The sequence below is a fragment of the uncultured Rhodospira sp. genome, from assembly GCF_937138205.1.
Taxonomy (GTDB): domain Bacteria; phylum Pseudomonadota; class Alphaproteobacteria; order Rhodospirillales; family Rhodospirillaceae; genus Rhodospira.
The window spans coordinates 1-56,840 of the sequence record NZ_CAKZOT010000058.1 but is presented as its reverse complement, the minus strand read 5'-3'; the positions used below and the strand labels follow the sequence as shown (position 1 = coordinate 56,840).

General features: G+C 69.2%; 48 protein-coding genes, 2 tRNA genes and 1 pseudogene (1 of these 51 running past the window's edge). 30 read left to right on the top strand and 21 right to left on the bottom strand.

From position 1 onward, the window contains the following. The 10 genes from Q0309_RS08115 to Q0309_RS08070 all read left to right on the top strand — a co-directional run. Positions 1-1,525, top strand: the 3' portion of a protein-coding gene (locus tag Q0309_RS08115; protein ID WP_299439343.1) for a type VI secretion system tip protein VgrG. 410 nt of this gene lie to the left of the window's left edge; 1,525 of the gene's 1,935 nt are visible here — the last part of the coding sequence; the start codon falls outside the window, past its left edge; the stop codon is at positions 1,523-1,525. Between the two features lie 26 nt (positions 1,526-1,551). Next, positions 1,552-2,202 (top strand): hypothetical protein, encoded by a 651-nt coding sequence (locus tag Q0309_RS08110; protein ID WP_299439342.1) that lies wholly within the window; start codon positions 1,552-1,554, stop codon positions 2,200-2,202. Positions 2,203-2,217: 15 nt separating this feature from the next. Then, on the top strand, positions 2,218-3,990 hold the full coding sequence (gene tagH / locus Q0309_RS08105; RefSeq protein ID WP_299439339.1) for a type VI secretion system-associated FHA domain protein TagH: 1,773 nt from the start codon (positions 2,218-2,220) through the stop codon (positions 3,988-3,990). A gap of 88 nt (positions 3,991-4,078) precedes the next feature. After that, the gene (gene tssJ / locus Q0309_RS08100) at positions 4,079-4,651 is read left to right on the top strand and encodes a type VI secretion system lipoprotein TssJ (protein WP_299439337.1); all 573 of its coding nucleotides are present in this window, start codon (positions 4,079-4,081) and stop codon (positions 4,649-4,651) included. A 78-nt stretch (positions 4,652-4,729) separates the two neighbouring features. Then, positions 4,730-6,064, top strand: a complete 1,335-nt coding sequence (tssK, locus tag Q0309_RS08095) for a type VI secretion system baseplate subunit TssK (RefSeq protein ID WP_299439335.1) — start codon at positions 4,730-4,732, stop codon at positions 6,062-6,064. Positions 6,065-6,123: 59 nt separating this feature from the next. Next, complete coding sequence (gene icmH / locus Q0309_RS08090) at positions 6,124-7,620, top strand: type IVB secretion system protein IcmH/DotU (protein ID WP_299439333.1); 1,497 nt, start codon at positions 6,124-6,126, stop codon at positions 7,618-7,620. A gap of 69 nt (positions 7,621-7,689) precedes the next feature. Continuing rightward, positions 7,690-11,397 carry a type VI secretion system membrane subunit TssM gene (gene tssM / locus Q0309_RS08085; RefSeq protein ID WP_299439331.1) on the top strand — a complete coding sequence of 1,236 codons (3,708 nt, stop codon included), beginning with the start codon at positions 7,690-7,692 and terminating at the stop codon, positions 11,395-11,397. Further along, a complete protein-coding gene (gene tagF / locus Q0309_RS08080) occupies positions 11,398-12,135 on the top strand; it encodes a type VI secretion system-associated protein TagF (protein ID WP_299439329.1) in 738 nt (245 codons plus the stop codon). Between the two features lie 19 nt (positions 12,136-12,154). Beyond that, positions 12,155-13,717, top strand: coding sequence for a class I SAM-dependent methyltransferase (locus tag Q0309_RS08075; protein ID WP_299439327.1), 1,563 nt, complete (start codon positions 12,155-12,157; stop codon positions 13,715-13,717). 136 nt (positions 13,718-13,853) lie between these two features. Further along, complete coding sequence (locus Q0309_RS08070) at positions 13,854-14,672, top strand: protein phosphatase 2C domain-containing protein (protein ID WP_299439325.1); 819 nt, start codon at positions 13,854-13,856, stop codon at positions 14,670-14,672. Between the two features lie 142 nt (positions 14,673-14,814). Here the strand turns inward: Q0309_RS08070 and Q0309_RS08065 are convergent, their stop codons facing one another. Continuing rightward, a complete protein-coding gene (locus Q0309_RS08065; protein WP_299439323.1) occupies positions 14,815-15,048 on the bottom strand; it encodes a BolA family protein in 234 nt (77 codons plus the stop codon). Positions 15,049-15,293: 245 nt separating this feature from the next. Here Q0309_RS08065 and Q0309_RS08060 point away from each other — a divergent pair, with 245 nt between their 5' ends. Next, positions 15,294-15,908 (top strand): 50S ribosomal protein L25/general stress protein Ctc, encoded by a 615-nt coding sequence (locus tag Q0309_RS08060; RefSeq protein ID WP_299439321.1) that lies wholly within the window; start codon positions 15,294-15,296, stop codon positions 15,906-15,908. A gap of 121 nt (positions 15,909-16,029) precedes the next feature. Here the strand turns inward: Q0309_RS08060 and Q0309_RS08055 are convergent, their stop codons facing one another. Together Q0309_RS08055 and Q0309_RS08050 are read right to left on the bottom strand one after the other, a co-directional pair. Beyond that, positions 16,030-16,914: a hypothetical protein gene (locus tag Q0309_RS08055; RefSeq protein WP_299439319.1), complete on the bottom strand. Its 885-nt coding sequence runs from the start codon at positions 16,912-16,914 to the stop codon at positions 16,030-16,032. 62 nt (positions 16,915-16,976) lie between these two features. After that, positions 16,977-17,052 (bottom strand) — tRNA-Thr (locus tag Q0309_RS08050). A gap of 463 nt (positions 17,053-17,515) precedes the next feature. Between Q0309_RS08050 and Q0309_RS08045 the strand changes: the two genes are divergently transcribed. After that, complete coding sequence (locus Q0309_RS08045; RefSeq protein ID WP_299439317.1) at positions 17,516-17,731, top strand: ribbon-helix-helix protein, CopG family; 216 nt, start codon at positions 17,516-17,518, stop codon at positions 17,729-17,731. Between the two features lie 12 nt (positions 17,732-17,743). On the opposite strand, the gene Q0309_RS08040 is transcribed toward Q0309_RS08045, so the two are convergent. Further along, positions 17,744-18,496 carry an SDR family oxidoreductase gene (locus Q0309_RS08040; protein ID WP_299439315.1) on the bottom strand — a complete coding sequence of 251 codons (753 nt, stop codon included), beginning with the start codon at positions 18,494-18,496 and terminating at the stop codon, positions 17,744-17,746. 102 nt (positions 18,497-18,598) lie between these two features. On the opposite strand from Q0309_RS08040, the gene Q0309_RS08035 reads away from it, so the two are divergent. Next, complete coding sequence (locus Q0309_RS08035; RefSeq protein WP_299439314.1) at positions 18,599-19,258, top strand: NUDIX domain-containing protein; 660 nt, start codon at positions 18,599-18,601, stop codon at positions 19,256-19,258. 76 nt (positions 19,259-19,334) lie between these two features. Here Q0309_RS08035 and Q0309_RS08030 read toward each other — a convergent pair. Continuing rightward, positions 19,335-19,421, bottom strand: a tRNA-Leu gene (locus Q0309_RS08030). Between the two features lie 369 nt (positions 19,422-19,790). Then, a complete protein-coding gene (mutY, locus tag Q0309_RS08025) occupies positions 19,791-20,930 on the bottom strand; it encodes an A/G-specific adenine glycosylase (protein ID WP_299439435.1) in 1,140 nt (379 codons plus the stop codon). Positions 20,931-21,050: 120 nt separating this feature from the next. On the opposite strand from mutY, the gene Q0309_RS08020 reads away from it, so the two are divergent. Both Q0309_RS08020 and Q0309_RS08015 read left to right on the top strand, forming a co-directional pair. Beyond that, positions 21,051-21,653, top strand: coding sequence for a DUF721 domain-containing protein (locus Q0309_RS08020; RefSeq protein WP_299439312.1), 603 nt, complete (start codon positions 21,051-21,053; stop codon positions 21,651-21,653). A gap of 144 nt (positions 21,654-21,797) precedes the next feature. Continuing rightward, positions 21,798-24,221 (top strand): bifunctional metallophosphatase/5'-nucleotidase, encoded by a 2,424-nt coding sequence (locus tag Q0309_RS08015; protein WP_299439310.1) that lies wholly within the window; start codon positions 21,798-21,800, stop codon positions 24,219-24,221. Positions 24,222-24,726: 505 nt separating this feature from the next. On the opposite strand, the gene Q0309_RS08010 is transcribed toward Q0309_RS08015, so the two are convergent. Beyond that, positions 24,727-25,074 carry a hypothetical protein gene (locus Q0309_RS08010; protein ID WP_299439308.1) on the bottom strand — a complete coding sequence of 116 codons (348 nt, stop codon included), beginning with the start codon at positions 25,072-25,074 and terminating at the stop codon, positions 24,727-24,729. A 223-nt stretch (positions 25,075-25,297) separates the two neighbouring features. Then, a complete protein-coding gene (locus tag Q0309_RS08005) occupies positions 25,298-25,588 on the bottom strand; it encodes a coiled coil domain-containing protein (protein ID WP_299439306.1) in 291 nt (96 codons plus the stop codon). 221 nt (positions 25,589-25,809) lie between these two features. Here Q0309_RS08005 and Q0309_RS08000 point away from each other — a divergent pair, with 221 nt between their 5' ends. Together Q0309_RS08000 and Q0309_RS07995 are read left to right on the top strand one after the other, a co-directional pair. Next, positions 25,810-26,616 carry an alpha/beta hydrolase gene (locus tag Q0309_RS08000; protein WP_299439304.1) on the top strand — a complete coding sequence of 269 codons (807 nt, stop codon included), beginning with the start codon at positions 25,810-25,812 and terminating at the stop codon, positions 26,614-26,616. Between the two features lie 3 nt (positions 26,617-26,619). Then, the gene (locus Q0309_RS07995) at positions 26,620-27,555 is read left to right on the top strand and encodes a DMT family transporter (protein WP_299439302.1); all 936 of its coding nucleotides are present in this window, start codon (positions 26,620-26,622) and stop codon (positions 27,553-27,555) included. A gap of 12 nt (positions 27,556-27,567) precedes the next feature. Here Q0309_RS07995 and Q0309_RS07990 read toward each other — a convergent pair whose 3' ends face one another. After that, positions 27,568-27,852 (bottom strand): hypothetical protein, encoded by a 285-nt coding sequence (locus Q0309_RS07990; protein ID WP_299439300.1) that lies wholly within the window; start codon positions 27,850-27,852, stop codon positions 27,568-27,570. A gap of 176 nt (positions 27,853-28,028) precedes the next feature. Here Q0309_RS07990 and Q0309_RS07985 point away from each other — a divergent pair, with 176 nt between their 5' ends. The 3 genes from Q0309_RS07985 to Q0309_RS07975 all read left to right on the top strand — a co-directional run bounded on the left by Q0309_RS07985 (position 28,029) and on the right by Q0309_RS07975 (position 32,122). Beyond that, positions 28,029-29,564, top strand: coding sequence for a gamma-glutamyltransferase (locus Q0309_RS07985; RefSeq protein ID WP_299439298.1), 1,536 nt, complete (start codon positions 28,029-28,031; stop codon positions 29,562-29,564). Between the two features lie 133 nt (positions 29,565-29,697). Beyond that, on the top strand, positions 29,698-30,237 hold the full coding sequence (locus Q0309_RS07980) for a YbjN domain-containing protein (RefSeq protein ID WP_299439296.1): 540 nt from the start codon (positions 29,698-29,700) through the stop codon (positions 30,235-30,237). 148 nt (positions 30,238-30,385) lie between these two features. Further along, entirely contained in the window at positions 30,386-32,122 is a 1,737-nt protein-coding gene (locus Q0309_RS07975; protein WP_299439293.1) for a SulP family inorganic anion transporter, read from the top strand. 36 nt (positions 32,123-32,158) lie between these two features. On the opposite strand, the gene Q0309_RS07970 is transcribed toward Q0309_RS07975, so the two are convergent. Then, positions 32,159-32,674 carry an adenine phosphoribosyltransferase gene (locus Q0309_RS07970; protein ID WP_299439291.1) on the bottom strand — a complete coding sequence of 172 codons (516 nt, stop codon included), beginning with the start codon at positions 32,672-32,674 and terminating at the stop codon, positions 32,159-32,161. A 248-nt stretch (positions 32,675-32,922) separates the two neighbouring features. Here Q0309_RS07970 and Q0309_RS07965 point away from each other — a divergent pair, with 248 nt between their 5' ends. From Q0309_RS07965 to Q0309_RS07950, 4 genes are all read left to right on the top strand, one after another. After that, positions 32,923-33,906, top strand: coding sequence for a MurR/RpiR family transcriptional regulator (locus tag Q0309_RS07965; RefSeq protein WP_299439289.1), 984 nt, complete (start codon positions 32,923-32,925; stop codon positions 33,904-33,906). Next, a complete protein-coding gene (locus tag Q0309_RS07960) occupies positions 33,903-35,285 on the top strand; it encodes an aspartate aminotransferase family protein (protein WP_299439287.1) in 1,383 nt (460 codons plus the stop codon). The genes Q0309_RS07965 and Q0309_RS07960 overlap by 4 nt, the downstream gene beginning before the upstream one ends. 275 nt (positions 35,286-35,560) lie before the next feature. Next, complete coding sequence (locus Q0309_RS07955; RefSeq protein WP_299439285.1) at positions 35,561-36,538, top strand: TAXI family TRAP transporter solute-binding subunit; 978 nt, start codon at positions 35,561-35,563, stop codon at positions 36,536-36,538. 134 nt (positions 36,539-36,672) lie between these two features. Next, on the top strand, positions 36,673-39,273 hold the full coding sequence (locus Q0309_RS07950; protein ID WP_299439282.1) for a TRAP transporter permease: 2,601 nt from the start codon (positions 36,673-36,675) through the stop codon (positions 39,271-39,273). Between the two features lie 66 nt (positions 39,274-39,339). Here the strand turns inward: Q0309_RS07950 and Q0309_RS07945 are convergent, their stop codons facing one another. After that, a complete protein-coding gene (locus tag Q0309_RS07945) occupies positions 39,340-40,143 on the bottom strand; it encodes a hypothetical protein (RefSeq protein ID WP_299439280.1) in 804 nt (267 codons plus the stop codon). A 346-nt stretch (positions 40,144-40,489) separates the two neighbouring features. Here Q0309_RS07945 and rpmI point away from each other — a divergent pair, with 346 nt between their 5' ends. The 6 genes from rpmI (at position 40,490) to Q0309_RS07915 (ending at position 46,986) form a co-directional block, all read left to right on the top strand. Continuing rightward, entirely contained in the window at positions 40,490-40,693 is a 204-nt protein-coding gene (rpmI, locus tag Q0309_RS07940; protein WP_299439278.1) for a 50S ribosomal protein L35, read from the top strand. A gap of 54 nt (positions 40,694-40,747) precedes the next feature. Next, complete coding sequence (gene rplT / locus Q0309_RS07935) at positions 40,748-41,104, top strand: 50S ribosomal protein L20 (protein ID WP_299439276.1); 357 nt, start codon at positions 40,748-40,750, stop codon at positions 41,102-41,104. Between the two features lie 193 nt (positions 41,105-41,297). Then, complete coding sequence (pheS, locus tag Q0309_RS07930) at positions 41,298-42,374, top strand: phenylalanine--tRNA ligase subunit alpha (RefSeq protein WP_299439274.1); 1,077 nt, start codon at positions 41,298-41,300, stop codon at positions 42,372-42,374. Further along, complete coding sequence (gene pheT, locus Q0309_RS07925) at positions 42,371-44,779, top strand: phenylalanine--tRNA ligase subunit beta (RefSeq protein ID WP_299439272.1); 2,409 nt, start codon at positions 42,371-42,373, stop codon at positions 44,777-44,779. The genes pheS and pheT overlap by 4 nt, the downstream gene beginning before the upstream one ends. A 103-nt stretch (positions 44,780-44,882) precedes the next feature. Beyond that, positions 44,883-45,560: a response regulator transcription factor gene (locus tag Q0309_RS07920; protein ID WP_299439270.1), complete on the top strand. Its 678-nt coding sequence runs from the start codon at positions 44,883-44,885 to the stop codon at positions 45,558-45,560. 88 nt (positions 45,561-45,648) lie between these two features. Beyond that, a complete protein-coding gene (locus Q0309_RS07915) occupies positions 45,649-46,986 on the top strand; it encodes a HAMP domain-containing sensor histidine kinase (RefSeq protein ID WP_299439268.1) in 1,338 nt (445 codons plus the stop codon). A gap of 164 nt (positions 46,987-47,150) precedes the next feature. On the opposite strand, the gene Q0309_RS07910 is transcribed toward Q0309_RS07915, so the two are convergent. The 10 genes and pseudogenes from Q0309_RS07910 to Q0309_RS07865 form a co-directional block, all read right to left on the bottom strand. Further along, positions 47,151-48,449 carry a folylpolyglutamate synthase/dihydrofolate synthase family protein gene (locus Q0309_RS07910; RefSeq protein ID WP_299439266.1) on the bottom strand — a complete coding sequence of 433 codons (1,299 nt, stop codon included), beginning with the start codon at positions 48,447-48,449 and terminating at the stop codon, positions 47,151-47,153. 11 nt (positions 48,450-48,460) lie between these two features. Then, the gene (gene accD, locus Q0309_RS07905) at positions 48,461-49,540 is read right to left on the bottom strand and encodes an acetyl-CoA carboxylase, carboxyltransferase subunit beta (protein ID WP_299439264.1); all 1,080 of its coding nucleotides are present in this window, start codon (positions 49,538-49,540) and stop codon (positions 48,461-48,463) included. A gap of 33 nt (positions 49,541-49,573) precedes the next feature. Then, positions 49,574-50,386: a tryptophan synthase subunit alpha gene (trpA, locus tag Q0309_RS07900; RefSeq protein ID WP_299439262.1), complete on the bottom strand. Its 813-nt coding sequence runs from the start codon at positions 50,384-50,386 to the stop codon at positions 49,574-49,576. Then, positions 50,386-51,612 (bottom strand): tryptophan synthase subunit beta, encoded by a 1,227-nt coding sequence (trpB, locus tag Q0309_RS07895; protein WP_299439260.1) that lies wholly within the window; start codon positions 51,610-51,612, stop codon positions 50,386-50,388. Before trpB ends, trpA begins: the two co-directional genes overlap by 1 nt. 60 nt (positions 51,613-51,672) lie before the next feature. Then, the gene (locus tag Q0309_RS07890; RefSeq protein WP_299439258.1) at positions 51,673-52,461 is read right to left on the bottom strand and encodes a trypsin-like serine protease; all 789 of its coding nucleotides are present in this window, start codon (positions 52,459-52,461) and stop codon (positions 51,673-51,675) included. Beyond that, on the bottom strand, positions 52,442-53,251 hold the full coding sequence (gene cysQ, locus Q0309_RS07885; protein WP_299439256.1) for a 3'(2'),5'-bisphosphate nucleotidase CysQ: 810 nt from the start codon (positions 53,249-53,251) through the stop codon (positions 52,442-52,444). Before cysQ ends, Q0309_RS07890 begins: the two co-directional genes overlap by 20 nt. After that, positions 53,248-55,584 (bottom strand): xanthine dehydrogenase family protein molybdopterin-binding subunit, encoded by a 2,337-nt coding sequence (locus tag Q0309_RS07880; protein WP_299439254.1) that lies wholly within the window; start codon positions 55,582-55,584, stop codon positions 53,248-53,250. The genes cysQ and Q0309_RS07880 overlap by 4 nt, the downstream gene beginning before the upstream one ends. Positions 55,585-55,639: 55 nt before the next feature. Further along, positions 55,640-56,131: a hypothetical protein gene (locus Q0309_RS07875; protein WP_299439252.1), complete on the bottom strand. Its 492-nt coding sequence runs from the start codon at positions 56,129-56,131 to the stop codon at positions 55,640-55,642. Beyond that, complete coding sequence (locus tag Q0309_RS07870) at positions 56,128-56,478, bottom strand: nucleotidyltransferase family protein (RefSeq protein ID WP_299439250.1); 351 nt, start codon at positions 56,476-56,478, stop codon at positions 56,128-56,130. The genes Q0309_RS07875 and Q0309_RS07870 overlap by 4 nt, the downstream gene beginning before the upstream one ends. A gap of 116 nt (positions 56,479-56,594) precedes the next feature. Beyond that, positions 56,595-56,840 (bottom strand): annotated as a pseudogene (locus Q0309_RS07865) (low molecular weight phosphatase family protein); the annotation flags it as partial.

The window sequence follows — 56,840 nt, the reverse complement described above, 5'->3', positions numbered from 1 at the left end:
GGCCTATGATTTCGGCGGCGTGAAAGGGACGCCCCCCAAGCGGGTCTATTGCGTGCAGTACCGCGAAACCGACTACGATTTCGTCGCGCGTCTGTTCGCCGAGGAAGGCTTCTACTACTACTTCAAGCACGAGGAGGGCGAGCACACCCTGATCGTCGCCGATTCGCCATCGGGCTACGGCGAAACCTTCGACGACAAGGTGCCGTTCCGCGCGCAGAAGACCCTGACCGACATCATCACCCGCTGGCAGCCGGCCGACCAGGTCATCACCGGCACCTTTACCCAGCAGGACTACGACTTCGAAAAGCCGACCGCCGACCTGACCACCACGACCGACACGGTCAAGAAGGTCGGCGCGCAAAGCGGCTGGGAGGTCTACGACTACCCCGGGCGCTATCTGGACACCGGGCGCGGCAACGACCTGACCCGCAAGCGCATGGAGATGGGCGAACGCGACTACGCCCTGACCGAGGGCGACAGCGACTGTCCGGGCTTCTATGCCGGGGCGCGGTTCACGCTGGACGACCACGAGGTGGACGGCGAGGCGGGCACCGAACACGCCCTGACGCGGGTCCGCCATCTGTCGCACGACTACACCCAGGTCTCCGGCGAGGCCGATCCGCCCGTCTATCAGAACACGTTCACCTGCCTGCCGGCCGAGACGGTGTTCCGTCCCGACCGCCCGCGTCACAAGCCGGTGGTCGCCGGCCCGCAGACGGCCGTGGTGGTGGGGCCGTCGGGCGAGGAGATCTACACGGACGAGTACGGCCGTGTGAAGGTGCAGTTCCACTGGGACCGCGAGGGCAAGAAGGACGAGAAAAGCTCGTGCTGGATCCGGGTGTCACAGCCCTGGGCCGGCCGGGGCTGGGGCGGCATCTTCATCCCGCGCATCGGCATGGAGGTGATCGTCGACTTCCTGGAAGGCGACGCCGACCGGCCGATCATCACCGGCTATGTCTACAACGCCCAGAACACGGTCCCCTACGCCCTGCCCGGCAACAAGACGCAAAGCGGTGTGAAGACCCGCAGCTCGAAGGGCGGCGGCGGCTCGAACTTCAACGAACTGCGCTTCGAAGACAAAATGGGCGAGGAGCAGGTCTACGTTCACGCCGAGAAGGACATGGACCGGGTGGTCGAGAACGACGACTCGCTGGAAGTCGGCAACGACCAGACCATCGAGATCGAGCGCCACCGCACCGAGACGGTCAAGACCGGCAACGAGACGATCGACATCAAGCAAGGCAACCGCAAGGTCACCATCGGCCAGGGCAACGAGACGCTCATCGTCAGCCAGGGCAACCAGACCACCAACGTGAAATTGGGCAAGGTCGAACACACGGCGATGCAGTCGATCGAACTGAAGGTGGGGGCCAGTTCGATCAAGCTTGAACCGGCGAAAATCACGATCAAGTCACCGCAGGTTCAGATCAAAGGCGATGCCACAGCCACACTGGAGGGCGCGATGACGACCGTCAAAGGCTCGGGGATACTTACCCTCCAGGGCGGCATCGTGAAGATCAACTGATCGTGGCCACAACATGAGGACAGGTGATGGCCCGCGAACCCGGGGCTGACACGGCGCAGACGCCGCGCTGGAAGAAGATCAAGGCGACCCGCGTGGCCGACCTCGGGCTGTCGCCCGACACGGCCGAGGACATCCTTGGCGAAGACCACGAGGCGTTCGCCGACATGCCGCCGGAAACCGTGATCGAGCGTCTGGCGAAGGCGGACCGTGGCCTCGAGGCCATGCGCCTGCTGGCCTTCGCCCTGCCCAAGCGGGAGGCGGTCTGGTGGGCCTGCCTCGCCGCCCGCGCCGACATCGCCGCCGATCCGAAACCGGCGCGGCCAAACCAGATGGCCTGTCTGGAGGCCGCCGAGGCGTGGGTCTACAAGCCGGTGGAAGAGCGTCGGCTGGTGTGCTACCGGGCCGCGCAGGCGTGCGATCCTGACCGGCCGGCGGTGCTGGCCGCGCTGGCGGCCGCCTTCAGCGGGGGCAGTCTGACTCCGCCGGATAGCCCGCCCGAGGTGCAGGCCGTGCCCCCGGACGACGCGCTGGCGCCGCTGATGGTCGGCAATACGCTGGTGTTGGCCACTTTCCGCACCGATCCCGTGACGGCGCCGAAACGCCTCGTCCGGTTCCTGGACCAGGGGCGGAACATCGCCCAAGGTGGCACCGGCGCTCTTGACTCTTCACCCGCGTAACGCGAGGCGACCCGCATGGCCGCGCGACTGACCCTGACCCTGTCCACGGCCGCGCCCGGCGGCACGCCCGCCGGCGCGTCTATCATGCTGCACGAAGGCCGCATGACCATCGGCCGGGGACCCGACAACGACTGGGTCCTGGCCGACCCGGAACGGCTGATGTCCAAACAGCACTGCGAGATCGCCTGGACCGGCGAGGCCTTCGTGCTCACCGACACCAGCACCAACGGCGTGTTCATCAACACGGCCACGGCCCCGGTCGGACGCGGCCAGACCGTCGCGCTCAATCCGGGCGATTGCCTGCGCCTGGGCGACTACGAGATCCTCGCCCGCATCGAGGACGACACCGAGCGGGAGGACATCGACGACTACGCCCGCGACGCCCAGCCTTGGAATGCCTTCGAGGACCGCACGTACTATGGCGCCGGCAGCGCGCCGCAGCACGACGAGGGGCGCGACGACGGCCCCGACTGGGTCGGCGGCGGCGGCGACGACCGCCGGGAAGAACGGCGCGGCGCGTCCGGGTTCTCGCCGTTCGAGGACCAGCAGGCGAGCTGGAGCGAGGACCCCATCCGGCCCAAGGCGCGACCCCGGCCGCCGGCCACCACACCCGACCACACGCCGGCCGAACACGATGTCATGCGCACGCCGCGCGTGCAGCACGAGAAGCGCCAGGAGATCCTGGGCAAGGACTGGGATAGCGAACTCGACGACCTGCTCGGCGATGCCCCTCTGAAACCGGGCACGGGCGGGGACGCAGGCGCGGGCGCGCCGCGATCCGAACCGCCGCCGCCCGCGCGGACCGAGCCGCCCCCCTCTCAGGGGGACGATCTCGATGATCTCGACGATTTCGACAAGCTGTTGGGGGCCGGTCCGCTCGACCAACAGGACGCGGCCGCCGCACCGGAGCCTCCAGACCCGCCGCCCGCGGTCGAGGCGGAGGACGACACGCTCCCGGCGCCGGACCGCGAGGAGGATCAGCAGCCGACGCTCTCCGGCCCCTTCGTCGACGAAGAGCCAGAGCCAGAGGCCGCGCCACCGACCAACCCCTTCGCCCAGGACGACCCCGAGACCGCGCCGACCCCCGTCGCGCGGGTGCCGCGCCGGGCCTCCGACGAGGGCAAAAAGGCCCCGCCGACGCCCGCGGCGCCCCCCGAGGCGTCACCGGTGACGTCTCCTGGGGCCTCGGCCGGCGGCGCCGACGCGAACGCCGACGCGTTGCTGGCGGCCTTCCTGCGCGGCGCTGGCTTGGCGCGCGCCCCGGCGGATTTGTCGCCGGAAGAGCTGATGGAAACCGCCGGCGCCTTGCTGATGACCATGACCGACGGGCTGCGCGACCTGCTGGCGGCGCGGGCTACGGTCAAGAGCGAGATTCGGGCCGAACAGACCATGATCCGGGCGCGTGGCAACAACGCCCTGAAGTTCTCGGTCAGCGCCGAGGAGGCCCTGGAACGCCTGCTGTCGCCGCCGGGGCCGGCCTACATGAACGGCCGGGCCGCCACCGAGGAGGCGTTCAAGGACCTGCGCACCCATGAACTGGCCACCATGGCCGGGTCGGCGGCGGCCATCAAGGCGGTGCTGGCGACCTTCGATCCGGCGCAGCTGGAAGGCAAGCTGTCCGCCCGCCAGGGGCTGGGCGGCCTGTTGTCCGGCGGTCGCAAGGCGCGCCTGTGGGAACTGTTCGAGGCGCATTTCCGCGAACTGGCCGACGAGGCCACCGAAGACTACGACAGCCGTTTCCAGCGCGAGTTCCGCAAGGCCTATGAGCGGCTGAGCAAAGACGTGTAGCCGGAGCCGCCCCTGGGCGTTAGGATTCCGGTCACGCATTCCGGGGCGCCGGCACCGGCGGCCATGGCACAGGCAGGGAGACAAGGCGATGAAGGCGATCGACAGTGCGGCCCGCCGGGCGAGACAGGCCATGAGCCGGCGGGGCTTTGGGATGCTGGGGCTGGCCACGACACTGACCATGGGGTTGGCTCTGGGGGCGTGCACGCCGGAACCGCCGCCGCCACCGACCCTTGTCAACCTGGGCATCAACGCCGGCCCCATGATCAACATGAGCCCGGCCGGCCAGCCGGCGCCGGTGCAGGTGCATGTCTACTGGCTGCGCGCGGCGACGGCGATGCAGCAGGCCGATTTCTTCCAGGTCACGGAACAGCCCGAGGCGACGCTGGGCCAGGAACTGGTCGCCCACCAGCAGGTGACCGTGCGTCCGGGCCAGGGGGTGTCGATCCAACGCACGGCCAACCAGGGCGAAACCCACGTCGGCATCGTCGCCGCCTATCGTGACCTCGACACCGTCAACTGGCGGTCGGTGGCGACCCTGCAGCCCCATGCCCAGAACTTCATCGACGTGGACTTGGGGCCGCGCGGCGTGTCGCTGTCGATGCGGCCGCCGCTGACCGCGCGGGCCGTCGCGGCGCCCGTGGCCGCCGGCGACGCCGGGTGAGGTCGGGCATGGAGCGCACACGCGGCGAACGCGGCAAGTCGAGGGTGGAGACCCGAGCGGTGACAACCGGGGGGCGGCATGGGCTGGCGTAACAGGGTGGTTTGGTCCGAGGGGATGTTCCTGCGGGCCCAGCACTTCCAGCAAGCGGATCGCTACGTCGAGGCCCTGGTGCGCGACCGCACCGCCGACATGATGCCGGCCCCCTGGGGCATCACCGCCTTGTCGGTGGACGCCGAACTGCTGGAGACCGGCCGCTTCGCGGTGATCGAGTGCCGGGGCGTCATGCCCGACGGCACGCCGTTCTCCATCCCGGAGGAGACGGACACGCCGCCGCCGCTGGAACTGACCGACAAGGCGCGCGGGGCCGAGGTGTTCCTCACCCTGCCCTTGCGCCGGCCGGGCCTGTCGGAAATGGCGATGGACGCGCGCGGCGAGGCCACGGCGCGGTTCATGGCCGCCGACTACGAGGCGGTGGACGATATCGCCGGCTCCGACGTGACCGCCACCGTGCAGGTGGGCCGCCAGCGCCTGCGCTTTCGCCTGGAAGGCGAGGACCGCGCCGGCTACGCCAGCCTTGGCCTGGCCCGCGTGTCCGGGGTCGACGCCAACGGCCGCGTCAAGCTGGAAAGCGAGTACATCCCCTCGGCGCTGGTGTGCCGGGCGGCGCGGCCGCTGTTCGCCGTGATGACGGAGCTGCAGGGGCTGCTGCACCATCGCGGCGAGGCGCTGGCCGCACGGCTGTCGCAATCGGGCACCAAGGGCGTGGCCGAGATCTCCGATTTCCTGCTGTTGCAGGCGACCAACCGCTACGAGCCGCTGCTGACCCACTGGGCCACCAGCGGCGACGTCCACCCGGAACGGTTCTACGCGCTGTGCCTGGAGATGGCCGGGGAGTTGTCCACCTTCGCCGCGCAGTCGCGACGGCCGGCGCGCTTCCCGCCCTACCGGCACGAGGCGTTGCGCGAGACCTTCGAGCCGGTGATCGCCGACCTGCGCCACTCGCTCAGCGCGGTGCTCGAACAGACCGCGATTCAGTTGGAACTGCGCGCCACCCGCTCCGGGGTGCTGGTCTCGGCCATCAACGACCGCAGCCTGCTCAATCAGGCGGTGTTCGTGCTGGCGGTCAAGGCCGACGTCTCGCCCGAGGTGCTGCGCCGGCATTTCCCGCACCAGGTCAAGATCGGTCCGGTCGAGGATATCCGCCAGCTCGTCAACTCGGCGTTGCCGGGGGTGGATGCAAATCCGCTGGCCGTGGCGCCGCGCCAGATCCCCTATCATGCCGACTTCGTCTATTTCGAGTTGGACAAGAGCGGCGAGTTCTGGCGCCGGCTGGCGACGTCGGGGGGCATCGGCATCCATGTCGGCGGCGACTATCCGGGGATCGAGATGGAGTTGTGGGCGATCCGGCAATGACGCGGGCCAGCGTTGGGCGCGACGGCCGTGGGCAAGGCAGGGGATGAGGACAGACAGGGATGGCCGACGACGACAACAGGGATCCGTTCAGCGAACCGGGCGATGTCGAGCGCACGGTGATCCGTCCGTCTCCGGGCCGCCGGGCGCCCGACGGTCGTGGGGGCGCCGGTGGTGGCAGTGGTGGCGGTGGTGGTGGCGCCCGGCGCTCGACCCAACCGCCGACCCAGCCGCCGCCGTCCGGCCCGTCGCCGTTCGAGGACGACGACGAGAGCGAGCCCCCGCCCCGGCGCGGGCCGACCCCGTCCTCGGCCCGCCAGACCGGGTCCGCCGCGCCCATCGCCGACATCGCTGCCGGCCTGGCCGAACGTTCGCGCCACAATCCCGTCGTCGCCGCCGCCGCGCCCCTGCTCAGTCTCATCGCCCGCCTGCGCCTGGGTGGCACGCACCGCGACCCCGACGCCCTGCGCGACCGCGTGCTGGAGGAGTTCGAGGCCTTCAACCGCCGGCTCAAGAAAACCGACCTGCCCGAGGACCAGCACCGCACCGCGCACTATGTGCTGTCGGCCACCATGGACGATGTCGTGCTGAACACCCCGTGGGGCAGCGGCTCGATCTGGTCGCGCGAGGGCATGACCCTGTGCTTCCATAACGAGGCTTACGGCGGCAAGCGGTTCTACAGCCTGCTCGACCGCATGAGCGAGAACCCGGGCCGCAACGGCCGGGTGCTGGAGCTGATCTATCTGTGCCTGTCGCTGGGCTTCGAGGGCGAGTTGCGGGTACTCGACCGGGGCCGCAGCCAGCACCGGCAGAAGCGTGATGGCCTGTACCGCCTGCTGCTCGATATCCGGGGCGAGCCGCCCGAGGAGCTGTCGCCACACTGGCGCGGGGTGGACGCCGGCCACCGCCCGGTGGCGTCGCTGATCCCGGTATGGGTCATCGCCAGCGCCACGGCGGCCCTGCTGGTTCTGATCTTCCTGGCCTTTTCCTGGTGGCTGAACGTCCGCAGCGACGACCTCTACCGGGCGTTCGCCGGCCTGCCGCCCAGCGGCGCCATCGTCATCGAGCAGGAAACCGTGCCGCCGCCCCCACCGCCCCCGCCGCCGGAGGAGGTGGTCACCCAGGTCGAGCGCGTGCGCGGGTTCCTGGAGCCGGAGATCAAGGAAAATCTTGTGACCGTGCTGGAGGACGCCCGCGTCATCACCGTGCGCCTGCGCGCCACCGGCATGTTCGCCTCCGGCTCGGCCGAGGTCAGCGAGAAATTCCTGCCCGTGCTGGACCGTGTCGGCACGGCGCTGAATGACGAACCGGGCAAGGTGATCATCCAGGGCCACACCGATTCCATTCCCATCCGCACGGTGCGGTTCCCGTCGAACTATGATCTCTCGCTGGCCCGGGCCGAGGCCGCGCGCGATGTGGTCGCGCCGCTGCTGGACAATCCGGACCGCATCACCGTCGAGGCCAAGGCCGCCACCGAGCCGATCGAATCCAACGACACAAAGGAAGGCCGCGAGGCCAACCGCCGCACCGACATTCTCCTGATCAAGGAAGGTCCCTGAGGCCATGAGCGCGCGCGGGCTTGATCGCGCGCGCCCCGATGGCCCCCCGCAGACGAACGGATGCCGACCGTGAGCAAGATCCTCTCCATCCTGACGCGAGGCTGGTTCATCGGCCTGATCGGAATGCTGTTCCTCATCGTGCTGATCTGGTTCGTCGGACCGTTGATCGCCATCGGCTCGCTGCGGCCGTTCGACGGCGTCGCCGCCCGCCTGCTGGCGGCCTTGGTGCTGCTGGTGATCTGGGCCGCCTTCGTGCTGGTCGGCGTGCTGCGCCGTCGCAAGCGCCAGGAGACGCTGGTCGAGGGAATGACCGAGAACGCCGGCGCCTCGGCCGACGCGGGTCCGGAGGTCGAGGCCCTGCGCAAGGGCCTGCAAACCGCCCTGGGCGAGCTGCAGCGCCTGCGCCGCAAGGACGGCAAGAGCGGACGCGCCTATCTGTACGAGCTGCCCTGGTACATGATCATCGGCCCGCCGGGCTCGGGCAAGACGACGGCGCTGATGAACTCCGGCCTGGGCTTCCCGCTGGGCGATGAGCCGGGCAAGGCCAAGGTCTCGGGCGCCGGCGGCACCCGCAACTGCGACTGGTGGTTCACGGACGAGGCGGTGCTGCTCGACACCGCCGGGCGCTACACGACGCAGGATTCCGACACCGCCGTCGACGCCGCCGCCTGGGACGGGTTCCTGGGCATCCTGCGCAAGGCGCGGCCGCGCCAGCCGGTGAACGGCCTGATCGTGGCCATCAGCCTGGCCGACATCATGACCGTCTCGGAGGCCGAGCGGCGCGCCCACGCCCTGGCCATCCGCAAGCGCATATCCGAGCTCTATGACCGCCTCGGGCTGCGCCTGCCGGTCTACGTCATGCTGACCAAGTCCGACCTGGTGGCCGGCTTCATGGAATACTTCGCCGACCTGCGGCGCGAGGAACGCGCCCAGGTGTGGGGCATGACCTTCCCGGCCGAGACCGGCAAGCCGGGACAGGGCACCGACCCGCTGGACCTGTTCCCGGACGAATTCGACCTGCTGCTGGAACGCCTGGAAGAGCGGCGCCTGAACCGCCTGCACCAGGAGGACGACTACGCCCGCGCCGGCCTGATCTCCGGTTTTCCGTTGCAGGTGGCGGCGCTGCGCGATCCGGTGATGCAGGTGCTGGAGGAGGCCTTCCGCGCCAGCCGCTATGAGGAACCCGTGCTGCTGCGGGGTGTCTACTTCTCCAGCGGCACCCAGGACGGCACCCCCATCGACCGCGTCATGGCCGGGCTCGCCGGGCGCTTCGGCGTGCCGCCGGCGCGGTTCGGCGCCTTCCGGGGCCAGGGCCGCAGCTTCTTCCTCACCCGGCTGCTGCGCGAGGTGATGTTCCGCGAGGCCGGGCTGGTGGGCCGCAACCGGCGCGCCGAACAGCGCCAGAAGTGGAGCCGTATCGCCGCCCTGTCGGTGTCGGCCGTGCTGTTGCTGGGCGCGGTCGGCCTGTGGACCTGGAGCACCTTCGTCAACCTCGACCTGATGGCGCGCGTCCAGGACGGCCTCGACACCTACCGGGAGCAGGTCAGGGCCATCCTGCCGGGCAACGGCGACACGGTGGTCGTGGATTCCTCGGATCTGCCGCCGGTGCTGCCGCCGCTGGCCACCGTGCGCGACCTGCCGACCGGCTACGCCCACCGCGACGACCCGCGCCCGACCGGGTCCGGCTTCGGCCTGTACCAGGGCAAGAAGCTGGCCGAGCAGACCCGGACCGCGTACATCAACGCCCTGAACAGCCTGCTGCTGCCGCGCCTGACCTATCGCCTGCGCGAGATGCTGACGGAGGTGCAGGAGACCGAGTCCCTCTACAACCTGCTGAAGCTGTACCTCATGGTCGGCGCCATGGGGCCACTCGACGAGAATCTGGTGCGCCAGTGGGCCCACCTGGATACCCAGCGGCGCTACCCCGGCCGCCGCAACGCGGACATGCGCGACGAGATCGACGGCCATGTGGCCGCGCTGATGACCACCGTGCCGAAGGCCATGCCGCTCGACGGCGCGCTGGTGGAGCGCACGCGCACCATCCTCAAACGCCAGCCCCTGGCCGAGCGGGCCTATGCCCTCATCCGCAACAGCCGCGAGGCCAAGGCGCTGCCGGAATGGCGCATCGCCGACGCCGCCGGCCCGTCGGCGCAGCGCGTGTTCACCCGCCGCTCGGGCGCCGACCTGAACGAGGGCGTGGACGGGTTCTATACCTACGCCGGTTTCCACACGGTGTTCCTACCCATGATGCTGGACGTCTCGCGTGAGGTGGCGGCCGAAAGCTGGGTGCTGGGCGAGAACCAGACGCTGGACGACCAGCAGATCCGGCGCCTGGAACGTGATCTGGCGGCGCTGTACATGGACGACTACGTCGCCAAGTGGGATTCCATCCTGACCGACGTCGTGCTGGTGCCGTTCGACACCGCCGGCGAGGCGACCGAGGTCCTGAGCCTGCTGTCCGGTGCCAACTCGCCGCTGCGCAACCTCCTGACCGAGGTGGCCAACCAGACCCGCCTCGCGCGGCCGGAGGAACAGGGCGAGGGCGGCATCGCCGACCTGTCGTCGCTGGGTGGCGGCGGATCGGCGACGGAACAGGCGGAGGCCGTGGAACAGGCGGCCAGCCAGGCCCGGCAGACCGGACAGGCCCTGGGGCTCGGAACCGGGACGCTGTCAACGGTCGAGCGTCTGGCCGGCATCTTCTCTGATTCCGGGCTCGGCAGTGGCGGCGGCGGCGGCTTGGGCGGCGGCGGGGCCGGCGCCGAAGAGGCCACGTTGCCCGGCCAGTTCGTCAACGACCGCTTCCAGCGCCTGCACGCGTATGTCCTGGCGCTGAATGGTGGGACGCCGCCGCTGGAAAACCTGGTGCGCGAGCTCGACCAGGCCTACACCGAACTCCGGCGCGTCGCCGATAGCGGCGGCAATCTGGCGGCGCTGGCCGCCGGCGGCGGCGGCGGAGGCGGCGGCGTGGACACCATCCGCCGCCTGCAGACCGAGGCCGAGCAGGTGCCCGCCCCCTTGTCCGGGTGGCTGGAACAGATCGCCTCCGGCGGCAAGTCGGTGGCCGTCAGCAGCACGCGCGAGACGCTCAGCGGCGGCTGGAGCGCCGAGATCCTGCCCCTGTGCCGCGAGGCCCTGCACGGCCGCTATCCGTTCGCCTCGGGCGCGTCGCAAGAGGTCGCCCTGGCAGACTTCGCGCGCCTGTTCGCGCCGAACGGGCTGATCGACGGCTTCTTCAAGCAGAACCTGCTACCCTACGTGGACATGTCCTCCAAGCCGTGGCGCAGCCGCCGCAACGCCGGCATCGACCTGGGGCTGTCGCGTGCCACGCTGGCGCAGTTCGAGCGCGCCGCCGCCATCCGCGATGCCTTCTTCCCCACCGGCGGGTCGCAGCTTTCGGTGGCCTTCGAGGTGACGCCGGTGTCGCTGGACCCCAGCGCGGACCAGGTGATCCTGGAGGTCGACGGCCAGACGGTGCGCTACGGCCACGGCCCGGTGTCGACGCAGCGGATGCAATGGCCCGGCTCGACTCCGCGCACGCGCATTGCCTTCCAGCCGGACCTGCCCGGCGTGCAGTCCATGGTCTCGTTCGACGGACCGTGGGGGTTCTTCCGCCTGCTGGATCAGGCGCGGCGCCTGCAGGGCGGCACGGGTGATCGGTTCCAAGCCGTGTTCACCTCCGGCCCCCGCTCGGCCACCTTCGAGATCCGCGCCGGCAGCGTGTCCAATCCCTTCAACCTGCCGGAGCTGCGAGCGTTCCGGTGTCCAGGGGACCTGTGAATGCAGGGGCTGGGCTTCTACGGCAAGCTGCCGGCGCACGGCGATTTCGTGCGGCGCGGGATGACGCCCGCCCTGGCCACCGCCTGGGACGGCTGGCTGGGTGCGCTGATGGCGGCGGTGCGGGAGGACCTGGGGGAGGACGACTGGCTTGACGTCTACCTGACCAGCCCGGTCTGGCGCTTCGCCCTGGGCGCCGGCGTGGCCGGGGTGGCGCAGATCGGCGTGATGGTGCCCAGCGTCGACCGGGTCGGGCGCTATTTCCCGCTGGTTCTGGTCGCGCCCCTGACCGAGTCGCAGCCGCTGGCCATGGCCTTGCGCGCGGGGCAGGACCTGCTCGACCACCTGGAGGATCTGGCCTGTCATGTGCTGGACGCGGACTCGCTGGAGGCCGACGACCTGATGGCCAGCCTGGAGGCGTTGGACTGGGAGTGGCCCGCCGAGACGGCCGGCGACGCCGGGGTGTGCGAGGCCGGTGCCTGGGTGCCGCTGGGCGCGGGCTCCGCCGCCGACGCGGTGGCCGCGCTGTCCTGGGCGCTGGCGGGCGGCGGCGGGATGACACTGGCCGGCCGCGACGGCCTGTGGTGGAGCGAGGGATCGGAACGGGTCGGGCGCGGGCTGGTGCGCACGCGCGGCTGGCCGCCGCCGCACCAGGCGGTGGCGCTGCTGGACGGGGTCTGGTGGGCGCGCGGCTGGGCCGGGCGGACAACACCTGTTGACGACGTGGTGTGGGGGGCATGATGGCGACGGGACGGGGCCGATGAGCGAGGCAGCGCACGGGTACGTTCTGGACGTTCCCTATCTGGGGCGGGCCTATCCGCAGCACGCGCCGATTCACATCCATCTGGCCGCCACGCTGGCCGGAGTCGAGGCGCCGAGCCTGGAGCCGGGATCGGCGGTCCTGGAACTGGGCTGCGGCTACGCCAACGGGCTGATCTCGGCGGCCGCCGCGTATCCCCGCTGCGACTTCGTCGGCGTCGACTTCAATCCGACCCACATCGCCGCCGCCCGCCGCCGCGTGGCCGACCTGGACCTGGCCAATGTCTCCCTGCTTGAGGCCGACGTCGTCGATCTGGCGGCGGACCCGGGGTCCCTGCCGACCTTCGATCTGGTGATCGCGCATGGCCTCTACGCCTGGATCGGCGAACGCGAGAAGGCCGCCATCCGCAGCCTGCTGAAGCGGCATGTACGGGCCGGCGGCATGGTGTTCCTCAGCTACAACGCGCTGCCGGGCTCGGCCGGCATGGGCGTGCTGCAACGCGCCCTGTACGAGGCGGCGTCCCTGTCCGTCGGCCGCAGCGACCAGCGGCTGGCCGACGCGATCACGCACGTCAAGCGGCTGCGCGACGCCAAGGCCGCGCACCTGACCGACAACGCGCTGATCGATTCGCTGTTCGAGTCGCTCGACGAGGCCGACTCGGCCTATCTGATCCATGAATACCTGAATGCGCACTGGACGCCGCTGTACCACGCGGACGTCGCGCGCGACATGGAGGCGGCGGGCCTGACGTTCGTGGGCAGCGCGGTGCCGCACGAGGTCTTTCCCGACCTGATGCTGAGCCCGGACCAGAAGGCCGCGCTGGGCGACATTCCGGTGTCGAGCGTGCGCGAGACCTTGCGCGACTTCTTCATTCAGCGGGTGCTGCGCAAGGACCTGTACGTGCGCGGCCCGCGCCGCCTGACCGAGCGGGCGCGGGACCGTGCGCTGGACTCGCTGCTGATGTGCGCCGCCGTGGCGCCCGATGACGCGGACGTGCGCGTCCGCGTGCCGGCCGGACGCATCGACCTGGACCCGCCCTACAAGGCGGCGCTGGACCTGCTGTGGCGCGACGGGCAGGCGACGCTGCGGACGCTGTTGGACGGTCCGTTCGCCGGCACCGACCAGACCCGCGCCGAGGTCGTCGCCCTGCTGACCGCGGCCGCGATGGCGTATCCGTGCCTCGGGGCGCCGGGACCGGCGACGGTGACCGCCTGCCATCGGGCCTTGGCGCGCGCCGTCCAGGCGGTGCATGATGAGGGCCTGCAGGCGCGTCCGGGGGCGCTGGCCGTGCGGTTGGGCAGCGAGATCCCGGTCAGCGGCCTGGAGGCGCTGGTTCTGGAGGCGCTCGCCCGTGGCCGCCCGGCCGACGCCGAGACCCTGGTGCCGGAGATCTGGGCGCCGTTCGAGGCGCGCGGCGAGCTTGTGATGCATCAGGGCGAGGCGGTCTCGGATCCCGAGCGCTGCCGCGCCCTGCTAACCGACATGGTTCGCGCGATGCTGCCGGACCGCCTCCCGTTGTGGCGCGCCCTGGGCATGGTGCCCGAGGGCCGCGCCGCCGGGTAACCGTCCCCGCGTCCCGTGCCCCAGGGGTGCGAGGCCGCGCCGTGTTTCACCGCACCGGAAGGGCCATGTCACGCTTCCTGTCAGGATACACGCCGACGGACACACCACGTCCGCGCCGTGCGGGGACGGTGCCGCGATGAGCGCCGGCCGCAGCCGCGTGCGGTCCGTCGGCGTCAGCGACACGGGGCGGGTGCGCCGTGTCAACGAGGACGCCTTCCTGGAACGCCCGGACATCGGGCTGTGGGTGGTGGCCGACGGCATGGGCGGCCACAGCCGAGGCGATGTGGCCAGCAGCATGGTGTGTGACAGCTTGGCCGCCCTGCCGGCCCAGCACTCCGGGCTCGGCCTGTTGCACGCGGTGCGCGCGGCCCTCACGGACGTGCACGACGCCCTGGTGCAGGAGGCCCGGGCCATGGGCGGTGACCAGACCATGGGCACCACGGTTGTTGTGCTGTTGATCAACAATGATCACTACGCCTGCGTCTGGGCCGGCGACTCCCGGTGCTACGTGCTGCGCGACGGCGAGCTTGGCCGCCTGACGCACGACCACAGCGTGGTCCAGGACATGATCGACGCCGGCACGCTGGACGAAAGCCAGGCCGAATCGCATCCGCTCGCCAACGTGGTCACGCAGGCGCTGGGGGCGCCGGTGGACCTGGCCCTGTCGACCGTGCACGGTCCGTTGCGACGCGGCGACCTGCTGCTTTTGTGCTCGGACGGCCTGACGCGCATGGTGCCGGAGGAAGACGTGGCGCACCTCCTGCGGGAGGACGGTCTGGATGCGGCCCACAGCTTGGTCGCCCAAGCCGTGCGGGCTGGCGGTCGAGACAATATCACGGTGATCGTCGTCGATCCGTCCGGACGGGCGCCGGACGACGCGTACACCGAGCCCTCCCCCCGCACCGGTGACCTCCCGGACGATCTGTCATGGTCGGATCAGACAGTGAAACGCTGAGGCTCCGCCCTCACGATCTGCATTTGAGGGCCATGGGCCTCATGTAAGACCAGGCGAGACGGTCACCGTGTCGGTTCGGGTCGGTCCGGTCGGAGCGCCGGACCGGGAAGGGCGCCGGGTGTCGGCCCCGCCTACTCCCCGCCTACTCCGGCGCGCGGGTCTGCAGGGCCAGGGCGTGCAACTCGCCGCCCATGGAACCCTTCAGGGCGGCGTAGACCAGCTGGTGCTGCTGGACGCGCGTCTTGCCGCGAAAGGCCTCGGACACGATGTTGGCCGCGTAGTGATCGCCGTCGCCCACCATGTCGTCGATCGAAACCTGGGCGTCGGGAAAGGCCTCCTTGATCATGTTTTCCAACGTACCGGCGTCCATGGCCATGGGATGGGGCTCCCTTTTGCTGAGGTTGGGTGACATATCGCCGCCAACCTAGCCCATTCCGCCGCGTCCGGACCAGCCTTGTGCGGGGGCGCCCCTTGCATTGCGTCCGCGCCCGCCGTATAAGCCGGGCTCCCGCGCCACCTTTTGGGCTGGCGCGCGTTCGCCGTTGGCACCCCTGGAGGCCGACGGGCGAACACGGGACCACACTGGCGCCCCGTTTGGGCGCTTCACAGGAGAGAACGAACATGTCCGATATCAGCACGCTGCCGGTGCAGGGGCGCGAGCGGGCCGGTACGGGCGCGGCCCGCGCGGTGCGCCGCGAGGGGCTGGTGCCCGGCGTCATTTATGGCGACAGGAAGGAACCGGTCCTGATCAAGATGGATCCGCGCCCGCTGTGGGCCGAACTCTACAAGGGCGGCTTCTACGCCCGTCAGTACGACCTGGACCTGGATGGCGCCAAGCACCGCGTCATGGCCCAGGACCTCCATTTCCATCCGGTCTCCGACGCCATCCTGCACGTCGACTTCCTGCGCATCAGTGCCACGTCGCGCGTCACCGCCGAGGTGCCGGTGCGGTTCCTGAACGAAGAGCGCTGTCCGGGCCTGAAGCGCGGCGGCGTGCTCAACGTGGTGCGCCACGACGTGGAACTGGTCGGCACGCCGGACGCCATGCCGAGTGCCCTGGAGGTGGATCTGGTCGGTTTCGACGTCGGCGAGTCCATCCACATCAGCGCGGTGAAGCTGCCCGAGGGGGTCACCCCGACCATCACCGACCGCGACTTCACCATCGCCACCGTCACGGCGCCCTCGGGCATGAAGTCCGAGGCCGCCGAGGACGAGGGGGAAGAGGAGTCCGCATAGCCGCACGCGGCGGGCGATGACCGGATGCCCTGGCAGCGGGGTCAATGCCTGGTGTTCGATCCTTGACGGGCACCAGGCGTCCGGGCTGGTGGGCATTTGGCCCGCCGGACGGGGATCGATCCTAGTTCAGGGCGTCGAGAATGTCTTTTGAGACCTTTGTGCCCTTTAAATAACGCGATATGTTCCCTGAAAAAACCCGGGGTTTCTGCTCGCTAATTGCATCGCCTCCGACTTCTTGCACGATGACATTCCAAGAGTGTGGCTGACAATCGAGCGGGTCCGGAAGTCGTGGCGTCGCGCGCACCCAATCGTACAATTGGATATCCAGGGCATTTCGGTCCCTGAATGCGTCGGTCTCTTCGCATTCGATCTTGTATATCGATCGCGTCGGGTTGATGCGATCCGAGATCACATTCGGAAGCCCATTCGTCTGCAGGATATGGGAGGTGAGAAAAATCAAATCCTGTATCGTTCCGAAGGCAAAAAAATGGTCGGTCAGATTGCGAAGCGCTTGCTGCAAATCAGCGTCGCGGGCCGGTTGGTCAGGCTGTAGGCCCGCGAGTTGTTTGGTCATGACATTACAGTTCTCTTCCTTTGCCGTGAACGCCGCGAACTCATCAAGCGACGGAGACTCAGTGGCCCGCATTTTCAGATAGGAGTACTGAGATTTGGCGCGGCCCCAGGGGTCACGCAGAAGCGTCATCAAACGGAATGCCTGCCGCACCCTGGCATGGACACCAAACGGCAAATGAGAGGCAATAAACATGGCCGGAGCAGCGAATCTGATCTCTTGATTGCTCTGGTACTTATTGTCGTCCAGTCGGCCACAAAAAACATCTGGACAAGATATATTGTTTGTCCTGAGGAAGAGCTTCCAGGCATCCAGTCCGCAGTAAGCTGAAGAAAAGACCGTTATTCCGCCAGTTTTCTTCACGTGATAGAAAAAATAAGGCGCCAGCTTGCCTTCCGCCGGTTGTAGCGCGCCTTGGATATAATCAAAATCCATTGATTCTGTCCACAGCACCACCGCGCCATTGCCCCGAACGAGCCACAAGCCCATGAAATCGCTGGTGCCGCAGGAGGGACTTGAACCCCCGACCCACGCATTACGAATGCGTTGCTCTACCAGCTGAGCTACTGCGGCGCCGAATGGCCAGTGCGGCCCGTGCGGAACGCGCACCATAAGCGCCTCGCCCGTGCCTGACAAGCGCCCAATTGCGTCCCGCCGCCGGTCGTGGTGGCGGCCCCGAGTCGGCGACTCGGGGGCATGACCATATACACTTTGGTTTTAATCCGAACGATCTGGTCCGCGCGATCGAACGGCTTGCGAACTGAAAATCTACATCTTGGGATGCAATTGGCGCGGTATACCTCAACATGTCGCCAGTCTGTCCACCGAACAAAAAGACAGGGACAAGTGTTTGCCATCGCGGCAAAAGCGAGTCATATGCAGTTTGGGCAGGGGACGGTAACGGTTTTGGTCCACCATCAAGGCGAGGAGAGGCCTTGAGACCGCCCCGGGGGGATTACGGTCCTGTCCGCCGGATCGGATGTCGCGGTTCGCCGTGCCGGCATGAACGCCCCAGCCAATCAGGAGAGATTGCGCCGTGACCTACCACACAAAGACGCTCCGCGAGTTCCTGCCCGGCGGATTGATGTCGCGCTTGAACGTCCTCGCCTCCCGAACCGGCCGCAGCCCGGAAGAATGCCTGGTCCAGGCCGTGGGAGAGTTCTGCGACACCTGGGAAGACTACCACCGGATGCTCGATGTCCTGGTGCTGAACGAGGACGAACGGCGGACCTTGCGCGTGGTCAATGAGTAAGGCGCCCCAGTTTTATGCCAGTAGCTGACCGCCATTGATCTCCAGCACCTGTCCGGTCATGTAGCCGCCCAGCGTCGGTGCCAGCAGGGCCAGGACCGGACCGGCGCAGTCCTCCGGCGTGCCGAGACGCCCCAGCGGAATCCCGTCGCGGGTGCGGGCCAACTTCTCCGGCGTCGAATGCCGCTGGTGAAAGGCCGTGTCGATCGTGCCCGGCGAGATCGCGTTGACGCGGATCCCGCGCGGTCCCAGCTCCTTCGCCAGTGAACGCGTCAGCGTCGACAGGAACGCCTTGGCGGCGCTGTACATGGACGAGCCCGGGCTGCCCCCCGTGCGCGCGCTGATTGAGGACACGAACACGACCGAGGCCCGGTCGCTGGCGTCCAGGTGCGGCAGGGCCGCCTGGGTCACCTTGATGGCCTGCCGGACATTCAGATCGAACACGCGGTCAAGGAATGCGTCGTCGATGGACTCGAACGGCACGCGGTCGACCATGCCGCCGGCGTTGTTGACCACCGCGTCCAGGCCGCCCAGGGCATCGGCCGCCCACGCCGCCACCGCCGCCGGCCCGTCCGGGGACAGCAGGTCGGCGGCGCGCGTCACGACCGCGCCGGCGCCGTTCCGTTCCAGGGCCGCCGCCGCGTCCCCGCCGGCGTGATATTGCACCGCCACCCGGGCGCCGGCCCCCGCCAGCGCCCGGGTGATGCCGCCGCCGATGCCGGTGGCGCCGCCGGTCACCAGCACGCGCAGTTCGTCCAGGTCGGTCATCCTCGCTCCTTTCCTGTCGTGTCAGGCCGTCCCCTCTGGCCCTGGCGGGCCATCCGGTCCTATACCAGACGGACCGCCCCGTCCAAAAGGAGCCCGCCGCCCATGCCCGCGCCCGATGCCCCGACGCAGGATCGTGACAGCCTCAACGCCCGCGCCGACGCCGTGACCGTCGACCACCGCGAGGCGGCGTTCCGGGGCTACTTCCACATCGATCGCTACCGCCTGCGCCACGCCCTGTTCGCCGGCGGCGAGGGGGCACCCATTACGCGCGAACTGCTGGAGCGCGGTCACGCCGTCGCCCTGCTACCGTATGATCCGGTCCGCGACGTGGTGGTGCTGATCGAACAGTTCCGGATTGGCGCCCTGGGCGCGGGCCTGGGGCCGTGGCTGCTGGAGGTCGTCGCCGGCATCATCGACGACGGAGAGGACGCGGCGGCGGTGGCCGAGCGCGAGACGCTGGAGGAAAGCGGGTGCCGTGTGACGGCGCTGGAGCGGGTGCAGACGTGGCTGTCCTCGCCCGGCTGCACGTCGGAGACGGTGACCTTGTTCGTCGGCCGGGTGGACGCCGGGGCGGTGGCCGGGGTGCACGGCCTGGCCGACGAGGGCGAGGATATCCGTCCCGTCGTCATGCCGGTCGACGCGTTGTTCACCCTGATGCGGGCCGGGCGCCTGGACAACGCCACCATCCTGATCGCCGCGCAATGGCTGGCGCTGAACCACGCCGATCTGCGCGCGCGCTGGCGAACGGTGCCGGGCGAGTAGGCGGTGACGGGGGCGTGGCGGCGACCGCGTCCGCCTGTTCGGAACAGGCGGCCCCAGAAGATGGTGCCCCAGAGTATGGTGCCCAGGAGAAGACTCGAACTTCCACGGCCTTGCGGCCACAGGTACCTGAAACCTGCGCGTCTACCAATTCCGCCACCTGGGCAGGGGCACGGGCATTTGGGCGCCGGAGGCCGGGTTTCTACCCACCCGCCCGGCGCCTGTCAACGAAGAATTCGCCGGCGGTCGCCGATGCCCGCCGCCCGAAGCAGTGTCTCGACACCATCCGCCGGGCGTCGGGCAGGGCTCCGAATCAAGGGTGCAGGCGCGCAATGTGTCCCCGAGTGCATTGAACCAGACAAAAATATGCAATGAGCATCATTTGTCAGAGCCCGTCCGGAAAGTCTCGAAGACCACAATATGTGGGGTGCCGGTCCCCAGAACGAGCACCGTCCGTGGTACCCATAAGGGCTTTCCGGACAGACACTCAGGATCGAAAATGCACTAGATTCATAATGTTGTGCGACGTTTGCCCTCAAGGGCGAAACCCTTGAGGGCGTCGCCGCACTCGGTCGTCGTCCCCATTCCGGAAACCCCGGGTCAACGCATGGCGGATCACCTTGCGCATCACCGTGGGCAGGGCGTGGTCGTCCAGCTTGTCCAGCGGCACCCAGACACCGCGCGCCCGCGGGTTGGCGCCCACCCGGGCCATGACCACCGATAGCTCCAGGTGGAAGTGGGTGAAGGTGTGCGCCACCAGCCCCGGCACCACGTGCCAATCGACGAAGGGCAGGGGCGCCGTCGTCGCCACCGCCTCGCCCGGGTCGGGCATCGGCGCCGCCTCCCACGGCGACGACGGCAGTTCCATCATGCCGCCCAGCAGGCCCTTGGCCGGGCGCTGGCGCAGCAGCAGGGCGCCGTCCTTGCGCTGGATCCAGAACATCACCGCGCGCCGCGTCGGCCGTTCGGCCTTGGCGCCCTTGCGCGGCAGGGTCTCGGCCACACCCCCACGCAGCCCGCGGCAGTCCGGTCGCCACGGACACAGCCCGCACGCCGGGGAACGGGGCGTACACAACGTCGCGCCCAGGTCCATGACCGCCTGGGCATGGTCGCCGCAGCGTTCGGCCGGGGTCAGGGCGTCGGCCAGCGCGCGCAGCGTGGGCTTGGCGCCGGGCAACGGCTCCTCGACCGCGAACAGGCGCGCCATGACACGCTCGACGTTGCCGTCCACCACCACCGCCCGTCGCCCGAAGCAGATGACGGCGATGGCGGCGGCGGTGTAGGCGCCGACCCCAGGCAGGGCGCGCAGGCCCTCTTCCGTTGTGGGAAACTCCCCGCCGTGCTCGTCGGCGACCACACGGGCGCACTTCAACAGGTTGCGGGCGCGGGCGTAATAGCCCAGGCCGGCCCATTCGGTCATCACCGCCGCATCGTCGGCCTTCGCCAGCGCGCGCACCGTCGGCCAGCGCGCCAGAAACCGCGCGTAGTACGGCTTGACCGCCGCCACCGTGGTCTGTTGCAGCATGATCTCCGACAGCCACACGGCGTAGGGGTCGGGCGTCTCGCCCGGCCGGGGCCGCCACGGCAGGTCGCGCCGCTCGCGGTCGTACCAGGCCAGCAGGCGCGCGCCGAGGTCGGCGGCGGCGGCGGGGTCGGGCCGGTCGAGATCAGGCATGGGGGCGGAAGCGGCGCGGCGCGCCATGCGCGGACTCTCCTTGGGACGACAAACCTGGCTTGACCGACGCCGGCCGGTCCAGAACCATGTGTGATCAACAACACCGGCAAGGCAACAGGCATGACCGATCCCAACACCCCCGCCGTGCCGCCCGCCTGGCTGCGGCGCCTGGTCACCGAGGAGGGCGAGCGCCTGCCGGTGCGCGACCTGACCAGCCGCAGCCGGCGCTCGCGGCCGCTCGGCCAGTTGGTCGAGCCCGCCACGCGGCGCATGTTGGGGCGGCGGGGGATCGCGCTGGCGCCGCTGCTGGCGCACTGGGAGGCCATCGTCGGCCCCGCCCTGGCGCGCCATTGCGTGCCGGTGCGTCTGGTGATGCCGCGCGGTAAAGGTCAGGCGGCCCAGGGGGGCGGGACCCTGCACGTCAAGGCCGCCGCCGGGGCCTTCGCCACCGAACTCGTGCACCGCGCCCCGCTGCTGTGCGAGCGGATCAACACGCACCTGGGCTTCCGCGCCGTCGAGTCCCTCAAGGTGGCGCAGGGGCCGCTGGCGGGCGCGGCGGCGCGCCGGGCCGGCCGCGCCGTGCGCGCGCTACCGCCGGCGCCGCCGCCGGCTCACGCCGTGCAGGCGCTGGAAACCCGACTGGCCTCGGTCGCCGACGACGACCTGCGGGCGGCGCTGGACCGCCTGGGCCGGGCGATGCTGCGGACGCGCTCCCCGAACTAGAACATCTCGCCCACACATCAATCCCTGCGCGCGACAATTTCCTCAAAAGGTCTCACAACCTTCATGAACCTCTCACCGTCCTGAAACACAGCCCTGATACCGTCCCCCGCCGGCAACAACTTTTCACGGTGGGAGACCCTCCAGATGTCAGACGTTTACAGCCCGGCCCAGGCCGACGGCGACGCCTTCACGCTGCAACTGCTGCACGCCTCCGACCTGGAAGGCGGCGTCGACGCCATCGACCGCGCGGCCAACTTCGCCGCCATCGTCGACTACTTCAAGAGCGCGATGGGCAACACGCTCACCATCTCGGCCGGCGACAACGTCATCCCGGGGCCGTTTTTCAACGCCGCCCTGTTCACCGATGACGCCGTGTTCAACGACGCGGCCAACACGCTGTTCGGCCTGACGTCCGACGAGATGTACGCGGCCCTTGAGGGTGCGCGCGGTCGCATCGACATGGCGATCATGAACGCCATCGGCTTCGACGCCTCGGCGCTGGGCAACCACGAGTTCGACCTGGGCACCGGCACCATGGCCGACTACATCCGTCCGTCCCTGGGCGACGAGGGGCTGACGGACGACGAGTGGCTGGGCACGACCTTCCCCTACCTGTCGGCCAACCTGGACTTCTCCGGCGACGGTTCGCTGTCCGGGACCGCCTCGACCAGCGTGCTCGACATGAGCAGCTACGTCAGCGGCGGCCCGACCGAAAGCGCCGCCGGCACCGAATCGCCGCGCATCGCCCCGGGTGCCCTGTTCACCGTGGACGGCGAGCTGATCGGCGTGGTGGGCGCGACGACGCCGCTGCTCTCCACCATCTCCTCGCCCGGCGACGTGTCGGTCGCCGCCGGTGGCAACGACATGGCCGCGCTGGCCGCCATCCTGCAGCCGGTCATTGACGAGATGATCGCCGCCGGCTCCAACAAGATCATCCTGACCACCCACCTGCAGCAGATCGCGCTGGAGAAGGAACTGGCGGGCCTTCTCTCCGGTGTCGACATCATCATCGCCGGCGGCTCCGACACCCTGCAGGCCGACGCGACCGACACCCTGCGCAGTGGCGATGTCGCGGCCGAGACCTACCCGTTCGTCACCACCAACGCCGACGGCGATACCACGGTGATCGTCAGCACCGACGGCGAGTACAGCTACGTCGGCCGCCTGGTGGTCGGCTTCGACGCCAATGGCCGCGTCAACGCCGACAGCATCAATGCCGACGAAAGCGGCGCCTACGCCACCACCGATGACGTCGTGACCAGCCTGTGGGGCGAGGCGGATCCCTTCGCCGAGGGCGACACCGCCGATCAGGTCCAGGACCTGGTGGCCGGCGTCGAGGCCATCGTCAACGAGCAGGACGGCGTCATCACCGGCACCACCGACGTTTTCCTGGAAGGCCGCCGCTCGTTCGTGCGCACCGAGGAAACCAACCTGGGCAACCTGACCGCCGATGCCAACCTGGCCCTGGCGAAGTCCCACGACTCCTCGGTCATGATCTCGATCAAGAACGGCGGCGGCATCCGCGCCCAGATCGGTGAGGTGCTGAAGGACGGCTCCCTGGTGGCCCCGCAAGGCAACAGCGACGCCGGCAAGGACGTGGGCGATGTCTCTCAGCTCGACATCGTCAACGCCCTGCGCTTCAACAACGGCCTGACGCTGCAGACCGTCACCTACGAGCAGCTCGCCGAGATGCTGGAACACGCGGTCGCTGCCTCGGGCGACGGCGCCACGCCCGGCCAGTTCGCCCAGGTGTCCGGCGTGCGCTACAGCTACGACACCAGCCTCGACGCCGGCAGCCGCATCGTCAACGCCGCCATCGTCGACGGCCAGGGCTCTGTGGTCGAGACCCTGGTGGTGAATGGCCAGTTCGTCGCCGATCCCACCGAGACGGTGCGCATCGTCACCCTTGATTTCCTGCAGAAGAACAACGGCGATGGCTACCTGTTCCAGGATTACGTCGCGGCCCTGGGCGAGGAGACCGCCAACGTCGTCCACCTGGAAGAGGTGCTGAGCGGCGCCGGCAACGCCACCTTCGCCGACCCCGGCAGCGAGCAGGACGCCCTGGCCGAATACCTGATGGCCAACTACCCTGACGGCAACGGCTTCGCCGGCGCTGAAACCCCGGCCAGCGAGGATCTCCGGATCCAGAACCTGGCCGATCGCGACGACGCCGTGTTCGGCAGCGCCACGTCCCTGTTCGACGAGAGCCTCTACCTCGCCAACAATTTGGACGTGGCGGCCGCGGTGGCGGCCGGCGTGTTCAGCAGCGGCGCGGAGCACTACGATCTGTTCGGCCGCCATGAAGGCCGTGATCCGAACGCGTTCTTCGACACCGACTATTACCTGAACACCTACAGCGACGTGGCCGACGCCGGGGTCAACCCGTTCGACCACTACAACACCCACGGCTGGCAGGAGGGCCGCGATCCCTCCGCCACGTTCGACACCAGCGCCTACCTGGGCAACAACACGGACGTCGCCGGCGCCGAGGTCAATCCGCTGTTCCACCTGATCCAGTATGGCCTGTCCGAAGGCCGCTACAGCAGCGACGTGGCGGACGTGGCGTAATGCGTAATACCGGCCGACGCAGGGATTGACCGCTCCTGCCGGCCTGCCATCACACCGCGGCTCGAGATTCCTCGCCCCTACTGGGTTCGGGATGACAGATGTGGTTGTTTCATATCATATTATGTCATCCCGAACGCCCCGGAAGGGGCGGAGGGATCTCGGGAACAGGGAAGAAAGGGGACGGTTGAACGAGTCACCCCAAATGTCGGCCGGTCTAACACGCCGATTAGTGAACCAACGTTCATTGAAAATGACCGCCGACGTCCGTAGCCGGACGGGGTCGAACCTCCGTTCGGAACCGTGTCAGCCGAGAACAACGGCTCGGTCCGGCGGTGATCGGCGCCGCGAAGCGGCGGGCCGCGCGCTGAGCCACCGAGCCCGGCGGATTGCTCCACTGTGCGGGGCGAATCCGCCCTACGGCTTCCGCTCTTCAGTCGACACGCTGCGATCGGTTACAACTTTAGGCAGCGTCAAGCTTCGTTCCATCCTATCGCACAAAGCCAAGTCAGTCGCGCCCTCCGAGCAGCCTGCTTAAGAAGCCGCGCTTGCACCACCGCAACTGCCGCCATTCATCGAGATGACTGTCGCTCTCGGCTGCATCTGCAGCATGGTCCATGGTCAAGGGCCCCTCGAACGCGAAGGCCAGAGCATCACGCCATTCCGGCGATGCTTCCCAGTGGTGGAGATACTGGGATCGGGCGTTGGCGTCGAGCCCCAGCCAGAAGGGCCGGAAGACGGTGTCGGTCCAGGCCTCCTCCGCACCTTGAGTCGGCGGGAACTCCAAGGGGGTCATCTTGGGGAAGACCTGCCATGGGGGCGGGATCACCGTTAGACGGCCATTTTCTTCGGTCATCACTCAGTTTTCGTACGGGCTTACTCTTGCTACTGCAAGCCTCGTCCTGCCTGTCCGGAGGCGTAGAACCACGTAGAATGACACCGCCGCCGCGCCCGGCGTGGGCACGGCGGCGGCTTGTCCGGTCCCGGAGGGGGATTGGTCCACGCTAACGATTTGATTTAGAGCAGATTCACGTGAACAATCTGAAACACGAGGTGATTCAGATTGTTCACGATCTGCTCTAGAAGCGCGCGGTGGCCTTCTTCCAGGCGTCGCTCATGGCGTCCCAGGATTTCTCGAAGCCGGTCTTGATGTCGTCCCAGGCGTCACCGCTCGAGTCGCGCAGTTTGTCGAGGTGGGCGCGGGTCTCTTCCATGCGCTTGCCCAACTCTTCCTTCTGCTCTTCCCACTTGACCTTGGCGTCGGCGCCGGCCTGTTCCGCCTTGGCCTGGGCCTTGTCGTACTCAGCGCGCCATTCCTTCAGCTGCGCTTCCATCTTTTCCTGATAGGCTTTGCGGTCCGTCTCACTCATGGACTGACTCCCTTTTCTTGTGATCGGCTGCGGCCCCGGCGACCGTTCGCCACCGATGGCCCTCTCGTCCCTATCAACGACTCAGTCGCGCTGACGTTCCCTCTGACGGGTGCGGACATTTCGGGGCTTGGCCTTTCTGTACGGGTGGGTATGGTCTCAGGAAAACGAAACGCGGCCGGCGGCGCGGGGGCGGCGTCCGGTCCCCGGGGGAGACACCGACCATGGCGTATCTGGAGCTCGGTCCGTCCGACGGGCTGTCTTTCGAGTACGATCCGCCGGCGCACGACCGGCCGACTCTGGTCTTCGTCAACGCGCTGACCGGGCACACCGGCGTCTGGCAGGCCGTGGTGGCGCCGCGCTGCCGGGCAGCCGGCTTGGGCACGCTGTGCTGGAACTTCAGGGGTCAACAGGACAGCCCGTTCGCGCCCGGCACGGTGCTGGATGCCGCCCTGATCACCGAGGACCTGCGCCGGCTGGTCACCCATGTGGCGCCGCCCCGGCCGCTGCCGGTGGGTCTGTCGATCGGCGGCCTGTACGCCGCCCGGGCGGTGCTGGCGGGGATGCCGGCCGAGCGGCTGGTGCTGCTGAACACGCTGCGGCGCATCGGCCCGCGCATCGCCTGGATCAACGACGCCATGCTGGCGGCGGTGAAGACTGGCGGCTTCCCGCTGCTGCTGGATATGGTCCTGCCGCTGCTGACAAACCAGGACTTCCAGGCGGCCAACCGGGCCAAGTTCCTGACGGGCGCGCCTTATGTTCCGCAGGACCCCGACCACGGGCACGTCCGCCTGATGGAGGCCGCCGGCGGCACGGACTGGGACCTGCCCTACGAGTCCCTGACCCTGCCGGTGCTGACCATCACCGGCTTGCAGGACCGGCTGTTCCTCGACCTGCCGGTGGTGGAGGAGCTGCGCGGGCGTCTGCCCGACGCCCGCCACCTGACCTGGGAGGATGCGGGCCACCTGCTGCCGCAGGAGCATCCCGAACGGCTGGCCGACGCCCTGATCGCCTTCGCCGGGGAGGCCTGAGGCATGTGGAGCAATCCCGCCGTGGCGTACGGGGCCGTGCTGATCGGCGTGCTGGGCCATGCCTCCAGCGAGTTCGTCGCCGTCTATTCGGGCGTGGCTGGACCGGAGGTGTCGAGCTGGCGCTATCTGCTGGGCGGCACCGGCCTGCTGCTGGTGGCGCTGGCCGTGCCGGGCGCGCGCGACATGATCACCCCGTTGCGCGAGGCCGGCGGGCGGCTGCTCGCCCTGTCCCTGATCGGCGTCAGTCTCGCCTATCTGCTGTTCCATTGGGCGCTGGACCACGCCACGGTGATCCAGGTGGCCACCCTGGTCACCACCATCCCCATCTGGGTCGGACTGGCCAACCTGGTCATCAACCGCCAGCCCATCAGCGCCGCCAAATGGCTCACCGGCGCGGCCGCCGTGCTGGGCGTGGCCCTGTTGCTGACGGACGGCGTCCTGGGCCGACTGGTCGAGTCCGGCGAGTCGCTGGTCGGCCTGCTAATGGCCCTGGGGTGTGCCGCCCTGGTGGCGGTCTATTCGGTGCTGATGAAGCCGATCATCGGCCGCTACGGCGCCTTGCGCACCACCGCACTGTCCATGTTCCTGGGCGGGATTGGGCTGTGGCTGCTGGTGGGCGTGGCGTTCGGCGTGTGGGTTGATCCCACAACCTTGCCGGAGCGGCCGCCGCGCGAGGCCTGGAGCCTGCTGGCCATCGGGCTGTGGAACACCACCCTGACGCAGTATCTGTGGATCGGCGGGCTGGCCCACGCGCCGGACATCACGCGGGCGAGCTACCTGTTCTTCCTGAAACCCGTGATCGCGGCGGCGCTGGCGCTGGTGATCCTAGCGCAGCCGATCACCGCCATCCAGATGGCGGCCATCGCCGTCATCTGCGGCGCGGTGCTGGTGGAGTTCCTGTGGCAGAGACGGCGCCAGCGAGCCGGGGCGGCGAGATAGGGGACGCGCCACTCAGCGGCCGTAGCCGCAGTCACACCGGGCGCCCGGCGCGTGCCAGGCGCCGCAGTTGGGGCAGCGCACCAAGTCCTCGGCCGGTGGAGCGCCGCTCCCCTCGCCGCGCTCGCTCATCCGCTTGCGCACAGCGTCCTGGGCCGCCTTCTCCACCCGCTGGCGCAGGCTGGGGCGGTCCTTCGACGACGATCCGCCAAGGGCGCGGCTGTAGTACTTGAAGGCGCCCCACACCACGGCCACCACGAGGACCGTGAAGAGCACCTTGCCGAGGCTGACTCCGAACATGCGGTGGTTATCGCCCGGGGGGTCACAACGGGTCAAGGGCCGCCGCGGCGGGACGCAGGGCGCACTGGTGGGCTTCGCGCGCCCGCTCATCGACCCAGAGCGTGTCACCGACTTGCCATGATCCGCCCGCCCACGCCATAAGGGGCGGCGGAGACGGTGGGGGAGCAGGGCGAACCATGGCAGCGGGGGCGGTGGCGGCGGGCCACGACGAAACGGCAGCGGCGGCGGTCGAGATCCTGGAGGACGGGGGCACCGCCTTTGATGCCGTGGTGGCGGCGCTGGCCGCGTCGTTCGTGGTCGAACCGGCCCTGAGTTCCCCCGGCGGCGGCGGGTTCCTGCTGGCGCACCCCGAGGGACAATCGCCGCTGGTGCTGGACTTTTTCGCCCAGACCCCGGGTCGTGCCGCGTCGGTCGACCGGGCGGCGTTGGACTTTGTGCCCGTGGACGCCGATTTCGGCGCCACCACCCAGGAATTTCACGTCGGCTGTGCCGCCGCCGCCGTGCCGGGCATGATTCCCGGTCTGTGCGCCATCCAGCGCGACCTGGGCCGGCTGCCGCTGGCCCGCCTGCTGGAGCCGGCCATACGGCTCGCCCGAAGCGGGCCACCGCTGGCGCCTCTGCAGGCGCATATTATGGGAGTCATTGCGCCCATCCTGACGCACACGGCGGGGGCGCGCGCGGTGTTTGGCGCGGTTGGCGACGACTCCCGGCCGTGCCCGGCGAACGCGCCGCTGCCCATGCCGGCCCTGGCGGACACGCTGGAGGCGCTCGGCCGCGAGGGTGAGCGGCTGTTCCGCGACGGTCCGGCCGCGCGGGCGATGGCCGCCCTGTGCGCCGAGGGGGGCCTGCTCACCCTGGAGGATATCCGAGCGTACCGCGTGCTGCGCCACGCGCCCCTGGATCGGCGCTTTCGGGGGTCGCGGGTGCTGACCAACCCGCCGCCGTCGTCGGGTGGGGCGCTGATCTCGTTCGGGCTGGCCCTGGCCGAGGACGGGCCGGCGCCCGATCCGGTGCGACTGGCGGATATCATGCACCTGACCGGCCAGGCGCGGGACGCCGTCGGCCTCGCATCGGGTGTCACCGAGGAGCGGGTCGCCCGCCTGCTGGCGGACCCGGAGCTGGCCCGGTGGCGCGCCGCGCTGAAGGACCGGGCCTGCAAGGTGGGCGGCACGACCCACATGTCGGTCCTGGACGGTGCCGGCAACGCCGCCGCCTGCACGGTGTCGAACGGCGAGGGCTGCGGGCACATGGTCCCCGGCCTGGGCTTCATGCTCAACAACATGCTGGGTGAGGAAGACCTCAACCCGAACGGCTTTTTCGGCTGGCGGCCGGATGAGCGGGTGTCCTCGATGATGGCGCCGAGCCTGCTCGAACGCCCGGACGGCACGGTGATGGCTCTGGGCTCGGGCGGGTCGAACCGCATCCGTACGGCCCTGCTGCAGGTGATCTGCGGCTTGGTGGCCGGCGAGCGCGCGCCAGCCGAGGCGGTGGAGGCGTCGCGCCTGCACATGGAACGCGGCCATCTGGACATCGAGGCCGGTTGGGACGCGGAGAGTGTTGCCGCCCTGGCGGCCGCCTGCTCCGAGCATCGCGTCTGGCCGGACCGCTCCATGTTCTTCGGCGGTGTGCATGTGGCGCTGCGCCATGCGGACGGCACGTTCGAGGCGGTCGGCGACCCTCGCCGGGGCGGGGCGGCACGGCTGGCGCGCTGACCGAAGGAAGGACGGCCGCGCCCTTTGCGCGGTGGCGGGGTCGGGCGGCGGTCGGCTATCCTCTTGGAGGACGCGCGTCCAGTCCGGTGTTCGTTCCAGGGCGTCCCCAACCAGCAGCAGGAGGAGGTTCCCCATGCGTCTGACCTTCCGTCCGGTCGCCGTGGCGACCGCCGTCGCCCTGGCCGTCGCCCTCGCGGTGCCGGCGATGGCCCAAGGCACGGTCTCGAAGTCAACCGCCGGTGCGACGTCATCGTCCGGCCAAATGATGACCAAGATCACCACGGCCGACGTGGCCGCGATCCTCGACGAGGCCGGGGTTCGATACGAAATCACGACCGACGACGTCGGCGATCCGCTGATTGTCGCCGACGGTACGGCGGCGCTGGTCGGCGAGCGTTTGGCGGTGTTCTTCCATGATTGCCAGCCTGTGGGATGCGAAGACATCCGCATGTACAGCTACTACCGCTCGCGCAGCGGCGTCGGCCTGGATACGATCAACGAATACAACAAGGGCCTGCGTTGGGGGCGGGCGTTCCTCGACGACGACAACGACCCGGTCCTGGAACTGGACATCAACGCCACCGGCGGCATCGGGCGCGAAGCTCTTCGCGTTCTCGTCAACACGTACCTCAGCAGCATGAACACCTTCGCCGCTAAGGTGGACGCACCGTGAGTTGAGAGTTCTGTCGCGGACGAGCAAAAGCCGGATCCGAATCAGGGTCTGACTGTGACCCACGGTGAAAACGGGGATGGTGGTTCGGGCCGTCCCCGCCCGGCACACGCGGCTCCGCTCCCCGATCCAGACCGGACCCCGCAGGCTCATGCCCAAGACGCCGTCAACTCCCGTCCAGGCCGACCCAACGCGGGACCTTGCCGTCCTGTTCACGCCGAAGCTCGTCACCGTGCTGCGGGAAGGGTATGGGCTGCGGGAGTTGCGCGCCGACGCCGTCGCGGCGCTGACCGTGGCCGTCGTGGCCCTGCCGTTGTCGATGGCCATCGCCATCGCGTCCGGTGTCTCTCCTGACCGGGGTTTGTACGCGGCCATCGTCGGCGGGTTTATCATCTCCCTGATCGGCGGCAGCCGCTTCCAGATCGGCGGCCCGGCGGGGGCCTTCATCGTTCTGGTGGCGGGCACGGTCCACCAGCACGGTGTCGACGGAATGCTGCTGGCGACCATGATGGCAGGCGTCATCCTGCTGGTGATGGGGGCTTTGCGGCTGGGCAGTTATATTCAGTTCATTCCATACCCTGTCACGGTCGGCTTCACCGGCGGCATCGCGGTCATCATTTTCGCGAGCCAGATCAAAGACCTGTTGGGCCTGTCCCTGAACGCGCCAGAACCCGGACCTCTGTTCGACAAGATCCCGGTGCTGTGGCACAGCCTGCCCACCGTGACGCCGTCCGCCGTTGCCGTGGCGTTGGGGACCATCGCCGTCATCCTGGCGCTGAAGCGCTGGCGGCCCGCGTGGCCCAGCCTCCTGCTTGCCGTTGTCGGTGCGGCCTTGGTCACGCTACTGGCGGACCTGCCGGTGGCAACCATTGGCAACCACTTCGGTGGGATTCCCCAGGGCCTGCCGATGCCGGCCTTGCCGCCCATGACGTGGGAAAAAGTGGTGGCGGTCTTGCCCAATGCCCTGGCCTTCGCCCTGTTGGGATCGATTGAATCCCTGCTTTCGGCAGTGGTGGCCGACGGCATGACCGGACGACGGCACCGGTCCAATTGCGAACTGTTGGCCCAGGGCACAGCCAACATTGGCACCGCCCTGTTCGGCGGCATGGTGGTCACCGGCGCCATTGCCCGCACCGCCACCAATATCCGCGCGGGCGCCCACGGGCCGGTCGCCGGGATGCTGCACGCCCTGGTCCTGCTGGCTTTTGTCATGATCGCGGCGCCACTCGCCGCCTATATTCCCTTGGCGGCGCTGGCCGGGGTTTTGACCGTCATCGCCTGGAACATGTTGGAAAAAGACGCCTTCGTGACCCTGTTGCGTTCCAGCCGGGGGGACGCGGCGGTTCTGTTGGTGACCTTCCTGCTGACAGTGTTCCGCGATCTGACGGAAGCCATCATCGTCGGCTTCGCGTTGGGCGCGCTGTTGTTCATCCACCGCATGTCGCGCGCCGTTTCGATCGAGGCCCATGTTCCTCCGGTTGGCGAGGACCGTGCGGACGGATCGCCAGCCGAACGGACACCCTACCACCCGCAAGAGGCGACCGACCGCGGTGTGGTGGTCTATCGCATCAGTGGCGCCTTTTTCTTCGGTGCCGCTGCGACCGTGGGGTCTGTTCTGGACCGGATTGCCGACGCGCACACGGCGCTTGTTCTGGACTTCGCCAATGTACCGTTCATCGACTCTTCGGCGGCCAACATGCTCAACGGACTGGTCCGCAAGGCGCACCGGCACGGAGTCGCGGTCTATCTCACGGGCACGTCTCGCGGCGCGCGGAAGGCGTTGCTGACGCACGGGGTGCGGTCACCGCTGGCGACCTACGCCCCGTCCATCGATGATGCGGTGGAGCGTGCCCGAGGGCCACGGTCGGACTCGCCCCCACCGGACTAGCATCCAGGTTACCGGCCGTTCCGCGCCAAGGGAAGACTACTCGTCATACGTGACCAGCGCGTGCACCGGCACGTCGACGCGCTCGCGGCCTTTCAGGAACCCGAGTTCGATGATGCACGCCATGGCGCACACCTCGGCGCCGACCTTGCGCAACAGTTCGATGGAGGCCGTGCAGGTGCCGCCGGTGGCCAGAAGGTCGTCCACGAGAATCACCCGCTGTCCCGGTTCGATGGCGCCGTCCTGGATTTCGACCGTGTCCTCGCCGTATTCGAGTTGATACGTGTGCTGGATCGTGGCGCCGGGCAGCTTGCCCCTTTTTCGGACCATGATGAATCCGCAGCCGAGCTTCAGCGCCAGAGGGGCGGCCACCAGGAACCCACGCGATTCAACGCCGGCGATGACGTCGGGCTGATGCGCCCGCGCGGCCTTGGCCATGCGGCCCATGGTCACCTGCCAAGCGTCGGCGTGCGCCAAAAGGGTGGACACGTCATAAAACAGGATCCCCGGCTTCGGGAAATCGGGAATCGAACGGATGTAATCCTTGAGATCCATGGGCTAACCCCTCCAGAAAAACCGGGGCCATCCTAAGGGCACCGCTCGCGCATGAAAAGCGCCCGGTGCCGGGAAATGGGCGTGCCCGGTCCCTTTTGCCGCAGTGCGGAAACGGTCGGTTGACCTTCCATCGCGCGTGAAACAAGTGAAACATTGGTGTTGGCAGGGCGCGATCCCGTTCGTACAGTCGGGGCACGGGCAGGCGCGGCACGCGCCCGGCTGCCCGGCGCCGCTCGCGGACGGGGGACATGACCGGAATGACCGACCTGACCGATACGGCTCCGGCCAGCCAGACGGCCGACCTGACCGGCCCGCCTCCGGTGCCGGAAACCGGCCCGCTGGCGGAGATCAGTGCGCGCATCAAGGACGCCCAGGCCTCCCTCAGCCCACAGTTGCGGCAGGCCGCCCGGTACGTGCTGGCGCATCCGGAAGAGGTGGCGCTGACCTCCATGCGGCGGCTGGCGGACCACGCCGGCGTCAAGCCGTCGACCATGGTGCGGCTGGCCCGGGGCCTGGGATTCGACGGCTATGAGTCGTTCCGCGAACCCTACCGGATGTGGCTGCGCGGGGGCGAGGGGGCGTTCGTGGCCCGCGCCCGCACCCTTCAGGCCCGCGCCCCGGCGGCGCGGGGATCGTGCGAACCGTTGCTGGACGAACTCGCACGGGCCGATTCGCTCGCCTTGAGCGAGGCCCTGACCGGGACCAACGGCCTGGCCCTGCAGCGCACGCGTGACCTGATCCGCGATGCGCGGACGGTCTACGTGGTGGGAATGCGGTCGTGCTTCGCCCTGGCGTACTTCTTCCACTACGCCTACGGGTTCGTGTGCGGCAACGCGGTGCTGGTGGATGGCCACGCCGGCACCATGCTCGACAAGGTGATGCGTGCCGGCGAGGGCGATGTCGTCCTGGCCATCGGCTTTCGTCCCTACACCGAGGATACGGTGCGGGCGACCGGGGTCGCCCGGGGCAAGGGCGCCGAGGTGGTGGCCGTGACGGACAGCCTGGTTTCGCCCCTGGCCGACGGCGCCCGGGAGACGATCGTCGTCGACACCGCCTCGCCCAGCTACTTCCAGTCGCTGGTGCCCGCCCTGGCCCAGATCCAGGCCCTGTTGGCGCTGCTGGTCGTCGACGGCGGCGAGGATGCCCTCGAATCGCTGACCCGCACCGAACAGGAACTCGAAGCGTCCGCCGCCTACTGGCGTGAACCCAAACGGCGACGGAGACACGCATGAGCCATGTCTTTCACCGGCATCCCGACACGGACTATCCGGTTGCCGTGGCGGGGGACGGGCCCTGGGTGATCGACGCCCAGGGGCGGCGATACCTGGACGCCTGTGGGGGCGCGGCGGTGTCCTGCCTGGGGTACAGCGATCCGGCCGTGGGCGCGGCGATCAAGGAGCAGGTGGACAGCCTGGCCTATGCCCACTCGGCGTTTTTCACGTCGCGGGCGGCCGAGGATTTGGCCGACCATCTGATCGCCCGCGCCGAGGCGACGATTCCGGACAACCGGCTCGACAAGGTCTATTTCGTCTCCGGCGGTTCGGAGGCGGCCGAGGCGGCGCTGAAACTGGCGCGCCAGTACTTCCTGGAGATCGGCGAGCCCGACCGCCACCGCGTCATCGCCCGCCGCCAGAGCTATCACGGCAACACCCTGGGCGCCCTCGCTGTGGGCGGCAACCAGTGGCGCCGTGAGCCGTTCGAGCCCATGCTGATGCCGGCGCGGCATATCGCGCCCTGTTATGCCTACCGCGACCGCGCCGAGGGCGAGAGCGAGGAGGATTACGGCCAGCGCGTCGCCGACGAGTTGGAGGCGGCGATTCTCGACCTGGACCCGCGCACTGTTGCCGCGTTCATCGCCGAGCCGGTGGTGGGCGCGACGGCCGGCGCGGTGCCGGCGGTGCCCGGCTATCTGAAACGCGTGCGCGAAATCTGCGACCGGCACGGCGTGCTGCTGATCCTTGACGAAGTGATGTGCGGCATGGGGCGCACTGGGCACCTGTTCGCCTGCACCGAGGATGGTGTGTCGCCCGACATCCTGCTGGCGGCCAAGGGACTCGGCGCCGGCTACCAGCCGATCGGCGCCATGCTGTGCGCGGCGCGACTCCACGACGCCATTGTCGCAGGAAGCGGTTTTTTCCAGCACGGCCACACCTACATGGGCCACGCCACGGCCTGTGCCGCCGCGCTGGCGGTTCAGCTCCGGTTGCACGAGGACGGCCTTCTGGAGAACGTGCGCGCGCAGGGAACGGCGCTGCGCGCGGCGCTGGAGGCGGCCTTTGGCCAGCACCCGCATGTGGGGGACATTCGCGGGCGCGGGCTGCTGCTCGGCCTGGAACTGGTCGCTGATCGCACGACCAAGGACCCATTCGATCCCGCCGCGCGGCTGCACGCGCGCGTCAAGCGCGAGGCCATGGCGCGCGGGCTCATGTGCTATCCCATGGGCGGAACGGTTGACGGACGGCGCGGCGACCACATTTTGTTGGCGCCGTCGTTCATCATCGGTCCCGAGCATGTCACCGAGATTGTCGACACGCTGGGTGCGGCGCTGGCCGCCGCGGTGGAGTCTGTTCCGGCAAGGTTGTGGCCCGGCGCGGAAGGGCGTGACGCGTGAAGACTCCACGGCGATTGAGACATCTCAAGCCTTGCGGTTGTGCTTCGTGCCCTTGCCAATCGCGATCGGGCACGAAACACTGACCGAATGACTGTGCCTTTGTCGGAAGGGCACAGGGGGCTCCGGCCCCGCAGCGATCAGGAACCAACAGGACCATTGGTTCCGTTCCGACCGTGCCGGCTCCTTCGGGCCGGTTCGCATTCCGGTGCGGCGACCGGTCCCTTCGATCGCTCCGCCCGGTCAATGACACATTTGGAACCAGGAGGATTTGCACCATGAAGAGTCTGTCCGTCGCCTCCGTCGGCGCCCTGTTCGCCGCCGGCCTGATGACCGCCAGCACCGCGTCCGCCGCCGAGCAGCAGTTCATCACCATCGGCACCGGCGGTGTGACCGGTGTGTACTATCCCACTGGCGGCGCCATCTGCCGTCTGGTCAACAAGGGCCGGTCGGAGCACGGCATCCGCTGCTCGGTCGAAAGCACCGGCGGCTCGGTCTACAACCTCAACACCATCCGCGCCGACGAACTGGACTTCGGCGTGGTGCAGTCCGATTGGCAGTACCATTCCTACAACGGCACCTCGAAGTTCGAGGACGCCGGTCCGTTCGAGGACCTGCGCGCCGTGTTCTCCGTGCATCCGGAGCCGTTCACCGTCGTGGCCCGCGCCGATGCCGGCGTGCGCAACTTCGATGAACTGGAAGGCAAGCGCGTCAACGTCGGCAACCCGGGGTCCGGCCAGCGGGGAACCATCGAGGTGCTGCTGGAGGAAATGGGCTGGAGCTTCGACAACTTCTCGCTGGCCACCGAACTGAAGGCCGCCGAGCAGTCGCAGGCCCTGTGCGACAACAACATCGACGCCTTCGTCTACACGGTCGGCCATCCGAACGGCTCGATCCAGGAAGCCACGACGTCCTGCGAGGCCAATCTGGTGAACGTCCAGAATGACGCCACGGACAAACTGGTGAACGAGAACCCTTACTACTCTTACGCCACGATCCCGGGCGGCATGTACACGGGCACGGACGAGGACACCACCACCTTCGGCGTGCGCGCGACCTTCGTGACGTCGACGGACGTGTCCGAGGACGTGGTGTACGAACTGGTCAAGGCGGTGTTCGAGAACTTCGAGGACTTCAAGAAGCTGCACCCGGCGTTCTCCGTCCTGGAAAAGGAAGAGATGGCGACGGCCTCGCTGTCCGCGCCGCTGCATCCGGGCGCCGAGAAGTACTACCGTGAGGCCGGCCTGATCGAGTAGGACCGGCACCGAACCCCGCGACCGGCCGGTGCCGTCCGCCGTGGCGGCCCGCCGGTCGTGTGGGGACCCGGCCGCGAATCGGCCGCAACTTGGCCGCACCTTGGCCGGCCTTGCGGGGGGAGACCACAAAACCCATGAGCCAGGATCGCAGCACCCCGGGGGACGGCTCCCGCAACGTTGGCACCGCCGAGGACATCGTCGCCCAGGTCGAGAGCGGCGCCCGCAATCCCAAGGGTCTCACGGGCCGGATCATCCTGGTCGTGTGCCTGGCCTGGGCGGTGTTTCAGCTTTGGTTCGCCTCGCCGCTGCCGTTCATCGTCGGGTTCGGCATCTTCAACGGCACCGAGGCGCGCTCGATCCACCTCGCGTTTGCCCTGTTCCTGGCCTATACCGCCTATCCGGCGTTCAAATGGTCGCCGCGCGGCCATGTCCCGATCACGGATTGGATTTTCGCCCTCGTCGGTGCGTTCTGTGCCGCCTATCTGGTGCTGTTCAACGACGCCCTGGCCGATCGACCCGGCGCGCCCACCACGCTGGACGTGGGCGTCGGCGTTGTCGGCCTGCTGCTGTTGCTGGAGGCCACGCGGCGGGCGCTTGGTCCGCCCCTGCTGATCGTCGCCCTGGTGTTCCTGGGATACACCTTCGGCGGGCCGTACATGCCCGATGTGATCGCGCACAAGGGCGCGTCGATCGAAAAGGCCATGTCGCACTACTGGATCACCACCGAGGGCGTGTTCGGTGTCGCCCTGGGGGTGTCCACCACCATGGTGTTCCTGTTCGTGCTGTTCGGCTCGTTCCTGGAACGCGCCGGCGCCGGCATGTATTTCATCCGCGTCGCCTTCGCCTTCATGGGCCACCTGCGCGGCGGGCCGGCCAAGGCGGCCGTGGTGTCCTCCGCCATGACCGGGCTGATCTCGGGGTCGTCCATCGCCAACGTGGTGACCACCGGCACCTTCACCATCCCGCTGATGAAAAAGGTCGGCTTCCCGGGCACCAAGGCCGGCGCGGTCGAAGTGGCGTCGTCCACCAACGGCCAGCTCACGCCGCCGATCATGGGCGCGGCGGCCTTCCTGATGGTTGAATACGTCGGCATCAGCTACATCGAAGTGATGAAGCACGCCATCGTGCCGGCCCTGATCAGCTACATCGCGCTGGTCTACATCGTGCACCTGGAGGCCTTGAAGGCCGGCATGAAGGGCCTGACCCGCACACACGTGCGGCCGTGGCACCAGGCGGCGATCGGGTTCCTCGGCAGTTTCGTGATCGTCGCCGGGCTGGCGGCGGCGGTCTACTATGGCTTCGGCTGGCTAAAACCAGTGGCCGGGGACGCCACGCCGTGGATCGCGGCCACCGTGCTGCTGGTCGCGCACGTGGTCCTGGTGCGGCTCGTGACCACGGTGCCGCCGCTGCCGGAAACCGCCGACATCGACGAGCTACCAGAGCCGCGCGAGACCGTGCGGTCGGGCCTGCATTTCCTGCTGCCCGTCGTGGTTCTGGTGTGGTGCCTGATGATCGAACGCCTGTCGCCCGGCCTGTCGGCCTTCTGGGCGGCCGTCATGATGATGTTCAACGCCATCACGCAGCGCCCGCTCGCCGCGTTCTTCCGGGGGCAGGGGCCGGAACGGATCGCCGCCGCCGCGCGGCAAGGCTTCGCCGACCTGTACAACGGCATGATCATGGGGTCCCGCAACATGATCGGCATCGGCGTGGCCACGGCGGCCGCCGGCATCATCGTCGGCACCGTGACGCTGACGGGCATCGGCCAGGTGCTGACGGAATTCATCGAGTTCCTGTCGGGCGGGTCGCTGATGATCATGCTGTTGCTGACCGCCGTCACCAGCCTGCTGTTGGGCATGGGCTTGCCGACCACGGCGAACTATATCGTCGTCTCCACCCTGATGGCCCCGGTCATCGTCACCCTGGGGGCCGAGAACGGCCTGATCGTGCCGCTGATCGCCGCCCACATGTTCGTGTTCTATTTCGGTATCCTGGCGGACGACACGCCGCCGGTGGGCCTGGCCGCTTTCGCCGCCGCCGCCATATCGGGGGCCGACCCGATCAAGACCGGTATCCAGGGCTTCATCTACGACATCCGCACCGCCATCCTGCCGTTCCTGTTCATCTTCAACACGGAACTGCTGTTGATCGGCGTGGAATCTTGGGCGCACGCCCTGTTCGTGTTCGCCTTCGCGCTGGTGGCCATGCTGACCTTCGCCGCCGCGACGCAAGGGTATTTCGCCGTCCGCTCGCGCTGGTACGAGAGCATCGCCCTGTTGCTGGTGGCCTTCACCCTGTTCCGGCCCGGCTTCTGGATGGACATGGTGGAGCCGGAACTGACCGTGCTGGAGCCGACCCGCATCGAGGCCCTGGCCGAGGAGCGGCCCCCCAATGCCCGCCTGCGCGTCCGCGTCGAGGGCGTGACGCTGGAGGGCAACGAGGTCAGCAAGGCGGTGATGCTGCCCCTCGGCGCGCCCGGCACCGGCGAGGAGCGGCTGCTCAACGCCGGGCTGGAACTGCGCCACGAGGATGGCAAGGTGCTGGTGGACAACATCGTCTTCGCCAGTGCCGCCGAGCGCTTGGGCTTCGACTTCGATTGGGAGATCACCCAGGTGATGGTGCCCAACGAGAACCGGCCGCCGGATCAGGTGTTCTTCATCCCGGCGCTGGCGCTGCTGGGGCTCGTCTGGTGGACGCAGACCCGTCGCGGCCGCCGGCTGGAGGCGCGGGCGGCGTAGGGGACAGCGATCGCGGCCGGGCTGGCGAGGGCCTGCCCTGGAGGCGGCTCAGGCTGCCCGCGCCCCCTAATCCCACGCCTTCACGACATCCACGTCCAATTCGACGATGGACCCCGATCGGCGTTGTCCGAGTGCCCACAGGAAATCCTTACCCGCGGTGGCCCGCGATGTCGTCGAGATTTGGAGGACGAAGGACCCCTCATCGGGAACATCCACGGTCTTGTCGAGTGTTGACGACCGGAACAGAAGCGCGGTGGTGTCCTCGGGCAGGGTGACCGTGGAAGCGCGGCCAAGGATTCCCAAGTACGGCGTGACACGAGGGTTGCGCGTCTTCGCATAGACCTTCACGGCCTCGCTCGTGGCCAGCCCACGTTGCGAATACTGGATGATCGCTTCCCGGCTGCCGGTCTTTAGTGTCCCGGTGTCCTGGGCCAGCGCCGGCGTGGTCAGGATGAGGTTCGGGATCAGGGATGATTCGAACTCGATACCCTCTTCCGACACGTTTGCCACGGCCTCTCCCGGCTGGGGCAACTGGCCGTCGGAGATGCCGCCGACGATATTGGTGACGATCCCGGGGGCTGAAATGCCGACGATCAACGCCTGCTTGAGGTCCGTCTGGCGAAAGGCGATGCACAACACGATGCCGATGAGCGCGAAAATCGCCAGCCCCACCAGCAGGCCCAGTTGCGGCAACGGGCTGGCCGGGTTCGTCACGTAGCTGCCGGCAATGCGCGACAGGGTGGGCAACATGCCGCCGATGGCCGCCATGGAACAGGCGGCGAGCCATTCGGTGGGCGTCAGCGTCCGATGTTCTCGGCGAGAGGGCTCTCCCTGAGAGATCGCGTGCAAACCCATCATCACCTCCCCCATGACCCTCAAAGGTCACGCATCCTATAACGAATGATATACCTGTCTGTGGACAGAATCTGAACGCTAAAATATTCGGAGGTTTCGCACTATTTGTTGTGGGGTGTGCCTGTCCTCTTGACCATTTCGCGCCCGGACCGGGTCATCATCAGCGGGCGCGGAAGGGCTTGCGTTGGGTGGTGCGATGCGGTACAAGGCCGCCTTTCATCCATAAGGGACGGCGTGGCGCGGCGTGCCGAGACCCGGGGCTTCCGGGGGCGCGCCAGGGCATGCCCGACCGTTCCGAACGCGACCCCGCCCGTGGCCGGCGTCATCCGGGTCAAACGGGCCGACAACAGGACACAATGAAATGCCCAAGATGAAGACCAAAAGCGCGGCGAAGAAACGCTTTCGCCTGACCGGTACCGGCAAGGTGCGCGCCAACGTGGCCTACAAGCGCCACATGCTGCGCAACAAGCCGCAGAAGATGAAACGCCAAGCCCGTGGCACGTTCATCCTGTGCGACGCCGACGCCACCATCGTCAAGCGCAACTTCCTGCCGTACGGCCGCTGAGCCCCGCCCAGCGTGCGTCCCTGGAAGTCGTGACCCGTCAGGAGGAATGTTCCCATGTCCCGCGCCGTCAACGGCACCGTGAACAAGGCCCGCCACAAGAAGATTCTCAAGCTGGCCAAGGGTTATCGCGGTAGCAACGCCAACAATTTCCGCACCGCCATCGAGAAGGTCGAAAAGGGCCTTCAGTATGCGTATCGCGACCGCCGCCAGAAGAAGCGCGATTTCCGCAGCCTGTGGATCCAGCGCATCAACGCCGGCGCGCGCCTGCACGGCCTGACCTACAGCGTGCTGATCGACGGCCTGAAGAAGGCCGGCATCGATCTCGACCGCAAGGTCCTGGCCGACCTGGCCGTGCACGAGCCGGACGCGTTTGCCTCGCTGTGCCAGCAGGCCCAGGCGGCGCGCGGCTGACGCTTCGTCCGCACCCCCGTTCAGGGCCGTCCCCGATCCCGGAGGCGGCCCTTTTCGCATGTGTCCCATGCGCGTGTTGCATGGCCGGGCCGTCCAAACCGGGGCCGGTCTTTTCTTCGGGGTCCGTGGGTGCTATGCGACCGCGACCATTGGCGCGCCCGCGCCTCCACCCCATCGGCTGATGGACGGATACATGGACGACCTGGAAACGCTGCGTGCCGAGCTGATCACCGCCGTCGAGGACGCCCCGGACCTGGGGGCGCTGGAAGAGGTGCGGGTGACCGCCCTGGGCAAGAAAGGGCGCGTCACCGCCCTGATGAAATCCCTGGGCGGGATGGACCCCGAAACCCGTAAAGCCGCCGGCCAGGAGATGAACCGCGTCAAGGACGCCATCGCCGCCGCCATTGAGGCGCGCAAGGGCGAACTGGAGGCGGCCGAACTGGACGCCCGTCTGGCGCGCGAGCGCATCGACGTGACACTGTCGGCGCGGCCGGAACGGGCCGGCTCGATCCACCCCATCAGCCAGACCTGGGATGAAGTCGTGGCCATCTTCGGCCAGATGGGCTTCGCGGTGGCCGAGGGACCGGATATCGAGGACGACTTCCACAACTTCACCGCCCTCAACTTCCCGCCCGACCACCCGGCGCGGGAGATGCACGATACGTTCTTCCTGCCGCAACGGCCGGACGGATCGCGCCATCTGTTGCGCACACACACCTCGCCGGTGCAGGTGCGCACCATGATCCACCAGCCGCCGCCGATCCGCATTCTGGCGCCGGGGCGGACCTACCGCAGTGACTCCGACATGACGCACACGCCCATGTTTCACCAGTTCGAGGGGCTGGTGATCGACGAGACGACGCACATGGGGCACCTGAAGGGCTGTTTGCAGGAGTTCGTGGAGGCCTATTTCGAGGTGGACGACGTGCCCATGCGCTTCCGGCCGTCGTTCTTCCCCTTCACCGAGCCGTCGGCGGAGGTGGACATCCGCTGTTCGCGCAAGGGCGGCGAACTGCGCATCGGCGCCGGCGACGACTGGCTGGAGATCCTGGGCTGCGGCATGGTGCATCCGAACGTGCTGAAGGCCTGCGGCATTGATCCCGCGCGCTACCAGGGCTTTGCCTTCGGCGTCGGTCTGGAGCGCATCGCCATGCTGAAGTACGGCATTCCCGACCTGCGCACGTTCTTCGAGTCCGATCTGCGCTGGCTGCGCCACTACGGGTTCGCCGCGCTGGATGTGCCGACCCTGCACGGAGGGCTGGGCCGATGAAGTTCACCCTGTCGTGGCTCAAGGAGCATCTGGAGACGGATGCCCCGCTGGAGGCCATCGCCGAGCGCCTGACCATGATCGGCCTGGAGGTCGAGGCGGTCGAGGACCCGCGCACGGTGCTGGCGCCGTTCACCGTGGCCGAGGTGGTCACCGCCGAACAGCACCCCAACGCCGACAAGCTGCGTCTGTGCACCGTGCGCACGGGCACGGCGGGCGAGGCCGACCTACAAATCATCTGCGGCGCGCCCAACGCCCGCGCCGGCATCAAGGTGGTGCTGGCGCGCCCCGGCACGACCATCCCCGAAAGCGGGATGGTGCTGAAGACCGGCAAGATCCGCGGCGTCGAGAGTCAGGGCATGATGTGCTCGGCGCGCGAGCTGGGCCTGGGCGATGACCATTCGGGAATCATCGAGCTTCCCGAAGGCGCGCCCCTGGGCGCCAGCCTTGTGGACGTGATGAGCTTCGATCCGATGATCGACATCGCCATCACCCCCAACCGTCCGGACTGCCTGGGCGTGCGCGGCATTGCCCGCGACCTCGCGGCGGCGGGGCTGGGCACGCTGAAACCCCTGACGGTCGAGCCGGTGCCGGGTGCCTTCGACAGCCCGATCAGCGTCATCCACGATACCGACGCCGATCGCGAGGCGTGCCCGATGTTCGTCGGCCGCTATATCCGGGGCGTGAAGAACGGCGACAGCCCGCAGTGGGTCAAGGACCGCCTGACGGCCATCGGCCTGCGCCCCATCTCGGCCCTGGTGGACGTGACGAACCTGATTTCCTACGAATTCGCGCGGCCATTGCACGTGTTCGACGCCGACAAACTCACGGGTCACATCCACCCGCGTCTGGCGCGCCCGGGCGAGACCATCCTGGCGCTGGACGAGAAAGAATACACTCTCACGGCCGAGGACGTGGGCATCTGCGACGAGGCCGGGCCGCAGGCCATCGGCGGCGTCATGGGCGGCCTGGACACCGGCTGCACCGAAACCACGGTCAACGTGGTCCTGGAAAGCGCCCTGTTCGACCCCCGGCGCATCGCCGCCACCGGTCGCCGCCTGGGCATCGACAGCGACGCCCGCTACCGGTTCGAACGCGGCGTCGATCCGGAAGGCGCCATCGCCGGCGCCGAGGTTGCGACCCGCCTGATCCTGGACTGGTGCGGCGGCGAGCCCTCGCACCTGGTCGTCGCCGGGGCGCCGCCGGCCTGGCGCACCGAGGTCTCGCTGGACCCGGCGCGGGTGCGCGCCCTGTGCGGCATCGACCTGGACAGCCGGGCCTGCCGCCGCATTCTGGAGGACCTCGGCTGCGAGATCCTGGCCGAGGACGCCCTGGGCGTGCTGACCGTGCTGCGCCCGTCGTGGCGCCCGGACATCGCGGCCGAGCACGATCTGATCGAGGAAGTGGCGCGCATCCACGGCTTCGACCGCATTCCCACGGTGTCGTTGCCGCGTGACCCGATGCCGAAGCCGGTGCTGACCGGCGAGCAGGTGCGGCGGGTGGCGGCGCGCCGTGCCCTGGCCGCGCGCGGCCTGAGCGAGTGCGTCACCTGGTCGTTCCTGCCCAAGGCCCATGCCGAGGCGTTCGGCGGCGGGCAGCCGGCGCTGGACCTGGCCAACCCCATCAGCAGCGACCTGGACGCCATGCGGCCGTCCATGCTGCCCAACCTGGCCACGGCGGCGCAGCGCAACGCCGACCGGGGGGTGCCCAACGCGGCGCTGTTCGAGGTCGGGCCGCAGTTCCATGGCGGCGAACCGGGCGAGCAGCGCATGGTCGCCGCCGCCCTGCGCGCCGGCCAGAGCGGGCCGCGCCACTGGGACGCGCCGCCGCGCCCCGTGGATGCCTTCGACGCCAAGGCCGACGCCCTGGCCGCGCTGGCGGCGGCGGGCGCGCCGGTGGACAGCCTCCAGTGCGGGGCCGAGGCGCCGGCGTGGTACCACCCGGGCCGCTCGGGTGCGCTGAAGCTGGGGCCGAATGTGCTCGCTTGGTTCGGCGAGGTGCATCCGGGCGTGCTGAAGACCCTGGACGTGAAGGGACCGATGGTCGCCTGCGAGGTGGTCCTGGACGCCGTGCCGGCGCCCAAGGCCAAACCGACCAAGGCGCGGCCGCTGCTGAAGGCCAGTGCGTTCCAGCCGGTGGAGCGCGACTTCGCGTTCGTGGTGGACGATGGCGTGGCGGCGGAAACCCTGGTGCGCGCGGCCAAGGGTGCCGACAAGGCCCTGATCGCCGACGTTTCGGTGTTCGACGTCTACCAGGGCGACCGCCTGGAGGCGGGCAAGAAGTCGGTGGCGGTGTGCGTCACCCTGCAACCAACCGAACGCACTCTCACCGACGACGAGATCGACGCCGCCGGCCAGAAGATCGTCGCCGCCGTCACCAAGGCCACGGGTGGCGAGTTGAGGGGGTAGCCTTCGTATGGAGGATTCGGCCCGCGAAGGCGGGCCAATCCGCCGGGTGCGGGACCTATCGCCCATCTTGCCGCCTCTGGCCAAAGCGCTATAGTGCGGCCCCATGAGACTGCTTGTTGTCGAAGACGATGCCGAGGCGGCGGCCTACCTGGCCAAGGGCCTGCGCGAGAGCGGCTATGTGGTGGACCATGCCGACAACGGTATGGACGGCCTCTACATGGCCACGAACGAGACCTATGACGCCATCGTGCTGGACCGCATGTTGCCGCGCCTGGACGGGCTGGCGGTGGTCGAGACCCTGCGCAAGGCCGGGAAACAAACACCGGTGCTGATCCTCTCCGCCCTGGGCGAGGTGGACGCGCGGGTGCAGGGGCTGCGGGCCGGCGGCGACGACTATCTGGCCAAGCCATACGCCTTCTCGGAACTGCTGGCGCGTCTCGAAGCCCTGCTGCGGCGCGGCGAGGGGCCGACGCAGCAGACCCGAATGCAGGTCGGCGACCTGGAACTGGACCTGCTCGGCCGCCACGTCACCCGCGCCGGCAAGACCATCACCCTGCAGCCGCGCGAGTTCCGCCTGCTGGAATACCTGATGCGCCACGCCGGCCAGGTGGTGACGCGCACCATGCTGCTGGAAAACGTGTGGGACTACCACTTCGACCCGCAGACCAACGTCATCGACGTTCACGTCAGCCGCCTGCGCCAGAAGATCGACAAGGACTTCGACACCGCCCTGATCCACACCATCCGGGGCGCGGGCTACTGCCTGCGCGAGTCCGATTAGCCCCCCCAGTCCCACAGCCCGCCTGTTTCGCACCACGGTTTTCCGGCTGGCGCTGATCTCGGCGGTTGTTTTCGCGCTGCTGTCGGGTGTGGTGCTGGGCCTCGTCTACTGGACCACGGCGGCCCTGATCGACCAGCAGACGGTCACCGCCATCAACACCGAAATGGCCGGCCTGCGCGACATCTACCGGCGTGGCGGGGTCAACGCCCTGATCGCGGCGATCGATAATCGTGTGTCGGGCTATCAGGGCTATCACCACCTCTATCTGCTGGCGCCGCAGGAAGGCGGCGCGCCCCTGGTCGGCAATCTGCGCCAGTGGCCCGGGGTGCCGCCGGACCGCAACGGCTGGATGCGCTTCACGGTCGAAGGGGAGGGCGACCGCCAGGGCCAGCTCTGGCCGGCGCAGGCGCGGCTGGTCCACCTGTCGGACGGCCTGCGCCTGCTGGTCGGGCGCGACATGACGGAACGCACCGGCTTCGCCCAGATCATGGAGCAGTCGCTGGCCTTTGCCCTGGCCACGTCGCTGGTGCTGGGGGTGATCGGCGGCATCGTCATGAGCCGCAACCTTTTGCGGCGCATCGACGCCGTCAACCGCACCGCGCAGACCATCCTGGAGGGCGACCTGTCGGGCCGCGTGCCGGTGTCCGGCGCCGGCGACGAGTTCGACCGCTTGGCCATCAACCTCAACAGTATGCTCGACCGGATGCAGAAGCTGATCTCGGCCATGCGCGAGGTCAGCGACAACATCGCCCACGACCTGCGCAGTCCGCTCAACCGGATGCGCTCGCGGCTGGAGATCACCCTGGTCGGCAAGCCCGACCTGGCGGAGTACCAACGCTCGCTGGAAGGGGCGCTGGAGGATACCGACGCCATCCTGCACACCTTCAATGCGCTGCTGTCGATCGCCCGCATCGAGGGGCGCCACGCCACGGAGAGCTTCGAGGCGGTCGATCTGGCCGAGGTGGTGGCCTGTACCGTCGAGCTGTACGAACCGGTGGCCGAGGAACGCGGCCAGACGCTGGTGTACACGCCGCCCTATGCCGACCATCCGCCGACGGTGCTGGGCGACCGCCACCTGCTGTCGCAGGCCGCCGCCAACCTGGTGGACAACGCCATCAAGTACACGCCGGAGGGCGGCCACATCTCGGTGTTCGTCAACGTGGCCCTCGGCACCGTGCGGCTGGTGGTGGCCGACGACGGGCCGGGCATCCCGGAACACTTCCGGGGCGCGGTGCTGAATCGCTTCGTGCGCCTGGAACAGAGCCGCCACACCGCCGGCACCGGCCTGGGGCTGAGCCTGGTGTCGGCGGTCGCCGAACTGCACGCCGCGCGGCTGGAGCTGAAGGACAACGATCCGGGCTTGCGGGTGGAACTGCACTTCCCCGAGCGTGCCGCGCCGCCCGCCCAGGCCGAAGCGGCGCAATAGGGGGATCGTGTCCCCTCACGCCGGCACTGGCCCGTTCTCGGCCAGCGCGGTATACCCCGTAGGGTGCGCTCGCGCCGAAGGCGCAGCGCACCAGACACCCGCGCGATGGTGCGCTGCCGGCCGCTTCGCGGCCGTCGAGCGCACCCTACAAGGTTACACAAGAGTCACGCTGGCACCGGCCCGTTCTCCGCCAGCACGGCCCCGGCCAGATAGAGCGATCCGCAGATGAGCACGCGGCCCGGCGGGCCGGGCAAGGCGGCGATGGCGTCGAGGGCATCGGCGACGCCGGTGTGGTCCGTCACGGGGACGGTTCCGGCCATGCGCGCGCGCTCGGCCAGGACGTCCGTCGGCAGGCCGGCGGCGCTGCCCGGCACCGGCACGGTGTGGACGCTGGCGGCCCTGGACACAAGGGGACGGAGGAAGCCCACGGTATCCTTGGTGTCCAGCATCCCGACGATCAGGTGCAGCGGGTTGTTGCCCCACCCCTCCAGCACCGCCGCCAGGGCCGCGCCGGCGGCCGGGTTGTGGCCGCCGTCCAGCCAGACCTCCCAGGCGGCCGGCAGCCGGTCCACCAGCGGCCCCGTCGGCAGGCGCTGCAGCCGCGCCGGCCAGTCGACGCGCGCCAGCCCGGTGCGGATGGCCTCCGGGGCCGGGCGCAGCGCCTCCGGCAGGGCCAGGGCCATGCGCACCGCCAGCGCGGCGTTGGCGCGTTGGTGCTCGCCCGGCAGCGGCGGCGCCGGCCAGCTCTCACCGTCGGTCACGAACCGGCCGGCCGCGTCCGGCGCCCATGTCCAGTCGCGCCCGCCGAGCGAGAGCGCCGCGCCCACCTCCGCCGCCCGTTGGTCGAGCACGGTGGCGGCGTCCGGCATCTGCGCGGCGGCCACACAGGGCACGCCGGGCTTGAGAATCCCGGCCTTTTCTCCCGCGATCTCCGCCAGCGTCTCGCCCAGGTACTGCTGATGGTCCAGCGCGATCGGCGCAATAGCCGTCAGAACCGGCCGCTCGACGACATTGGTGGCGTCAAGGCGGCCGCCCAGGCCGGTCTCCAGCAGGACGACGTCCGCCGGTTCGCGGGCGAAGGCCAGCAGGGCGGCGCAGGTGGTGATCTCGAAAAAGGTGATGGGGTCGGGACCGTTGGCCCGCTCGCACTCTTCCAGCAGCGCGGTCAGGTGGTCCTCGTCGATCAGGCGCCCGGCCAGCCGGATGCGCTCGGCGAAACGCACCAGGTGCGGCGAGGTGTAGACATGGACGCGCTGTCCGCCGGCCTCCAGCATGGCCCGCAGCAGGGCCACCACGGAGCCCTTGCCGTTGGTGCCGGCGACATGCACGACCGGCGGCAGGCGGCGTTCGGGGTGATCCAGGCGCGCCAACAGGCGCCACACGCGGTCCAGGACCAAGTCGATGGCCTTGGGGTGCAGGGCCATCAGCCGCGCCAGCACGCGGTCGGAAGGGGCGTCGGGCATGGGCGGTGACGTCACGACTCCGGCGCGCGGTCGGCCGCCGTGGAGGCGGCGGCGGTGTCGTCAGGACCCTTGGACCGCCCGCCCTTGCGTTTGGGTGGGTCGGATGGCGGCAGGATCTCGGCGTCGGGGTGCGGATCCTCGGACTCGTCCACCGGGCCGGTGGGTTCCGTCTCTCGATGGTGCTCGACCTTGGCGTCCCCCTCGGCGACGGCCGGCAGGTTGGCGTGCTCGTAGGGCAGGGTGGGGACCGTCAGCAGCCGCATGACCCGGGCCAGCGCCGACTTCAGCGCGGCGCGCGTCACCACCATGTCCACCATGCCATGTTCCAGCAGGTATTCCGACCGCTGGAACCCCTTCGGCAGCTTTTCGTGGATGGTCTGTTCGATCACCCGCGCGCCGGCGAAGCCGATGATCGCCCCCGGTTCGGCGATGGCGATGTCGCCCAGCATGGCCAGCGAGGCGGTGACGCCGCCCGTGGTGGGGTCGGTCAGGACAACGATGTACGGCAGCCCGGCGTCCTTGACCATGTCGACGGCCACGGTCACCCGCGCCATCTGCATCAGCGAGAGGATGCCTTCCTGCATCCGCGCCCCGCCGGAGGCCGGAATGGCGATCAGCGGCGCCTTTTCCTTGACGGCCAGTTCGGCCGCCTCGACGAAGCCCTCGCCCACGGCCATGCCCATGGATCCGCCCATGAAGTCGAAGTCGAAGGCCGCGACCACGGCCGTGCGGCCCTCGATCGGCCCCTTGGCGACGATCAGCGCGTCGCTTTCGCCGGTCTTGGCCTGGGCATCCTTCAGGCGGCTGGAATAGCTTTTGACGTCGCGGAACTTCAGCGGATCGGCCGGCACCTTCGGCAGCGGCGTGCGGTCGTAGACGCCGTCATCGAACAGCATGGCCAGGCGGTGCTTGACCGGCATCCGCATGTGGTGGCCGCACTGGGCACAGACGCGGCGGGCCTTGTCCAATTCCTTGTGGAAGATCATGTGCCCGCAGGCGGGGCACTTGTGCCACAGGTTGTCCGGCACCTCGCGCGGACTGCCAACGAGGTTGCGGAACTTGGGGCGGACGTATTCGGACAGCCAGTTCATGCGAACTCCCGAGAACGCGGGTCTGGTCGAGGTCTAGGGCCGGGCGCCTCGGACACCCTCGGCCAGCGCGGCGACGAAGCCCAGCGGGTCGTCCCCCGTGGCGATGCGCTCCACCAAAGCCGAGCCGACCACGGCGGCATCGGCGGCGCGGGCGATGGCGGCGGCCTGGTCCGGCGTGCGGATGCCGAAGCCGACGGCGATGGGCAGGTCGGTCTTGGCGCGCAGCCGGGCCACGGCCTCGGCGACCTGGGTTTCGTCGGCCGAGCGGGTGCCGGTGATGCCGGTGATTGAGACGTAATAGAGGAATCCGCCGGCGTGATCGAGCACCGCCGGCAGGCGTTTCTCGTCCGTGGTCGGCGCGGTCAGCATGATCAGGTGCAAACCGTGGGCGGCGAATGGGCCGGTCAGTTCCGGCGCCTCCTCCGGCGGCAGATCGACGATGATCGCCCCGTCGGCGCCGGCGGCGGCGGCGTCGGCGGCGAACTGCTCCACCCCATGGCTGTGGATGGGGTTGTAGTAGCCCATCAGCACGACCGGGGTGTCCGCGTCCTTCTCCCGGAACCGCGCCAGCATCGCCAGCGTGCCCTTGAGGGTCTGCCCCTGCTTCAGCGCCCGCTGGGCGGCGGCCTGGATGGTCGGGCCGTCGGCCATGGGATCGGAGAACGGCATCCCCAGTTCGATGATGTCGGCGCCGGCGGCGGGAAGTCCCTCCAGCACCGCCTGGGCGGCCGCCGTGTCGGGATCGCCGGCCATCATGTAGGTGACCAGTCCGGCGCGGCCCTGCTCCCGCAGGGCGGCGAAGCGGGCCTGAATGCGGCCACTCTCGGGGGTCGTTTCCTTGGGCATCACAAGGCCTCCCCGACGTCGGAGCCCAGCGCCTTGGCGACGGTGGCGACGTCCTTGTCGCCGCGTCCGGACATGTTGACGACCATCACGTGATCCCGGGGCAGGGTGGGGGCCAGCTTGATCGCCTGGGCCACCGCGTGGGCGCTTTCCAGGGCGGGGATGATGCCCTCCAGCCGGGTCACGGTCTGGAAGGCCTCCACTGCCTCGGCGTCGGTGATGGGCACGTATTCCACCCGGCCGGTGTCCTTCAGCCAGCAGTGTTCGGGACCCACACCCGGGTAATCAAGCCCGGCGGAGATGGAATGCGCCTCGACCACCTGGCCGTCGTCGGTCTGCAACAGGTACATCCGGTTGCCGTGCAGCACGCCCGGCCGTCCGCCGGTCATGGAGGCGGCGTGGCGGCCTGTCTCGACGCCGTCGCCGGCGGCCTCGACGCCGACGATGCGCACGTCCGGCTCGTCCAGGAACGGGTGGAACAGCCCCATGGCATTGGAACCGCCGCCGATGCAGGCCACCAGGCTGTCGGGCAGGCGGCCTTCCTGCTCCAGGATCTGCGCCCGCGTCTCCTCGCCGATGACGCACTGGAAGTCGCGCACCATGGAGGGGTAGGGGTGCGGGCCGGCGACGGTGCCGATCAGGTAGTAGGTGTCGTCGACGTTGGCGACCCAGTCGCGCATGGCGTCGTTCATGGCGTCCTTGAGCGTCGCCGAGCCGCTGGTGACCGGCTTGACCTCGGCGCCCAGCAGTTTCATGCGGAACACGTTCGGCGCCTGGCGTTCGATATCCACCTGGCCCATGTAGATCACGCACGTGAGCCCGAACAGCGCGCACACGGTGGCCGTGGCGACGCCGTGCTGGCCGGCGCCGGTCTCGGCGATGATGCGCGTCTTGCCCATGCGCCGCGCCAGCAGGATCTGCCCCATGCAGGAGTTCACCTTGTGGGCGCCGGTGTGGTTCAGGTCCTCGCGCTTGAAGTAGATCCTGGCGCCGCCCAGGTGCTCGGTCATGTGCTGGGCGAAATAGAGCGGGCTCGGCCGGCCGACGTAGTGCTTCAGGTAGCCGTCCAACTCGGCCTGGAACGCCGGATCGGCCTTGGCGTCGGCGTAGGCCCGCTCGACCTCCAGGATCAGGGGCATCAGGGTTTCGGCCACGTAGCGTCCGCCGAAGATGCCGAAATGGCCGCGTTCGTCCGCGCCCGCGCGGTATGTGTTCAGTGCCTTGGTCATCGGTGTCCCGTCTCGTTGCGCGCGCGCGTTATAGCGCGGGCGGCCGGTGTGGGCCTAGCGCTAATTCGGCGGCGCCAGTCCCCGCGCCTCCAGGAATGCGCGGATCACCGGCGCGGGCACCATCACGCCCTGTGGCATGTCGAGGCGGTCGGCGAAGCCGATGGAAATGCCGGCGACCCGGGGCGCGTCGGGGTCCTCGCCACTGACCAGGATGGGGCCGCCGGACGAGCCCTTGGGGCCGTCGCAATCATGCCGCCATAACGCGTCGTCGCGCACGCCCAGCATGATGCAACTCTTGTCCACGGCCAGAAGGTGCGGCCGATCCTGGCTGTAGCCCGCCAGCCACACCCGCGCGTGGACGCCAGCGGAGCGGCCCGTGCCGATGGCGGTGCTGAGGCGCAAGGGCGGGATGCCGGCGATCGGCGCCGTCAGGCGCACCAGGGCGAAGTCGCCGCGCGGGCCGTCCTGGTCGGGCCGCAGGATCTCGGCGACGCGCCCGTGGGCGTCATAGTCGCCGAAGCGGTAGCCGGCTAGGAAATGCAGGCTCTCCGGCGGCAGCCGGCCGACGCGGGTGTTCTCCAGGCAGTGCGCGGCCGTCAGCACCAAGTCGGGCGCGATCAGCGTGCCGGTGCAGAAGCCGCCGGTGTTGCGGTTGACGCGGCCGATCGCCTGCCAGGGCCAGGGGTAGGCCTTGCCAGAGCCGGGGCCGGTGCTGATCACCGGGCGGCGATCGTCGGCGCCCTGGATGCCGGGCAGGTCATAGGCGTGGGTGGCGCTGCTCGCGGACAGGACGAGTGCCGCCAGAATGGCCCCTATCGCCGGGCGCCGGCTAAAGGCCCAGGTCGGCATCCCGCCATGCTCCCCGGGCGATGAAGTGCGGGTTCAGGAAGCGGTCGTTCTTGGCGTAGCCCAGGGGCTCGCCCGACTCGGTCTCCACGTGGCCGCCGGCGGCCAGCAGGACGGCATGGGCCGCCGCCGTGTCCCACTCGCAGGTGGGGGCGAGGCGGGGGTAGAGGTCGGCCGCGCCCTCGGCCAGGCGGCAGAACTTCAGCGAGCTGCCGGCGTTGGTGCGCGAGGCGACCGGGTAGCGTGCCAGATACGCCTCCATGGCGCCGCCGTCGCCGTGCGAGCGGCTGGCCAGCACCACCAGCCCGGCTGGGTCGGGCCGGCGGCACCGGATGGCCTCGGTCGTGCCGCCACTCGCCCGCTGGGCGGTGCCCGGACCGTGGCCGATATAGAGCACGTCCAACGCCGGGGCCAGCACCAGCCCCAGGACGGGCGAACGATCCGCCACGAGTCCGATGTTCACCGTGAATTCGCCGTTGCGCTTGATGAACTCCTTGGTGCCGTCGAGCGGATCGACCAGCCAGAACGGACCGTCGCCCACGGCGGGCACGTGGCCGGCGGCGACGCGTTCCTCGGCCACCACCGGCACATCGGGCGTCAGCGCCTCCAGCGCCTTCAGGATCACCGCCTCGGCGCGGCTGTCGGCCTCGGTGACCGGCGAATTGTCGTCCTTGGTGTCGACCGCGAAATCGCTGTCGTAGATGGCCATGACCTCGGCCCCGGCCGCCCGCATGGTGGGGATCAGGGCCTCGGCGAGGCGGGCCAGCGTGGCACTGTCGAAGGTCTCGGTCATCGCGGTTTCGGTCCCTTGGCGGCCTGGATCGCCTGCCACACGCGGTGCGGCGTGGCCGGCATGTCGATGTGGCGGATGCCGAGCGGGGCCAGCGCGTCCACCACGGCGTTGATCACGGCCGGCGTGGCGCCGATGGTGCCGGCTTCACCCGCCCCCTTCACCCCCAGCGGGTTGGTGCGACACGGATAGTCCTCGACCGTGCGGAAGGTGATGTCCGGAATGTCGCGCACACGCGGCACCTGGTAGTCCTGGAGCGTCCCGGTCAGCAGTTGCCCCGTCTCCGGATCATAGATCACCTGCTCCATCAGCGCCTGGGCCATGCCCTGCACGGCGCCACCGATGATCTGGCCTTCCAACAGCAGCGGGTTCAGCACCGTGCCCATGTCATCGACGATGGTGTAGCGGTCCAGCCGGACGGCGCCAGTGTCGGGGTCGATCTCCACCTCGCACACATGGCAGCCGTTGGGATAGGTGGCCTGCGGTGGTTTCCAAGCGTGGGTGGCGGTCAGGCCCGGGCCGCCCTGGTCATTGGCGGCGTGGGCGACCTCGGCCAGCGTGAGCACCCGGTTGCTGCCGGTCAGGCGGAACAGCCCGGCCTCCGGGTCGTGGGTGATGGCGTCGGGGTCGTCGGCCTCCAGCAGGTCGGCGGCGATGGCCCTGGCCCGCGCGATCAGGTCGTCGGTGGCGGCGGCCAGCGAGGCCCCGCCCACGGGAATGGACCGCGAGCCGCCGGTGCCCTTGCCGGTGGGGACCTCGTCCGTGTCGCCCTGGCGCACGCGGATGCTCTCCAGCGGCACACCCAGGGCGTCGGCCACCATCTGGCCGTAGGCGGTCTCATGGCCCTGGCCGGTGGACTGGCTGCCGATCAGCACGGTGATGGCGCCGTCCGGCGCCACCCGGACGGTGGCGCTTTCATCGCCGCCGCCCCCGGAGGCCTCGATATAGGTGCTCAGGCCGATGCCACGCAGCCGGCCGGCGGCGGCGGAGGCCGCCCGGCGCTGCTCGAAGCCGGCCCAGTCGGCGACCCGCAGGCCCTCGTCCAGAATGGCGGCGAAGTGGCCCGAATCGTACGTTCGGCCCAGCGCCGTCGTGTAGGGCAGGGATTCGGGCGCGATGAAATTGCGGCGCCGGATTTCGTCGACCGTCACCCCGGTCTCGCGCGCCGCCGTCTCCACCAGGCGTTCCAGCAGGTAGGCCGCCTCCGGTCGGCCGGCGCCCCGGTAGGCATCGACGGGTGTGGTGGTGGTCACCACGCCGCGCGCGCGATAGCTGGCGGCGGCGAAGGCGTAGACGCCGACGATCATGGCGGCGCCGGCCATCGTGGGGATGAAGGCGGCGTTCTGCGAGCAGTAGGCGCCGATGTTGGCGCGCACATCGGCGCGGATGGCCAGGAAGCGGCCCTCGGCGTCGAGCGCCAGTTCGGCGTGTGTCACGTGGTCGCGGCCGTGCAGGTCGCTGGCGAAGCCCTCGGAGCGATCGGCGATCCATTTGACCGGGCGGCCCAGGGCCTTCGCCGCGAACAGGACCAGGGCGTGCTCGTTCATCAGGAACAGGCGCATCCCGAAGCCGCCGCCGACATCGGGCGATACCACGCGAATGCGCTCCGGTGGAACCTGGAACACGTAGGTGGCCAGCCAGTCGCGCAGGGAGTGGGAGCCCTGGCTGCCGGTCAACAACTCGTATTTGTCGGTTGCCGTGTCGAACCGGCCGATGGCGCCGCGCGGCTCCATGGGTGTGGGGGCGACGCGGCTGTTGACCAGATCGAGCGCCACGATCCGGTCGGCCTTGGCGAATTGCGCGGCGGTGGCGTCGGGGTCGCCCGACTCCCAGTCGAACAGAATGTTGCCGGGCGCGTCGTCCGGGTGCAGCGCCGGCGCGCCCTCGCCCAGGGCGCTGGCAACATCCGGCGCGGCGGGCAGCGGGTCGATGTCGGCGAGCACCGCCTCGGCCGCGTCGCGGGCCTGAAGGGCGCTCTCGGCCACCACGAAGGCCACCGGCTCGCCGACGAAGCGGACCCGGTCCCGCGCCAGGATGGGGCGATCGGGCGCGGTCATGCGGGTGCCGTCGCGGTTCTTGACCAGGATCGTCGCGGGCAGCCCGCCCAGGCCGGCCGAGTCCAGGTCGGCCGCCGTGAACACGCCCAGCACGCCGGGCATGGCCCGTGCCGCGTCGATGTCGATGCCGGTCAGAACGCCGTGCGGGTGCGGCGAGCGGACCACGGCGCCAAAGGCCATGCCGGGCAGGGTGATGTCATCGGTGTAGCGGCCGGTGCCGGTGAGAAAGCGTTGATCCTCCACCCGTCGGATGGCCTGTCCCTGGCCGAAGCGGCCCATGGTGCTCTCCTGTTGGTTCCGGTAGGGTCAACCAAGCCCGCTCCGGCCGCACGGGTCAAGGGGGCTGGTGGGGCGGGGGCGCGGGATCGATGGTCTGGCGGAAGTGGGCGATCTCGTCCGGCAGCGTGGCGGCGAGGCGCTCGGCGGCGGCGACGGCTCGGGTCGCGTTTTCCGGGATGAAGCTGTCATAGCTTTTCATGGCCACATGGCGGAACCGTCGGGCCTCGTCGGCCAGGACTATGAGTTCGGGGGAGAGAATCGGCGGGCGCAGGGACGGGATCGCACGCGCCGCCCGTTTCAACAGGTCGGCGTGCCAGTCTGGGCCGCTCGGCGGGGCCTCGTCGAGGAGCCGGAGAATCCGCGCCAGGGCGGATTCCAGCGCCGTATAGCCCGCCTGCATGGCGTGCAGGAACCCCATGGCGGCGGTGTAGCTGGACAGGTCGGCGCCGGTCAGGTCCTGGGTGCGGAAGATCTCGACCGCGCGAGCAAGGTGCCGACAGGCGGCCGCGACGTCGTCCTCGATCTCGACCCATCGCCCATTGGTCATTGGGGCGCATCTCCCCCGACGATCTCGGCGCCGCGCTCCAGGACGCGGGCGACGAACGCGGGCTTGGTCCAGGCCACCGGCATGATGTCGCCGCGCAGGCCATGGCGGCGGCAGGCGTCCTCGGCGGCCGTCCAGGCCTCGCGGTCGCTGTCGGGCGGGTAGTCGACCAGGATGTCGAGGTCGCTGTCGGGGGCGGCCGTGCCCCGGACCACGGAGCCGTAGAGGATGAAGCGACCCTGCGGGTGGGCACCGGCAAAGGCCGCCAAGTCGGCGCGCACGGCGTCGGCGGCCCGGCGCAGGGCGTCCAGCGCCTCTTGGTGGCGCTCGTCGAGGGTCTTCCAGGCCATGGTCCGTCTTCTCCCGGCGGGTCGCGGGACCGTGGGAGGATAGCCGCGCCCACCGTGCTGGTGAAGGGGCGCGGGACAAGAAAAGGGTCATCCCGGGTCGGAGCCAATCCCTTGCCCTACACACGCCCGATCCTGTGCAGCGGAAAGCGCTCCACGATGCGGCGGTCCAACTGGTCGCGCACCTCGCGGTAGGCCTCCAGGCGCACCTCGCGGTTGCCCTTGATCAGCGACGGATCGAAGGTGTGCCAGAACTCCACCTCGCAGGCCATGGTGCGGGTCATCTCCACCGCCTTGTGTTGGGCTTCCGGCGACAGCGAGATGATGAGGTCGAAGTTCTCGTCCTCCAGGTCCTCGAACGCGCG

What these genes read in the sequence shown, in the direction of transcription:
- Q0309_RS07960 (WP_299439287.1), top strand. Translation starts at nt 33,903, where the DNA reads ATGAGCCATGTCTTTCACCGGCATCCCGACACGGACTATCCGGTTGCC.
- rplT (WP_299439276.1), top strand. Translation starts at nt 40,748, where the DNA reads ATGTCCCGCGCCGTCAACGGCACCGTGAACAAGGCCCGCCACAAGAAG.
- Q0309_RS07955 (WP_299439285.1), top strand. Translation starts at nt 35,561, where the DNA reads ATGAAGAGTCTGTCCGTCGCCTCCGTCGGCGCCCTGTTCGCCGCCGGC.
- icmH (WP_299439333.1), top strand. Translation starts at nt 6,124, where the DNA reads ATGGCCGACGACGACAACAGGGATCCGTTCAGCGAACCGGGCGATGTC.
- Q0309_RS08015 (WP_299439310.1), top strand. Translation starts at nt 21,798, where the DNA reads ATGTCAGACGTTTACAGCCCGGCCCAGGCCGACGGCGACGCCTTCACG.
- Q0309_RS08065 (WP_299439323.1), bottom strand. Translation starts at nt 15,048, where the DNA reads ATGGCCATGGACGCCGGTACGTTGGAAAACATGATCAAGGAGGCCTTT.
- accD (WP_299439264.1), bottom strand. Translation starts at nt 49,540, where the DNA reads ATGAACTGGCTGTCCGAATACGTCCGCCCCAAGTTCCGCAACCTCGTT.
- Q0309_RS07985 (WP_299439298.1), top strand. Translation starts at nt 28,029, where the DNA reads ATGGCAGCGGGGGCGGTGGCGGCGGGCCACGACGAAACGGCAGCGGCG.
- Q0309_RS07945 (WP_299439280.1), bottom strand. Translation starts at nt 40,143, where the DNA reads ATGGGGGAGGTGATGATGGGTTTGCACGCGATCTCTCAGGGAGAGCCC.
- Q0309_RS08055 (WP_299439319.1), bottom strand. Translation starts at nt 16,914, where the DNA reads ATGGATTTTGATTATATCCAAGGCGCGCTACAACCGGCGGAAGGCAAG.
- Q0309_RS07875 (WP_299439252.1), bottom strand. Translation starts at nt 56,131, where the DNA reads ATGACCAATGGGCGATGGGTCGAGATCGAGGACGACGTCGCGGCCGCC.
- trpB (WP_299439260.1), bottom strand. Translation starts at nt 51,612, where the DNA reads ATGACCAAGGCACTGAACACATACCGCGCGGGCGCGGACGAACGCGGC.
- pheT (WP_299439272.1), top strand. Translation starts at nt 42,371, where the DNA reads ATGAAGTTCACCCTGTCGTGGCTCAAGGAGCATCTGGAGACGGATGCC.
- Q0309_RS07870 (WP_299439250.1), bottom strand. Translation starts at nt 56,478, where the DNA reads ATGGCCTGGAAGACCCTCGACGAGCGCCACCAAGAGGCGCTGGACGCC.
- Q0309_RS08000 (WP_299439304.1), top strand. Translation starts at nt 25,810, where the DNA reads ATGGCGTATCTGGAGCTCGGTCCGTCCGACGGGCTGTCTTTCGAGTAC.
- Q0309_RS08110 (WP_299439342.1), top strand. Translation starts at nt 1,552, where the DNA reads ATGGCCCGCGAACCCGGGGCTGACACGGCGCAGACGCCGCGCTGGAAG.
- tssK (WP_299439335.1), top strand. Translation starts at nt 4,730, where the DNA reads ATGGGCTGGCGTAACAGGGTGGTTTGGTCCGAGGGGATGTTCCTGCGG.
- Q0309_RS08020 (WP_299439312.1), top strand. Translation starts at nt 21,051, where the DNA reads ATGACCGATCCCAACACCCCCGCCGTGCCGCCCGCCTGGCTGCGGCGC.
- Q0309_RS08070 (WP_299439325.1), top strand. Translation starts at nt 13,854, where the DNA reads ATGAGCGCCGGCCGCAGCCGCGTGCGGTCCGTCGGCGTCAGCGACACG.
- tssJ (WP_299439337.1), top strand. Translation starts at nt 4,079, where the DNA reads ATGAAGGCGATCGACAGTGCGGCCCGCCGGGCGAGACAGGCCATGAGC.
- Q0309_RS07990 (WP_299439300.1), bottom strand. Translation starts at nt 27,852, where the DNA reads ATGTTCGGAGTCAGCCTCGGCAAGGTGCTCTTCACGGTCCTCGTGGTG.
- pheS (WP_299439274.1), top strand. Translation starts at nt 41,298, where the DNA reads ATGGACGACCTGGAAACGCTGCGTGCCGAGCTGATCACCGCCGTCGAG.
- Q0309_RS07975 (WP_299439293.1), top strand. Translation starts at nt 30,386, where the DNA reads ATGCCCAAGACGCCGTCAACTCCCGTCCAGGCCGACCCAACGCGGGAC.
- Q0309_RS07880 (WP_299439254.1), bottom strand. Translation starts at nt 55,584, where the DNA reads ATGGGCCGCTTCGGCCAGGGACAGGCCATCCGACGGGTGGAGGATCAA.
- Q0309_RS07965 (WP_299439289.1), top strand. Translation starts at nt 32,923, where the DNA reads ATGACCGGAATGACCGACCTGACCGATACGGCTCCGGCCAGCCAGACG.
- mutY (WP_299439435.1), bottom strand. Translation starts at nt 20,930, where the DNA reads ATGCCTGATCTCGACCGGCCCGACCCCGCCGCCGCCGCCGACCTCGGC.
- Q0309_RS07910 (WP_299439266.1), bottom strand. Translation starts at nt 48,449, where the DNA reads ATGCCCGACGCCCCTTCCGACCGCGTGCTGGCGCGGCTGATGGCCCTG.
- Q0309_RS07980 (WP_299439296.1), top strand. Translation starts at nt 29,698, where the DNA reads ATGCGTCTGACCTTCCGTCCGGTCGCCGTGGCGACCGCCGTCGCCCTG.
- Q0309_RS07920 (WP_299439270.1), top strand. Translation starts at nt 44,883, where the DNA reads ATGAGACTGCTTGTTGTCGAAGACGATGCCGAGGCGGCGGCCTACCTG.
- Q0309_RS08005 (WP_299439306.1), bottom strand. Translation starts at nt 25,588, where the DNA reads ATGAGTGAGACGGACCGCAAAGCCTATCAGGAAAAGATGGAAGCGCAG.
- Q0309_RS08035 (WP_299439314.1), top strand. Translation starts at nt 18,599, where the DNA reads ATGCCCGCGCCCGATGCCCCGACGCAGGATCGTGACAGCCTCAACGCC.
- cysQ (WP_299439256.1), bottom strand. Translation starts at nt 53,251, where the DNA reads ATGACCGAGACCTTCGACAGTGCCACGCTGGCCCGCCTCGCCGAGGCC.
- Q0309_RS08075 (WP_299439327.1), top strand. Translation starts at nt 12,155, where the DNA reads ATGAGCGAGGCAGCGCACGGGTACGTTCTGGACGTTCCCTATCTGGGG.
- Q0309_RS07950 (WP_299439282.1), top strand. Translation starts at nt 36,673, where the DNA reads ATGAGCCAGGATCGCAGCACCCCGGGGGACGGCTCCCGCAACGTTGGC.
- trpA (WP_299439262.1), bottom strand. Translation starts at nt 50,386, where the DNA reads ATGCCCAAGGAAACGACCCCCGAGAGTGGCCGCATTCAGGCCCGCTTC.
- Q0309_RS07995 (WP_299439302.1), top strand. Translation starts at nt 26,620, where the DNA reads ATGTGGAGCAATCCCGCCGTGGCGTACGGGGCCGTGCTGATCGGCGTG.
- Q0309_RS08010 (WP_299439308.1), bottom strand. Translation starts at nt 25,074, where the DNA reads ATGACCGAAGAAAATGGCCGTCTAACGGTGATCCCGCCCCCATGGCAG.
- Q0309_RS08040 (WP_299439315.1), bottom strand. Translation starts at nt 18,496, where the DNA reads ATGACCGACCTGGACGAACTGCGCGTGCTGGTGACCGGCGGCGCCACC.
- tagH (WP_299439339.1), top strand. Translation starts at nt 2,218, where the DNA reads ATGGCCGCGCGACTGACCCTGACCCTGTCCACGGCCGCGCCCGGCGGC.
- Q0309_RS08060 (WP_299439321.1), top strand. Translation starts at nt 15,294, where the DNA reads ATGTCCGATATCAGCACGCTGCCGGTGCAGGGGCGCGAGCGGGCCGGT.
- tagF (WP_299439329.1), top strand. Translation starts at nt 11,398, where the DNA reads ATGCAGGGGCTGGGCTTCTACGGCAAGCTGCCGGCGCACGGCGATTTC.
- rpmI (WP_299439278.1), top strand. Translation starts at nt 40,490, where the DNA reads ATGCCCAAGATGAAGACCAAAAGCGCGGCGAAGAAACGCTTTCGCCTG.
- Q0309_RS07970 (WP_299439291.1), bottom strand. Translation starts at nt 32,674, where the DNA reads ATGGATCTCAAGGATTACATCCGTTCGATTCCCGATTTCCCGAAGCCG.
- Q0309_RS07890 (WP_299439258.1), bottom strand. Translation starts at nt 52,461, where the DNA reads ATGCCGACCTGGGCCTTTAGCCGGCGCCCGGCGATAGGGGCCATTCTG.